Origin of the sequence: Cryobacterium sp. Y82, from assembly GCF_002929495.1 — a bacterium.
Classification (GTDB): Bacteria; Actinomycetota; Actinomycetes; order Actinomycetales; family Microbacteriaceae; genus Cryobacterium; species Cryobacterium serini.
In genome coordinates this window covers 1-54,314 of sequence record NZ_PJJJ01000036.1, presented here as the reverse complement: position 1 = coordinate 54,314, position 54,314 = coordinate 1, and the positions used below count along the sequence as shown (strand labels likewise).

The window sequence follows — 54,314 nt, the reverse complement described above, 5'->3', positions numbered from 1 at the left end:
CGAGAATCGAAACTGCCGCCGGGGCCGTCGCCGAGCAGGATGATCTCTTCCTGGGCGGTACCGACGGCATCTACTCGACGAAGCGCGCTCTTACGGCCACCGATGGACAATTTCGCGGTCGATGTTTTGGCGACGGAGATCCAGTCGTCACCATGGCCCTTGTGCGCGACGAGCTTGTAGACCAGACCGGCAGCCGGTTCTCCCGAACCGGTGACCACCGAAGTGCCGATGCCGAAAGCGTCGACTGGGCTGGCCGACAGTGCCGCGATGGCGAACTCGTCGAGGTCGCTGGTGACGGTGATTTTCGTGTTGACGGCACCGAGAGAATCGAGTTGGGCTCGGGCCGCCGCAACGACGATGGGGAGATCGCCGGAGTCGATGCGAATCGAACCGAGCTCCGGCCCGGCGATTTTGACCGCTAGTGCGATGCCGGCCGGCACATCGTAGGTGTCCACGAGCAGCGTCGTGGCGGGACCGAAGGCATCCACTTGCGCCTGGAACGCTTCTTCCTCGCTGTCGTGCAGCAAAACGAACGAGTGCGCCGCTGTTCCCATGGTGGGCAGGCCCCACTGACGGCCGGCTTCCAGGTTGCTCGTCGACGCGAAGCCGGCAATGAATGCTGCACGGGCGGCGGCGACCGCTGAGTGCTCGTTGGTGCGACGGGATCCCATCTCGGCGATCGGGCGGCCGAGGCTCACTGAGACCATGCGGGCGGCGGCGCTGGCGACCGAGATGTCGTAGTTGAGCACGCTGAGAATGAGGGTCTCCAGAATGACACCCTCGGCGAAGGTGCTCTCCACCAGCAGCAGGGGCGATCCGGGAAAGTACGCTTCGCCCTCCTGGTAACCCCAGACGTTGCCGCTGAAGGAATAGTCGGCCAGGTAGTCGAGGGTCGGAGCGCGCACGACGGCGTTGTCGGCGAGCCAGGTCAGTTCCTCAGTGGTGAAGCGGAATTGGCGAATCAGCTCGAGCAGACGGCCGGTACCGGCGACGATTCCGTAGCGCCGGCCGGTGGGCAGCCGCCGGGCAAACGCTTCGAACATGCACTCACGGTCGGCGGTCCCGCTCTGGATAGCGGCGTCCACCATCGTGAGCTCGTACCGGTCGGTGCGTAAAGCCGGGGTGCGGGCGGTGGGGCCGCCAGGCGCTGGCGCGGGATACGTTGGGGACGGAGTCACCCGGCACAGCTTATCCGCTTGTCGGGCTAGGCTTGATCTCCGTGACGGATACACCGATTGGTATTTTTGATTCCGGAGTCGGCGGCCTGACCGTTGCCCGGGCGATCAAGGACCAGTTACCCAACGAGTCCATCCTCTACATCGGCGATACGGCCCACTCGCCGTACGGGCCCAAGAAAATAGCCGACGTACGGGAGTTCGCCCTTGACGTGCTCGACGATCTCGTGGCGCAAGACGTGAAACTGCTGGTGATCGCGTGTAACACGGCTTCAGCAGCGATGCTGCGCGACGCCCGCGAACGCTACAGCGTGCCCGTGATCGAGGTCATTCAGCCAGCCGTGCGCCGCGCCGTCGCAACCACTCGCAACCAGCGAGTGGGAGTCATCGGCACCCTTGGGACTGTCAATTCGCGTGCCTACAACGACGCCTTCGCCGCAGCGCCCCAGATCACGCTGTTCAGCCAGGCCTGCCCGCGGTTTGTTGAGTTTGTCGAAGCCGGCGTCACGACCGGCGCCGAGGTGCTCGCCGTCGCCGAGGAATACCTCGCGCCGCTGCGCACTGCAGGTGTCGATACCCTCGTACTCGGCTGCACCCACTATCCCTTTCTGCGCGGTGCCATCTCGTATGTGATGGGAGAAGACGTCACCCTGGTCTCGAGTGATACCGAAACGGCCAATGACGTTTACCGGGTGCTGGTGAGTCAGGGCCTCGAACGCGCACGAACGAGCCCGCCCAGCTACCGTTATGAGGCTACCGGCGACAGTGCCGAGGACTTTCTGGCCCTGGCCCATCGTCTGATCGGACCCGAGGTTAGCCGCGTCGACCTGATCGAGACCGGCACGCTCAACCTTGCCGAACTGGCCGCATCCGCCCTGAGCGGTTCCCCGTCTTCCCCTTCACACCCGAATCACTAGGAGCACACTGTGACCGAGACCCTGCGCGCCGATGGGCGCACCAACGACGAACTGCGCCCGATCACGATCGAGCGCGGCTGGAGTGACCAGGCCGAAGGCTCAGCCCTGATCTCTTACGGCCGAACCAAGGTGCTCTGCACGGCGTCGTTCACCAACGGCGTTCCGCGTTGGATGAGCGGCAAGGGCAAGGGCTGGGTCACCGCCGAATACTCGATGCTGCCGCGCTCGACGAACAGCCGCATGGACCGCGAATCGGTCAAGGGCAAGATCGGCGGTCGTACCCACGAGATCAGTCGCTTGATCGGTCGCAGCCTGCGCGCGGTCGTCGATATGAAGGCGCTCGGCGAGAACACGCTCGTGCTCGACTGCGACGTGTTGCAGGCCGATGGAGGAACCCGCACCGCGGCCATCACCGGCGCGTACGTCGCCCTCGCCGACGCACTCGAGTGGGGACGCACCAAGAAGTTCATCTCGCAGAAGGCGCAGCCGCTCATCGACAGCGTCTCGGCCGTGTCCGTTGGCATCATCGGCACAGTGCCCATGCTCGACCTCGCCTACACCGAAGACGTGCGCGCTGACACCGACATGAACGTCGTCGTGACCGGGCGCGGCAAGTTCGTCGAGGTGCAGGGCACCGCCGAAGCTGCACCGTTCGACCGCAGCGAGCTCGACGTTCTGCTCGACCTCGCCCTGAAGGGCGCCGTCACCCTGACCGAGTTTCAGACCAGCGCACTGGAGCGTTGAGCGGTGCAGATCGTTCTCGCCACGCACAACGCCCATAAGGTCGAAGAGTTGCGGCGCATCCTGGCCGCCCAGTTGCCTGGCATCGAGGTGCTCGCCTATGACGGCCCTGAACCGGTCGAGGACGGCATCAGCTTCACCGAGAATGCCCTGATCAAGGCGCGTGCCGCTGCCGCTCATACCGGGCTGCCGTCGATCGCCGATGACTCGGGCATCTGCGTCGACATTCTTGGCGGGGCACCGGGAATTTTTTCGGCGCGCTGGTCGGGACCGGCCAAGGATGCCGGTGAGAACCTGCGTCTGCTGCTCTGGCAGCTCAGCGACGTTTCCGAGGAGCACCGTGACGCCCACTTCACCTGTGTGGCCGCTCTTGCCCTGCCCGACGGCACCGAGCGGGCTGTGACCGGTGAATGGCCAGGACAGCTTCTGTTCCAACCGGCCGGCGCCAACGGTTTTGGATACGACCCGATCTTTCTGCCCGAAGGGTACGCTATTTCGGCGGCCGAGCTCTCGGCCCACGTAAAGAACCAGGTCAGCCATCGGGCGATCGCGTTTGAGGGTCTCGTTCCGGTGCTGCGTGAGGTGCTCAGCGCCTCTTAGTGCTCGATCGGGTATCACTCGGATACTGAGAACGGCATTCATTCCCATCTAGCCCGTCGGCTGGCGAGCGGGTGCGCGCGGCTCTAACGTTGAGCCATGGGCCACGATCACGCGCACGGCACCGACTCGAACCGGAGACGACTGACCCTCGCCATTGGCATCGTGTTCGTCGTGCTGCTGCTCGAGGTGATCGGTGCGTGGCTGACCGGATCGCTGGCTCTGCTCGCCGATGCGGGGCACATGCTGTCCGACCTGTTCGGGCTCATCGTTGCCCTGACAGCCACCGTCGTGGCGTCACGCCCGGCGACGGACCGAGCCACCTTCGGTTTTCAGCGCACCGAGGTGTTTGGCGCGCTGATCAATGGGTTGATCCTGCTCGGCGTGGCCGGTGTCGTTTCGGTCGCAGCGATCGCCCGCCTGGTCGCTCCGAGCGAGAACGCTGTGCTGCCGGCCCCCATGCTCGTCGTTGCCATCATTGGGCTTGCAGCGAACATCGTCGCGGTGCTGCTGCTTCGCCCGGCGGCCGCTGGGTCGATCAACATGCGTGGCGCCTACCTCGAGGTGCTCGGCGACGCCCTGGGATCTGTTGCCGTCATCGTGGCCGCCATCAGTATTCTGGTGACGGGTTTTGCCGAAGCGGATGCCATCGCCTCGCTCGTTATTGCCGCCATGATCGTTCCGCGTGCTTTCATGCTGTTACGTGACGTCGTGCGCGTGTTCAGCCAGTCCACGCCGGCCGATACCGATATCTCCGAGATTCGGCGCCATCTGCTCGGCACGAATGGTGTGGTCGCCGTGCATGATGTGCACGTCTGGGCCATTACGAGTGGTGCGCACGTGTTCACCGCGCATATCGTCGTGGAGGCGGCCGTGCTGGCGCACGGTACCGACGCTTTGCTTGATGAGCTGTCGGGATGTCTCAGCAAGCATTTCGACGTTGCGCACTCAACCTTTCAGCTGGAACCGGCCGAGCACGCGGAGCATGAAGACCGCCAGCACCGCTGAGACGGTAGCGGCTTCAGCCCTCGTGGCGGCCGGTGTGGTTGGTGTTGAACGTTTCGGGGGCGAGTAGGTGACTGCCCGTGACCGTGGTGGGCAGGCCGCGCAGTCGACGGGCCTTCACGGCTGACTGCACATAGTGGTACACCGTGGGAATGAGGGTGATGACCACCGCGCTGAGCAAGATCAGGTCGATGTACGACGTGACGAATTCGGCCACCGGCGGAATGTAGCCGAGAAAGTACCCGCCGAAGGTCAGGCCGGTACCCCAGAGCAGAGCGCCGATAAGGTTATACAACGTGTACTTGCGGTAGTCCATGTGGCCGACGCCGGCGGCGACCGGTGCGAAGGTGCGCACAATCGGCACGAACCTGGCGACGATGACAGCGACGCCACCGAATCGCACGAAGAAGGCATTGGTGCGGTCGACGTTTTTAATGCTGAAGAGACCGGATTCTTTGCGCTCGAAGACGCGGGGACCAAATTTATGCCCAATCAGGTAGCCGACTTCACCGCCCAAAAAAGCAGCAAACCCGATGGCGAGTGCCACCCACCAGATGTCGATCTGGATGACGCCGGCAGCGGGGAACGCGAGCAAGCCGGTGATGATGAGCAGGGTATCGCCCGGCAATAGAAAACCGACCAAGAGGCCGGTTTCGGCAAACACGATCGCACAGACGACGAGCAACGCCCACGGGCCGGCCGATTCGATGATCTGGGTTGGGTCGAGCCAGGGAATCAGGGCGGTGTGAATCACGCGGGGAACTCCAGTCGGCGGAGGGCAGACGTTCGGGTAGCGACGGCGGGTGCCGAGACACAGGGTAGCGCCTAATGGTGAGAAAACGCCGGGCCGTCGACCCCTGACAGGCGCCTCGTCAGGCGGTTGTGGGCTGGTCTTGAAGTCGCCGACTGCGGCATCTGCAGCGAGTCGCCCGTGATGAACGGAACGAATACCCTGAGAAAGGGCATCGTTTCGGCGAAGACCGAGCCACGAATGAGCAAGCACATAGGAGAGAACGGCGCCCGTGAGAGAGCATCTTCCACTGTGCTGAGCGGTGCGAAAAGTGGACCATGTGCGGGAGAGGGGACTTGAACCCCCACGCTCGAAAGCACAGGAACCTAAATCCTGCGTGTCTGCCAATTCCACCACTCCCGCTGGTGCCTTCCCAGTCTAGTTGGCCAGCCGCGCGCCAGGGTCTAGTTGGCTGGGTCTGTTCCTGTAGTGACGTTTCGGCCGAGTAGCGCCGGCGCATAGGACTCCATTTGCACCCGGAGCGCCGCGACGAGCGCTGCGACCGCCGGCAGCCGCAATGACTCGGTGCGTAAAACCATCCAGTACGGCAGTCGTTCCTGAAAATCGTCCGGAAGCAGGCGCACCAGATCTGCATGCTGATCGGCCATAAAGCAGGGCAGAAAACCAATTCCCGCGCCGGCCCGGGTTCCCTCGACGTGAACGAACACGTTGGTCGAGCTGAGTGATTCCCGCATCTCGGGCACGAGCCGCCGGGGGGCATCGAGGTCGTCGACCTGAAGCATGGAATCCACGAAATAGACGAGCGGATGCTCGGTCAGGTCGGCAATGGTGGCCGGTGTGCCGTGGGCCTTGAGGTAGTGCCGTGAGGCGTACATTCCGAGGCTGTAGTAACCGAGCAGAATTGACTCGGCCCGATGCACTTGCGGCTCACCCACGACGACTTCAATATCCAGCCCCGAACGGTGCTGTAGGGCGCGGCGGGTGACGGTGACGATTTCAACCCGCAATAGCGGATGCCGGCGCTGCAGTAAGGCCACGGCCGGGGCAGCGATGTAGGCGCTGAAGCCGTCAGTCGCCGACATGCGTACCACCCCGGAGATCTGCTGGGCTTCGTCGTCAGAACCGCGCAGTAAGCTGACGGCCGATTCCACGCCCTCGGCCGCAGTGCGGGCGCGTTCTCCGAGCTCGGTCAGTTCCCACCCACCCACGGCGCGGGCCAGCAGGCGGCCGTCGAGGGTCTTTTCGAGGGCGCTGATGCGCCGAGACACGGTGGTGTGGTTGAGGCCCAGGCTTTCAGCCGCGGTCGTGAATCGGCCGGTGCGGGCGACCGCGAGAAAGATGAGGAGATCATCGGGATTGGGGGCGACACTGATGCCGGGAAAGGTCATATCTGCAATTATGCACACGCCCTCTGTCGTTTTGGCTCTTGATGCTCCGCCCGTCGTGCGTGAATACTCGGTTAGGTCGTGATTCTGTTACGGCGACCACAAACGTCCCGCATCATCGGACCGCAACTACGTGTCATCGAGGACACAAAGGAGACAGACAATGAGTGTCAATCAACGCGTTGGGGCTGCCGGTTCCGGCAAGGCTACGCGCAACGCCGGCAGCGAAACCGAGAAATCCGGCCTCAAGAAAATCGTTGCCGCCTCCATGGTCGGCACGGTCGTGGAGTGGTACGAGTTCTTCCTCTACGCGACCGCCGCGAGCCTGGTCTTCGGTACGGTCTTCTTTCCGAACGCCGGCAGTGAGCTTGACGGCATCATCGCAGCCTTCCTCACCTATGCGGTCGGCTTCATCGCCCGGCCGCTGGGCGGCATCGTGTTCGGTCAGATCGGTGACAAGCTCGGCCGCAAGCACACGCTACAGGTGACCATCATCATGGTTGGTGCCGCCACTTTCCTGATGGGATGCCTGCCCGGCTTCGACACCATCGGCTACTGGGCGCCGGCCCTGCTCGTGGCACTGCGCTTCATTCAGGGATTCGCCGTGGGTGGCGAATGGGGCGGCGCCGTTCTGCTCGTCGCCGAGCACAGCCCGAACCAGTCCCGAGGCTTCTGGTCAAGCTGGCCGCAGGCCGCCGTGCCGGTGGGCAACCTGCTCGCCACCCTGGTGCTGCTCACCATGACGTGGATCCTTCCGCCCGAACAGTTCCTTAGCTGGGGCTGGCGCGTGGCCTTCTGGCTCTCCGCGATCATCGTCGTCATCGGCTACTACATTCGCACCCATGTCAGTGAAGCCCCGATCTTTCTCGAGGCCCGCGCGCAGGTTGAAGCCGAGAAGGCCGTCAACTACGGCGTGCTCGAGGTCGTACGCAGGTACCCCAAGGGCATCCTTGGAGCCATGGGCCTGCGGTTCGCCGAAAACATTTTGTACTACATCATCGTGAGCTTCACGATCGTCTATCTGAAGACCGTGCACGAATACGACACCGGCCAGCTGTTGATCGCCCTGCTCATCGCACACGTCGTACACTTCATCGTCATTCCCCAGGTCGGTCGTCTCTCCGACCGCCTGGGCCGTAAGCCCGTCTACCTGGCCGGCGCTGTGCTCGGTGCTTCCTGGGCGTTCTTCGCCTTCCCCCTGTTCGACACCCTCAACCCCGTGCTGATCATTCTGGCCGTCACGGTCGGGCTGTGCTTCCACGCCCTGATGTATGCGGGCCAACCCGCCATCATGAGCGAAATGTTCCCGACGCGGATGCGCTACTCCGGGGTGTCCCTCGGCTACCAGGTCACCTCGATCCTGGCCGGATCGATGGCGCCGATCATCGCCTCTGCGCTATTGCAGCGATACAACAGTTGGGTTCCCGTCGCGATCTACATCATGATCGCGTGCGCCATCACGGTGATCGCCGTGGTTACGCTCAAGGAGACCAGGGGAGCGTCGCTGCGCGAGGTCGACGCTGTCGACGCCCGCAAGCACGGGCTTGAGCCCGTCGGTACCGGCGACTGATCCGGCGCAAGCGACTGGTCGGCAAGCGACTGGGTCGGCAAGCGACTGGGTCAGGGAGGTGAGGCGCCGGTGGTGCCTCGCCTCCCACCGACCTGCCCGTGCAGTGATTGTGCAACCAAAGGAACATCATGAGTGATCTCACCCACGGCGGCAGCAACGCCGCCCCCGTTCGCACCAGTGCAGAGCCCCTCGCCGGGCGTCGCGCCGTCGTCACCGGCGGTGCGAGCGGAATTGGCGCCGCCGTCGTTCGGGCACTTGCCGCCCGCGGCGCGCATGTCGTCGTCGCCGACATTGACACGGCGGGTGCCACCGCGCTCGCCGAGGAGGTCGGCGGGTCGGTCTGGACCGTTAACCTTATGGATGCCGCTGCCCTCACCGATGATGCGCTCGCGTCCGCGCTCACGGGGGTCGACATCCTGGTCAACAATGCTGGAATCCAGCGCATCAACCCCATCCAGGACTTCAAGCCGGCCGACTTCCACAACATCCTCACCCTCATGCTGGAGGCGCCGTTCCTGCTGATTCGAGCAGTATTACCGCAGATGTATGCAGCGAAGTTCGGGCGCATCATCAATGTGTCATCGGTGCACGGCATTCGGGCGTCGCCGTTCAAGAGCGCCTATGTGTCGGCCAAGCACGGACTCGAAGGGCTGTCCAAGGTGACCGCGCTCGAGGGCGGCGAGCACGGAGTCACCAGCAATTGCGTTGCTCCCGGCTATGTGCGCACGCCGCTGGTTGAGAAACAGATCACCGACCAGGCACTCGTGCACGGCATTCCGGAGTCGGAGGTGCTGAGCACGATCATGCTCACCGAGAGCGCAATCAAACGCCTGGTTGAACCGGCCGAGGTCGGCTCGCTCGTGGCCTGGCTCGCCTCCGACGCCGCCGCCATGGTCACCGGGTCCAGCTACACAATGGATGGCGGCTGGTCGGCGCGATAACGCTGGGTCGCTGCGCTGGGCGGCTGCCCTAGTCAGAAGCGGCGGGTCGGGATGAATGTTCGCAATGGATGCCCGGCATCCGTTGCGATCATTTTTGCTGTTCAGAAAAGTAAAAAACAAGCCCTGTGGACAACTTAGGCGAAGAATCAGAAATCGGGCCATCATTCGGGGATGACCGAAGCCGTTCGTATCATTACAGAGCAGGTTCGACTGCGGGTGCGCCGCGAAGGCGTTGACCTCGCGGCCAACAACGTATTGGTGGAGCAGTACGTGTGCGACGAACTGCGTCGCTACAGCGAGCGGGCGCTCGGAGGGCTCGCGCCGATGATCGCCGATGAACACCAGGCCGCCCGCGAGGTCGTGGCCGCGCTCACTGGGTTTGGCGTGCTGCAGCCGTTTCTCGACGATCCGGAGATCGAAGAAATCTGGATCAATGGCCCGGCCCGAGTGTTCGTAGCACGAGACGGGGTGCCCGAGTTGACCCCACTGTTGCTCGCAGAGCAAGACGTGCGTGATCTGGTCGAGCGGATGTTGCAGGCCTCCGGTCGCCGCGTCGACCTCTCGTCGCCGTTCGTCGACGCGTCGCTGCCCGACGGTTCACGCCTGCACGTGGTGATTCCGGATATTACGCGCAAACACTGGGCGGTGAACATTCGCAAGTTCACCCGGCGAATCCGCGACCTCAACCAGCTGGTCGGGCTCGGCGCGCTCACCCAGCAGGCAGCCGATTTTCTTCGGATCTGCGTGCTGGGCGGGCAGAATATTCTGGTCTCCGGCGCCACCCAGACCGGTAAAACGACGATGCTGAACGCCCTGCTCTCGTCGACCCGGCCGGGCGAACGCATCGTGACCGTAGAGGAGACCTTCGAACTCGACCTGTCGGCTCGTGATGTGGTCGCGATGCAGTGCCGGCAGCCGAGCCTGGAGGGCACAGGGGAGATCACCCTGCGGCGGCTGATCAAGGAGTCGTTACGGATGCGGCCCGACCGGCTCGTGGTCGGCGAGGTACGCGAGGCAGAAAGTCTCGATCTGCTCATCGCCCTGAACAGTGGGCTACCCGGCATGTGTTCCATTCACGCCAACAGCGCCAGGGATGCGCTCGCGAAACTCTCAACTCTGCCGCTGTTGGCCGGCCGTAACATTGACTCCTCGTTCGTGCTGCCAACCGTGGCGGGCTGCATCGACATCGTGGTGCACTGCGAGATCGATCGCCACGGCCGGAGGCGGGTCACCGAAATCATCGCCCCGAGCGGCCAGTTGGCGGGCTCGACCATCGAGGCGAGCCCTCTCTTCCTCTCTCCGCATGGCCACCTCGAGCCGACCGGTTCGCATCCCACCAAGCTCGCCAAGTTTCGCGCAGCTGGCGTCGACCCGGCGGCGGTATTGCGGCAGGGAGCCGCATGACTCTCGTACTGGGGTGCCTGCTCGGGAGCGGTCTCGTATTGGTTCTCGCGCCGTCACTGTGGCCGGCCGGGGCCACGCCCCAGCGGGCCAGAATGGGGGAACGAATGCGGGCGCGCCTGGTTCAAAGCGGGCTGCGGGCCGTTCCGGTTCCGGCGTTCCTGGCTCTGTCGGCGATTGTGGGTGTGGCATCCGCTGCCCTGGTGCACGGAATCTTCGCGGTGCTCGCGCTCAGCGCTGTCGCCGGTTTGGGTGGACTAGTGCTGCCCTGGTCGATTGTGTCGTGGCGGGCGGCGGCCCGGCGCCGGGCTAATCGCACGGTGTGGCCCGACGTCGTCGACCATCTGGTCTCGGCGCTTCGCTCCGGGCTGGCGTTGCCAGACAGCGTGAGCAGCCTCGCCCAGGCCGGTCCGGTCGCGACCCGCATCGCCTTCGCCCAATTCGAGCGTGAATATCGCGCGACCGGCAATTTCAGCTACTGCGTTGAAGAACTCAAACGTTCCCTCGCCGACCCGGTTGCCGACCGCATTCTCGAGACGTTGCGGATGGCTCGCGAAGTTGGCGGCAGCGACCTCACGGTCGTACTGCGCAGCCTCGCGGCCTGGCTGCGTCAGGATGCCGCGGTGCGGCTCGAAGTGGAAGCCCGCCAGTCGTGGGTCGTGAATGCTGCCCGACTGGGCGTTGCGGCACCGTGGATCATTCTCATTCTGCTCGCCTCCCGCCCCGAAGCGGCCATCGCCTACAACTCGCCGGCCGGTATCGTTGTGATCGCGAGCGGACTTGCCCTGTCGGTCATCGCCTATCGAGTGATGATTGCTCTCGGTCGACTTCCGGAGGAACGCCGATGGTTCGCTTAATCGGCGGGTGTCGCCGATGAGCGCCGCCCTCGGCTGGGCCGTGTTGTGCGGGACGGGTCTCGGGGTGGGGTTGTGGTCGCTCGTGAGCCTGACGCCGCGGCTGACCGGGCCCCGCCTGATCGACCGCGTGGTGCCCTACATTCTTGATATTTCTCCGGAAGCGCGTCGCATCGTCGCCCGGCAAACGGTGAACCCGATTCCTGTGCTGGGAACCCTATTCGCGCCGCTGTTCGGCGCGCTCACACGGGGTTTATCGAGTCTTCTCGGCGGCAGCGAGACCATTGCGCGCCGACTGCATCAGTCCGGGTCGACGAAGACGGTGGAGGAGTTTCGCTCCGTGCAGCTCGTTTGGGCGTTGCTGGCCTTTGCCGCGGGAACGGTGATCACCATCGTTGCCCTGCCCGAGCTGTTACTGCCTGCCCGTCTGGTCGTGCCCTTCGTGGCCGCGGTCGGGGGCGCCGGACTGCGGGACTGGCTGCTCCACCGGGCCGCCACCGCACGACTGGCTCGTATGCGCAGCGAACTGCCGACCGTTCTTGAATTCCTCACCCTGTCGCTGTCGGCGGGAGAAGGCATTCTGGATTCGATTCGACGGGTGTCGCTCACCAGCACGGGGGAGCTATCTCACGAATTCGCGGGTGTGGTCGCCGACGTTCATACCGGGATTCCCATTGGTTCGGCATTGCAATCGCTGTCGCGCAGCATCCAGTTGCCGGAGGTGACCCGGTTTGTCGAGCAGGTCACCGGCGCCCTGGACCGTGGATCGCCGCTGGCCGAGGTGCTGCGCGCGCAGGCGCAGGATTCCCGCGACCAGACCAAGCGCACGCTGCTCGAGTTGGCAGGAAAGAAAGAAGTCGCGATGCTCGTGCCCCGCACAATTGCGTAACGGTACCTTCATAAGGTTGCCGCGGCAGGCGCTTGCGTCGGGCCGTAGATGTCTGGCATAATATCCGTGGCATCAGCAATTCACGCTCATCAGGAGGCAATCCACACCATCGCTCGCTAATCCAGGAAACGACAATCGTTTCTTTGGTGTGCTTGAGCGGAGATGGTGATGATCGAACTGATCGGTGCTGCAGCGGGACCCCTGTCAGTGGCATCCCTGATGGCTTTCATCGCCGTTGCTGCCAAGGTGACCGGCCTTAAGGGGATCATCGCCCTCTGGTCGGCGCATCTGGAGATGCGGGCCACGGCTCGCACAATGCGGACGGAAGGGGCTTCCGACAAGCAGGTAGTTCAGTTCCTGGCCGATCACGCTGCGACTCGAGCGGGCCGAGCACCGTGAGGTTCCATGTCGCGCAGGCGAGCCGACCCAATTGAAGATGGCAATATGACCTTTGGGTCACGGTATCTGACTCTTGATCAGTGGGTTCTGGGTTGGCTGCAATTTCGTTCAGCGATTTGGACGTCGATGCCCGGACGCGTTTTACATCCACGGCCCTACCCTGGAATCCCTGACGGCGAAGCGCCGTTAGGCAGCCGGCTCACGGACTATCACGCCTGACGAGAACCACTGCACGAGTATTGAAGCCAGCTGCACGTGCCCGTGCGCTTCCATCACGGACGGCGCAACGCCGCCATGTCGATCAACTTGCGCGATGATGAGCGTTTCCAGCATCCCCACGAGCACCGCCTTGTGATCGGGGTGGCCGTCATCGCGGTTCGGAAAGGCGAGCGTCCAACCAGACTGATCTTTGATGGTCTGAGTCATCATCCCGAGACGAACTTTCTTCGCGGTCGGAGTTACCACGGGATGCGCTGCCGCCTCAACAGCCTTGATGGCCTCAGTCATAGCGAGACTCGTATTCGGGGTCAACGCGTATGCCTCGTTCCATGCCTTCCCCAAGTGCTGACCGGCGAGGGCAGGAGCGGACTGCCTACTGGCCTCCGCAAGCTCCTCTACTCCCTCCGTTGCACGGCGTCTCAGTCGGTATGCGCCATCCTGAAGGGCGATTTCGGCCGCCGACGCGGCACTGTCGAAATGCCACTTCAACGTCTCTGCTTCGTTCGGCGTAGTGCCCCATTGATCAGTCTCGAACCCCGACAGGAAGTAGTCGATCACTCGTGCAATGAACTGATTGCCTTTTTGCGTGATCGCACGAACCATGTCGTCTGCAGCGATGAATCGACTTTGCAAGCGGAAATCGACCTGCAGGGCGCTCTGAAGTGCGTGTACTCGGTTCATATCTACATTGCCGTATGGGCCGCTTGGGTGGAGCTGACGGCGTATCCACGCCATTGCGGGGGCCTGCAAAGATGCCGGTAGTAACTCGCGGATCAGCGAGCGTTCCTCGTGCTCATTATCGTCCGTATCCCAGGGCCGCCATACGCTCATGTGAGACAGCCTAGAGGAGGCGAACGATGGCAGCCGGTGGGGCACTCCGTCCCCGCAGCAATGGCAAGCGACGCAGCGGTGTGCCGCAGTCCCTTCGGCGTGAGGTCAAGCGGGTATCGTCGCTGTTCTTTCGCCTCGCAGGAGATGGAAATCGGAAAAATTGCCCCCGCAAAATTGCGAAAAGGTACCTTGACTCACAGAGCCTGAGTGCGCAGGTCGTGGGGCGGCCCCCGGCTAGCGTGCCCTGCGGGGCGTCGGTGGGAGCGGCTCTGAGCTCTCGCTGAGCGAGCCGGAGTAGCACTCCGCGCCCACCCACTAGGCCCTGCAGTGCACTGTGGCAGAGAGGCCCTGAGAGGCGACACGCCGTGCGGGGAGGGCGTTTGGCCCCACTCGTAGCGGGGAGGTATAATAGCGTATATGGCATCCGCAGTCAAGTCCCAAGGTGTGCTGGTCGCTTGCCCAGGTGGCGAGGCGCACAAGCGGGTGGTCAGGCTGCGTCGGTACGAGTGGTCAGACACCGAAGGTGCGTTCGTACGCGTCGATGGTCAAGACGACGAATGGTTCCTGCGCAAGAGCGAGAATGGCGTCGAGCAGTACCCGCGTCCCAGCTTCGAGTGCCCGAAGTGCAAGAAGCCAGCGTTCTACGAGCACGACAATTTCCAGGCAATGCTCCAACGCGCCGCTATGGGCGACGGGGTCATCTTCATCTAGGCTTGCAGCACGTACAGCTGAACAGCACGAGCTGGTGGTCGGCTCGGTAAACATTATGGCCTCGGTACATGGCGTAAAGCCGGTGGGAGCCGCACTAGAGGCGGACATACAACCCCGGTGCCTAGACCAACCGGTCGAGCTTCTTAGCGGGAGTTTCTTTTCATCCCGCGAAAGAGACTCCCGTTGTCTACCTCCGAATCCCCGTCCCGCGCCAAGGCGCAGTCCGACATCATGGTCGGGCGGCGAATCCATGACCCCGAGCGAGAAGCCAAAGGTCGCCGTGACCTGGCTGAAGCCAAGATTCAAGCCGCTATCGAGCGCGCGGTAGCCGCTGCACCACCTTTGACTCCTGCCCAGATCAAGCGCCTGTCAGGCCTCCTGCGGACGGGTGGCCAGAAATGAGCCGCAGCGGCATCTTCATCAATCACGACGGGTCGACCGAAGCCTGGGACGGTGACAACTACGTCCCGCTGGGTTCGATGCAGGGCGATCCTTCCCGCCTGCCCCAGCGCACCGTCACGGCGTTCCCGCCGCCTCCCGAGCTCTACATGGTGGTCGAGGAGTACCCGGCACTCACCCTTGATGAGTTCATCAGCGTGGCTGAGGACCAGCGCGAGCAGGAGGCCCGGAAGCGTGCCTTCCACAAGCTGCTGGGCAAGGCCGCGAAGCTGGCCGCGCGTAAGCCCGAGGCGACGTCATGAGCGGCGCGCTGCTGTACCCGAGCAAGACGGGGCTGTCGAAGTTTGAGGCTGAGGAAGTGCGCGACCACGGGCCTAGCCCGAAGTGGTTCAAGCCGTGGGCGCAGCACGTAGTTCTGTTCCTGGGTGTCACCGCTGAGCCCTATGGACTTATCCACATACACGGTGACCAGAGCGATGTGTCCACTTGGGGTGACCAGGACGGCCTGAGCCGGGGACTCGACGCCCTGTACCGCGCACACTCCAACTGTGACGGCTGCCAGGGCGTGCTCTACTTCGCGCTCGATGAGCCGACCCGCTTCCGCGTGGTGCTCGAGCCTGACGACGAGGACGAGGAGGCCGGCGAATGAGCAACCTCGACACAGCGCTGAGCCTTGCCCGTGCAGGCTTCTATGTGTTCCCGATGACTCCCGATGGCCGGTTTCTACAGGGGTTCGGCTGGGACAGGGGCGCATCGCGATCCGTGAAGCAGATCCGTGAGTGGTGGGCTGATAACCCACGGCAGCGCATCGGCATACATACCGGGCGGTCGGGCCTTGTGGTCGTGGACCTGGATCGCAAGAACGGCAAGGACGGTTTCGCGAGCCTGAAAGCGGCTGGCCTCGACCTCCCACGCACGTTCAATTACACGAGCCGCAGCGGCAACGGCGAACACCACCTATACCGGGCACCAGCGGGCGAACAGCTCACCATCGACCGTGACCTCAACGGCATGCCCGGAGTCGATATCCGTAGCGGCATCGGCCTAATCGTCTACAACGGGCCGACGCTGACCAAGAAGCCCCGGCTGGCACCGGCTCCTGAGTGGGCGCTTGTCCACAAGAAGGACGGCTGGGACTACGACATGGCCGACCTGGAAGCGTGGCTCGACAGCGCGGGCAGCGCCACCGACCCGAAGCAGAAGCTCGCCGCCGACAGGGCGCACCGAAAGGCCACCATCTTCCCCGAGGAAGGCATCAGCGAGCCGGAGCTGCTCAACTGGGTCACCCCGCTCGTGTCGGGGCTGACGTGGGGCGGAGGTCGCCGGGAGGCGTTCGAGGCGGCGCGGGCACGGTACACCAGCGACTACCCCGACCCGAGGTACCTCGTCGGGTTCGACAGGGCGTGGGCAAAGGCCATCACGCGAGTGCAGGACGACCAGCAGAAGGATGGGGCGAAAGCGCCCACCCGGCAGGCCAAGCGCACGGGGGAGGACAACGGCCGGGAGCTTGTACTGCTGGACCTCAACGACGTCGAGGAAGAGCCCATCTACTGGGCGCTCGAAGACGTGTTCCCGCTCGGCACGCTCTCGATCATGTCGGGCACAGCTGACGTCGGTAAGAGCACGCTGCTAGCGACCTGGGCCAAGCAGATCATGGAGGGCACCGCAGAGGGCGACCTCGACGGACCGACCACGGTGCTGACCGCCGTAGGTGAAGACGACCTGGGGCGGGTGCTCAAGCCGCGCATGCGGGCTGCTGGTGCCGACTTGTCGTCCGGGCGCTTCAAGGTCATAACAGTCACTAGCGAGGGGCGCGATACAGGGCTGCAAATTCAGGAAGACCTCGACGCTATCCGGCAGGCGGTGATCAGTTCTGGGGCGCGCGTGGTGATCCTCGACCCGGTCATTTCGTACGTCGGCGGCGACCCGAACAAGCCCAAGGACGTGCGCACCGCTATGGACCCGGTTCGCGACCTGGCCACCGAGCTCAACATCTCGATCATCTGCATCCTCCACCACAGGAAGGGGGCGGGCACCGCAGCCGAGAAGCTGTCTGGCGCTCACGCATGGAGGGACATCGCCCGGTCCCACATCTTCGTGGTGAAGGACGAAGAGACCAGCATGCGCTACGCCACCGTGGAGAAGGGCAACTACACCGGGGCGCGGCTGTCGTTCTCCTTCGAGACGGAGGAAGTGGTCTACCCGAACCCCACAGGCAAGGGGAAGCCCATCAAGACCGCGCGCGTGGTGAACCTGCAACGGTCCACAGTGACGGCCCACGACGTGATGGCCAAGCAGACCGGGTTGGTCAGCAGCAACGGCGAGCTGAGGCAGGCCATAGTCCACTACATCGACAGTCAGCGCGTGACGCTGTCGCCTTCCGAGGTCGCCGAGGCCCTGGGCGAAGACGTGCGAAACGTGAAGGTCTACCTTGACCGCGCGTGCAAGTCGGGGCAAATCACCAAGTCGGGACGAGGCGCGTATCACTCGCTCGCCGGTGTTGACCTCCGCGCTGAGCGCGCCAAGAAGGGGGAGAAGTGATGCCCCGGCGCACCGCAGCCACAAAGGTAACACCGGCTCGCGTAGGCCCGTGGGGTGTTACCTATGTTGCCTTGGCCCCTAGCGAAAGTAACAGAGGTAACACAGGTAACTCTCTAGCCCTTTACGCGCGAGGTGTTACCTTCCCGGCCGCTGAACAGGTGTCACAGCTGTGTGGACATCCCACGCCTGACGCAGGAGGGCCGCGCCATGGCCAGTAACGCCGAAGCTGCTTGGGATGCCCTGAACGCTGCACTGGAGGACGTAACGCCACCGTGTAGCGGCCTGCCTCTGTTCACCGCAGATTCTCGGACCGACGAGCAACGGGCCGAGTGCGAGTCAATCTGCGCTGCTGATCTGTGTGATGCATACGCCGCGGCAGCCGCGGACTCCGGCTTCTGGGCAGGAGCCGAACGTTCACCGAAACGACGCGCCGCACAGAACCGCCAGCCCTAACCATCGACCCCCGCGTCGGGCGGTTCCACCCGGCACCCATCAACAGAAAGGCAACACCATGAGCAAGACCACCGCCGCATCCGTCGAGCGCGACCTCAACTCAGCACTCTTCGGCTACAAGGACAGCGCCGCCGCCATCAAGGCAGCGCACGCGTCCGCTCGCAAGGAGATCCAGGACGACCCGATGACCAGCGACCTCGCCAAGCGCGAGAAGCTGGCAGACCTCAGCACGCAGACCAGGATCAAGCTCGACGGCATCAAGGCCGAGCAGCAGTCGTACATCAGCGGCCTGCGCGACAAGATCGAGCGGGAGTTCCGTGGAAACCAGCCGACCGACGCGGCCAGCGTGGTCAGCCGCCGTGACGCTGCCGACCGCGCCAGGAGGCTCACGGACAGGCAGGAGGCCATGGAAGTGCTGAACGACGCGATCGCCAACGGTGATGCCGACCTGGCCCACGCCATCGGCAACCGTGCCCGCAACACCGCGATGATCGACGTGGCCGAGGCCTATCAGGCCGCGTTCCCCACGACGGCCGAGTCCGCCGAAGCGCTGTCCTACGTCGAGGCCAACACCAGCGGGGCCGCATTCAACATGAGCAACAGCATCACGTTCTCGGCACCCCTCGAATGACCCCCTGACTGGGCGCGGACTTCACTCCTTTCGCCGCGTCCCGCTGGGCGTGCTTGCCCAGCACCCAGAGGCTCCCTTGCACTGCGCGGGGGAGCCTCCGGCGTATGTGGGGGCCACTCCGCGCCACAAGGACGCTCACGGGAGGCTGAGCGGCTGTCAGAGAAGGACAGCACCACGCCCGGCAGCTTCCCCGTCACCTCGCCTGTGAACAGAAGGTGAAGCCCAGCGCCGACAGAATATGAGGATTACTTGCGGGAAGGGTCCCGTTCTGGCAATCTCGCCTCCACAGTGCAGATGGTGCAGATGGTGCAGATGGTGCAGATGGTGCAGAAGACGAACAAGCGGCTCCAGTTCCTGCGGAGCGAACTCGTCGGAGATGTCTCGGGCTGGGTACTCATCACGTTGATGCCGCCGGCCCAGACATTACCCACTTCTGAGTCGTTCATCCAAGGAATGCCGTTGGCGGTTTTGCCGCACGGGAGCCGCTGGAAGCTGTGCGTCAGCCTCTCGCGCCAGATGGTCGGGTGAGGATTGTCGGAAGTGGTTAACTAGCGGAATGACGTGGTTTGTATGCAGCATCTCGCCGAGCGAGCCGCGCAACTGGGCATTATGCAAAGAGCACGGCCTCTGGGGCTACACGCGAGGGATGCCCTCCGCCGGTCCGGGCGACAGGCTTCTCTTCTGGATGGGGAAAAAGGGCTATGTCGGATTCGGCCGAGTAACCGAACCTGCCCGAGTGCCCGCCGGGCGATTCGAGGCGCCGTGGTCTGGAGGGACAAGTCGGTTTACGGCGATCGTGCCGATGATTGTCTGGTTCGAGGTCAAGAAGCCTCTGTGGTACCCCTTCGTCAACAACGTCCAGACCGAGACAGGCTTGAACACGGGTCACTTTCAGCGAGGAATGGCCTTGGTTCCCGACGACATTGCGCTCACGCTGAGCTCTCGACTAGTCGAGCGAGCGCTTGCCGAGAGCGAAGAAGCGAGAGAAGGAGACCCCGCGCTGGCCGTTTAGTCGTCGAAGTCAGAAGCGGCCGAACCGAAAGCGTCGGCAACGGTCGCGGTGGGCGCTGCGCCGACCGGCTGGAAACGAGTCAAATCTGAGATGCGAGCTTGTAGCGCCGCCACGATTGCGTCGAGTTCGACCCGCGATTCAGCCTGCATGCCAAGGCTCTGGGATACGCCATCAGCGTCGGTACTAATGCGCTCAACGAGCGTGAGCTTCAGCGCGGCCGAGTCATCTCCGACGCCATAAGCGTGAAACTGGACAGAGTCAGTGAGGCTCGCGGGCTTGTGAGTGTGCTCGAACCGGAACTCGCCCTTCATGTAATTAAGAAGCCGGTCCTCGACAACGAGCACGAGCTTCCGGTTGAGGGCCTCGAAAGTTTCCGCCTTGTGGTGCATCTGCACGAGGATCGTCTTCGAGGTCATCTTCCAATTCATTGCGTAGGACTTATCCTCGATGATCTGATCGGCCTCGGTGATTCCGAAGTCGTTCAAGAGCCTCTGTCTGGCGGGCCAGACGGTTCCGGTTGTGTCGAGAGTTTGGAGCTCGATTCCAACGAAGTCGACGACCTTGCCCGCCTTCACTGAGATCAAGAAAAAGTCGACCGAGCCTCCGGGGATGCCCACCTCGGGCACGAGGTGAAGCTCGTTCCCGGGCTCGTGCAAGGTCAGCAGGTGAAGGCAGTCAGTAAAGATCTGACCGCCCTCGACCAGTCGCGCGGGACAAATCATGATCGGCTTCGGTTCCGGACGGCCAAATGACACGGTGCAGCTACCGATTGACTTCCCAGAGTCCGACTTTCGGACCTTGTAGCAAACCTTGTCCAGGAAAGGGCAGTGTTGATCGGCGACGATCTGATTCCAGTCGACGTCGGTCCGCTCGGTGTTGACACCGAACAGCTCAACGATTTGCTTCACCATAGGTCACTCAACCGCTCGGCGGAGAAGTCTAGATATGAGCTGGAAATGTCTATGCCGACAGACCGCCGTCCGAGGACGGAAGCAGCGACGAGGGTGGTTCCGGTCCCCGCGAAAGGGTCGAGCACGATTCCGTCCGGAGGGCAAGTGGCCAGGATCGGAATCCGGCAAAGGTCAATCGGATACGCAGCGAAGTGTTCCCCGCCTCGCGATTGAGTGTCTTCGGGGATAATGTCCCAGACATCGGAAGGTTTGCTCCCGTGAGGGTGATAACGAAGGAAATAGAACCCCTTGTCGTTGAGCTCTTTCGCTCGGCCTGAAACCTTTGCCTGATCGGAATGCGTGCTTCTCTGTTGCCCTCGTATGACCATCCGGAAGTCGGAGTATTCGCCGTCCGTGACTTGCTTCAGCATTCGTTCGAGAGCGGCTGTTGCAGCAGCGCGCTCCTCGTCCGATAGCGCCGTGGAAAGTTCCAGTTGGCGGCGATACTTGACACCGGAAACGCCGGTGGCAGAAACGACCTTGCCATTCACGACTTTGCTCGACCTCGGAGCCGATCGAATGGGTGCGAGGTCGTAATAATACTTGGACGACTTCACTAGGTGAAAGAGAAGTTCATGAGTGTTCGCGAGACGGTCGGACGCCGTATCCATACCACCCTTGAGCTTGTTCCACACGACCTCGTTACGAAGAATCCAGCCCTGCTCGTCGATAAGTCGGATGGCCACTCGCCAGGGAACTCCCGCGAGCCCCTTTTTGTGATAGGTGTCGCCGAGATTCAGCCAGAACGACCCCGTCGGCTTGAGAACGCGCTTCACTTCCGCGACTATTGCCACCAGGTTGTCGATGAACTCGGCCGCGGACGACTCCAAGCCGATTCCATCTGAGTCGTACTGGCGCTGGCCCCAGTAAGGCGGAGACGTCATCATCATGTCGACGCTGTTGGCCGGGAGCGACGCGAGCACCTTCAATGCGTCTCCTTGCAGGAGGAGCGCTGAGGACTTCGTCTGTCCGCTGAGGTCTTCGAAGTGCGTTGACCAATTCTCGCTAGCGGAGGTGATTGAAGGACGCTCGTCGCCTGAGGCAGATTCGGGCCAGGGAGAAAGGGGCGCGAGAGTCATGATTCAACCATAGGCCGTCGCGGTGACAGAGCGGGGCGAACGCGCCAGCCGTCGACACTCCAGAACGATGCGGTCCGGGTCGTATCCGGTGTGTCCTTTCGTCGTGGAGCGAAGCGTGATCCCCGAGAAGGCATCCTCCAGCATCGAGCGCCGAGTCGACTCCGAAGATGCGAGCCCCACAAGCGACGAGGGTAGCGGCGACTAGTCTTCGGCACTCTTATCACGTTGCCCGCCAGCCCTCGGGGTGGCAGCATCAACGGATGGGCATCTTCGACTCCTTCGCACGCGCGTTCCGCCCGTCCGACGAGCAACTCGCAGCGCAGTACGAGGCATTGCGACTTCGCTACGTATCGGCCAAGGACTCAAACAAGGCAACGAGGCTCCAGACCTCGTTGCATGGTCTGAACAACGAGATGGTTCGCCATGCGAACAAGGCCTACGTTCGCGATAACCCGAACGCGACGACCAGGCACCGCGAGCATGGCTGGTACCTCAACAACGATGACTAGGAGGCGGTGAGACGAGCCTGCGCCTTGCACACGTTGCTGGGCAACCACGTCTCGCCGGTCGCCGTTGCGAAGCCTTCGGCGTTGAGCAGCACAGCCGTAGCGGCGAGCGTGTGTTGGGCTCGAAGCGCGAGAAGACGGTGACCGGTGCTCTCAGGGAGAGCGGATACGCGGCCCATGTGCCGCCCGGCTCGCTTCGCGGCCTGCATGGCCGCAGACGTCCGCTCACCGATCACACGGCGCTCCCACTGGGCGACGCTCATCATGACGTTGGCGACCAGCTCCCCTGTCGGCGTGGAGGTGTCCACACCTAGGTCAATCGCGACGAGCGCCCACTTCCGGGTGCGGGCGAGATCTAGCACGCCTGCGAAGTCCACGACGCTGCGGCTCAGGCGGTCGAGCTTGGCGACGACGATGCCGTCCACGTCACGGCGCTTCGGGATGACGTGCAGCCGGGCCAGTGCGGCCTGCAACTGCGGGCGGTCCAGAGACTTAGCCGAGAGACCCTCGTCCATGTACCAAATCACCTCCCAGCCGTGCGCGTCGGCGTAGCGTGTGATCGTGTCGCGCTGTGCCTCTAAGCCGAGGCCGCTGTGCGCCTGCTCCTCCGTGGACACCCGCAGGTAGCCGATCACTGTGGTCATCGGTTCACTGCCTCCGGGCAGCCCCGCTTGCAGGCATTGCGGGCGGCGGTCTTGGTCGGGAACCCGCCAAACGTGATGTTGCACAGTTGGACCTCGCCTTCCACCTCGTACTCGCAGCGGGCGGTGTACCCACCCTGGCGGGGCACGGTGGTGATGTGGTGTCGTGTCATCGTGGGCATGTTCAGGTCCTCCTCGTCATTCGAACAAACGTTCGAATGAAGTTGAACTATGCCTCAAGGGGACCCTTATGGCCAAATCTGCGATCAGGCCGGCGAGACCGTGCGCCCTGTCGAACTGGCAGATGTCCACTTATGGCGGCTCGCAGTTCTCAGCAGCCCACCAGCCCCGCCCCTGCGTGGTCTCGGCAGGGTCTCGCTGGCTGTCGCCTGAGACGACCACCTGCTCGCCAGCAGGGCCGGGAACGTCCCACTCCGCATTAGCTTGCCGAGGGGCGGATCTGTCGGCGGTAGTCGCTATCGTGATGCAAGGGCGAAAGTCGCCGGGGGAGTGAGGAATTCGTGGACTGGTTTTTTGACGGGCTGGGCACCATGCTCATCGGTCTGCTTCTGGGGGGTGCTGCGGGCAGCACGATCACATGGCGTACCATGTCGCGGCGTTCGACGGTGAAGCAGAAGCAGCACGCTGGCAACAATGCAAATCAGGTGCAGGTCGGTCGCGATGGGGGGGGCAAAGCGCGATGATGGCTGGCGAGCAAAGCCAGAAGGGCGGTCAGGGCTCTAACCAGATGCAGATCGCAGGTGATTACATCGTCAACGTGGGTATCACCGAGGAGCGCGCACAGGAGATTTCCCTCGTCACGGCCAGGCGTGTGGTCGAGGAGTTCGCGGTCGAGTCGCACCAAATACTTGAAGCTCGGGTCCAAGAACTCGACCAGCGCGTAATCAAAAACTTGTCGGATGCTGACGCGCTCGATTCATTCGCGGACCCCGCTTTCATACGCTCCTACAGAAAAGCCCAAGAGGGCGCCGCATCTAGCGAGCGTTCGTCTGACTATGACATGCTGGCGGCGTTGTTGACCGATCGGGCAAAGAGCCCGCGCGAGCGCCCGCGCATCGTAGGGATCGACGGCGCAATCGACATTGTGGATCGCGTGGACGCCGAGGCGCTGCGGGCTCTGACTGTTTGCAATGCGATGGCGCAATGGATCCCGCAGGGGTCCTTAGTCGCTCAGGGCCTTCAGCTCTTCGAATCGATCTTCGCGTCCCTGATTGACGGGCCTCTGCCCATCGGTGCAGATTGGCTAGACCATCTGGACGCGCTCAGCGCCGTCCGCCGCAACTCCTTCGGCGAGATGAAAACGATGGAGCAGTTCTATGGCGAGCAACTCATTGGCTACATTGCTCCGGGCGTCGCTGCCGAGGCGCTATCCCAGTTCGTCGGCGGTGACCTTCTGGAGGAACCCTGGCCGTTCTTGATTCTCCCCCACGAGTTGAAGGAAGGGTTCTTCCGGATCGGAGTTACGGATGCCAATGCGCTCGAGAAGAATCTTCGAAACGTTGGCAAGCCGGACGCCTACGTTCAGACAGTGATGAGCCGGGCGGCGTCGGAATTCGGTCTAGGTCAGCAGGACGACGCAGCGCGAGCCGAATTGATGACTCGGATTAGAGCGCTCCCGAACTTCGGCCTTTTCGCTGAATGGTGGGATCGGAACGCCAAGAACGGGCACCACATCACACCAATTGGAAGAGCACTCGCCCGAGCTAATGCGTTCCGCCTCGACACCGGACACCGGCTCCCGCGCGAGTGACGCCGATCGAGGTGGCGGGTACTGGCAGATTGCCCGTCCGGTGGAAGTCTCGTCGCCAAGCCCAAAGCAGATCTGGGAAGGCGAGGAAGTCTCGGAGGGCGAACTAGTCAAAGACCGGTGTTAACTCCTCCAGGTAATGCGCACTGTGTCCGGGTCGAACGCCCTGCCACTACCGCTCGGGAGGATCGTGACCGTGACCAGCGACGTGAGCACGGCACGCTTACTGTCCATGCTCAGTGCGGCCCATGCCTTGGCAGCCTGCTCGCTCATCAACGTGGCGGGTACGGCAGCAGGCAGCGCGGCTTCAATGGCAGTGGCAGCCTGAGTACGGTCGGCCCGCAGTCGCTCGGTGATGCGCGTCAACTGACCGCCGTCGATGTCGCCCGTGGCGAACATGTCCGCAGCGTTGGACAATCTGGCGTCTAGCGCCTCGATCGTGTCGCGTGCCTCTTGCAGGGCCACCGGGTCGCCCGTGGCGAACAACTGCGCAGCGTCGGGCATCTGTAACCGGCCCACCACGATGCCCTCCACCAGCGCGTCCACGTCAGTCTGCTTGCGGCGCACGCGGTAGCACTCGCTACACACGTAGCTCGGCGGCTGGCGCTTGGTCCCGCCTGTCTTGGTGGTCGTCATCCTGCCGATAGCCCGCGCCATGACACCGTTGCACCGGCCACATCGGGCAACGCCACTGAGCAGGTACTTGGGTGCCCTGCCGGGCTTGCCTGAGCGTCGCCTTGGGTCAGTGAGCAGGGCCTTGATCCGCTCGTGCGTGTCCTCGTCGATCACACGAGGGGAGTCGGCGTGAGCACGGCCCAGCACCTGCCCCCTGTGGACGGTCAACCCAGCCAGGCTAGGCCGTAGCAGTAACTGCTTAAGCGTCGTACTGTTCCAGCGTGCGCCTCGGCCGGGGGTTGGAGCCTGCCGAGCGTCCAGGTCCTTGCAGACCGCCCGCAACGATTCACCGTCGAGCACACGCGCCACCGCCGACCGAATAGTCGTGGCCTCCTCTGGGTGCAGCACAGCGGTAGTGCCCTCGCGCCGGTAGCCATAGCCCATCCGACCAGAGTGGACACCACTGACAGCCCGCTGCACGTTGGCGGCGACCTGTCGTGTGGCCTTCTGTTCACCCTCGTACTGGCTCCACGCTGCCACGGTGCGGGCTACGGCACGCCCTGCCGGGGTGGTCAGATCAAGGGTGCCTGCCGTCACGGTGTACACGGGCACGTTGAGCTCGATGACCCGCTCAAGATCTTTGGTGAGGCGCAGCAGCCGGTCCTGATGCCAAGCGATGATGGCCTCTGGCTGAGCCTTGAGCATGGCCTCGAAGTCCGGCCGTACCTTGCCCGTGGTGGCGCTGATGTCGTTGTCCGTATACGTGTGGACAACTGTCAGGCCAAGGCGCTCAGCTAGCGCGCGGCACTCCTGCTCTTGGCGGGCGACGGCTAGGGCCTCGCCTGTGCGGTCGAGGCTGACGCGGGTATATATGACGCAATCCATAAAGGTACCTTATTGCAATGTTGGTGCCGCTGGTCTTTCTCATTCTTCCGATGACTGTTCTGTTCGCTGTTTTTCCCGGACTCGTCGTGCTCCAGGCCGGGTTCTGACGCTCCACTGCACCATCCACTCCACGAGAAAAGAGAATGACATGACCCGAATCATGCTCCGCTTCAATAGCCTGCTCCGCGATGAAACAGGAGACGTGCCCGGCTGGGTGCTGATAACCCTGATGACGGCAGGCTTAGTTTTGATCATCTGGGGACTCGCCGGCCCGGCGCTCAGCGGGGTGTTCCAGCAGGCCATGGATCGCGTGAGCAGTTTCTGACCGTTCGACATGCCCAAATTCGGTAAGCGGATGCGGCGCTTCGCCTCGCAACGCCCCACCACGTTGCGAGACGAGGTGGGTTCCGCCGTGGCCGAATTTGTCATGGTGGTGTCATTGCTGAGCTTTCTGACGCTTATGGTCATGCAGCTGGCCCTCGCGCTGCACATTCGCAACACAATACTTGATGCCGCGGCTGAGGGTGCCCGCTACGCCGCGCTCGCCGACAGCAGTCTGCCCGCGGGCGCCCAACGCACCCGCGATTTGATCACGACAGCTATCGGAGCGACCTATGCCACCGATGTCGTTGTGCAGTACGGAGTGAGTGCCGGGTATGCCACCGTCGAAGTTCGGGTGGTCGCGCCGCTGCCGCTGATGGGCTTGCTCGGTGCCCCGCGCGGATTGGACGTGGTCGCTCATGCTGCGGTCGAATCGTTGCAGTAGATGGTCGGAGGCGGGTTCGGCTTCGCTCGAATTCATCACGGCGGGCATGATCCTGCTGGTGCCCCTGGTCTATTTGGTGCTCGCGCTGTCCGCCCTGCAGGGCGGAGCGCTGGCCGTCGAGGGAGCCGCGCGGCAGGCCGCGCGAGTCTACGTTCAGGCCCCCGACGAGGGCACAGCGACGGCGCGGGCCCATCGAGCCGTTGCCTTCGCGCTTTCGGATTACGGACTCGACCCGGGCGACGCTGAAGTGCAGATCGAGTGCGCTGGCGGAACCAGTGGCTGTTTGACCAGCCACGGGCTCGTGACGATCACCGTGCGAATCGGCATTGCGCTGCCGCTGGTGCCCGACGTGCTCGCACTGAACCAGAGCGCGAGCGTACCGATGACCGCGACGTCGACGCAGATGGTGTCCCGATTCGGCGGCCTTGGATGACCGGGCGCCGGTCGTGCGCGTCGAACGAAGATGGTTCGACCCTGTTGCTCACAATTTTCTATGGCTTTCTGGCACTGAGCCTCGTACTGGTGGCCCTGTCAGCGACGTCGCTCTACCTCGAACACAAGCGGCTGCTCAGCCTCGCCGACGGTGCAGCGTTGGCCGGGTCTGAGGCGTTCACCCTCGACGCGGTGCAGGTCGGTGTGGTCGGGCCACGGCCGCAGCTGAGATCGGGCGACGTGTCGGCGGCGGTCGGTGAATATCTGCGCCTCGTTCCGCACGACTCATTCGAGGCGCTCACCGTGACGAGCGCGGCATCCGCTGACGGGCAGAGCGCGTCGGTGACGCTGCGATCGTGGTGGCGCCCACCCGTGCTGACCCCCGTGGTGCCCGACGGGGTACCACTGGAGGTGACGGCGGTGTCCCGGGCGGTGTTTCATTAGATTGGGCGCACAAAGTCGCACTGGTAATTTCAGGATAGAAGCGTACGCTACACAGACACGTAGTCGACATGAAGCCTCCTACCTCGTAGGGGGCTTCAGGTTTTGTACCGCAGTCGACACCGTGCCAGCCCCGGTCCCCGGTTGGTAGTGCCGACGATCTTGAGTCGTCGTTCATCCGGGCAGGTCGCCGCCGGTTGACGTGGCCCAACTCGGCGGCCTGCACACCGAGATCGGCTGGGAAATCATGGATGCATTACTGGACGAACACGTCGTGGACGAGCTCGACTTCGATGCACTCCTCCCTTGCGAGGGCGTGCACCACGACCGCGGACTCAGCGGACACGACCCGGCCGAATCGGGAGGGTACATGGTGATTTCACCGTGCTGCGGCCCCAAAGTGATCCAGTGTGCGTCGCGGGTCGACGCTATGCGCGTATCCGGCGTGCTCTACTGCGGGTCGTGCCGGCACGAGCACCTCACGAGCGAATACCAGTTCATTCCCCTGCAGCTGTAGACGGCGGCTCGTGCCCGCATTTTCGAAAGCGGATGCCGCGAGCGGTACTGTCGGTAGGTGCCCCGATGGCGCCGACAGGAGCAGTGTGCGTACCAGGCGGGACAAACTGAGCGGTGCCGGGGCTCAGCTCGCCACTGAGGTCAGCATCAATTTTGGCTCGTCACTGGCCGGACTACTCATTCCCGTCGTCGGTTCGCCCATCGTGGTCGCGGTCCGCCAGATCGTCATGGTCGTCGTCGTGCTGCCGCTCGCCCGGCCCAAGTTGAAAAACCTGACCTGGGCCCGAATCTGGCCGGCGCTGGCCCTTGGCGTCGTGCTTGCCGTCATGAACCTCACCTTTTACCAGGCCGTCAGCATCCTCGGACTCGGCATCGCGGCGACGATTGAATTTCTCGGGCCCTTCGCCCTGGCTTTGATCACAAGCCGCCGCATCCTGGACTTCGTGTGCGCTGCGGCCGCTGCCGGAGGAGTCTTTCTCCTGACCTGGTCGGACGGCACTCTCGACGTGTTCGGAATTGTGCTGGCGCTTACGGCAGCGGCCTCGTGGTTTTGCTACATTCTGCTGACCCGCCGGGTGGCGACCGAATTCGCCGGACTCGAAGGCATCTCAGTCGCGAGCATGGTGAGCCTGGTGATCGTGGTACCGATCGCCCTGTTCACCCTCGATCTGTCGGCCTTCACCTGGGGCGTCGTTGGACTGCTCCTGCTCGTGGGCGTGGTCTCCTCGGCCTTTCCGTACACGCTCGACACCTACATTTTGCGTCGGATCAGCCCGCGCCTGTACGCGATCATCACCAGCTTCGGCCCGGTGATCGCTGCTGGTTTCGGCGCGCTCGTGCTGGGCGAGACCTTCACACTGCTGCAGCAGATCGCCATCGTCGTCGTCTGCGTGGCGGCCGGCGCAGCGATCGCGACCCAGCGCGACCGGCCAATCTACGACCTCGAACTGACCGCGACCGCCATTCCTTAGAGCTGATGAATCTGCGGGGCAGGGCCGTGGCATCCACTCATGAAACGGCGCTACTCGACGCGCAGGCCGAGGTGCGCGGCCAATAACGGTGCCAACAGGCTCAGCTGGGCGTCGTCGATCGTCGCGCCGCGCAGTCCCTCGAGGCCGTGCACGGCTGAGAAATCACTCGAGCGCAGGTCGACGTCTTTGAGCTTGGCGCCGCCGATCTCCAGTATGCCGATGCGGCAGTTCTGCAGCTCGAGTCGCTGCACGGTGGCGCTGCCAAGGTCGAGTTCTTCGATGATGCAGTTACTGAGGAGCACGTCGGTCAAGGTGGCGTTGCGCAGATTCACGAAATCGAGCTTCGAGCCGTCGATGTGCACGGAACGCATCGTCGCCTCGTAGGCCTCGACCGAGCCGAGCCGGGCGTGCTCGATGCGTACGTCCCGCCAGCTGGAGCGCGGCGCGCTGAACACCGGTGCGTGGAGGTCGGTCGCGAGGCACTCCGAAAAGGATGCCCCGCGCAGTGTGGTCTCGTGCAGGGACACCTTGCTAAATTCGCACCCCTCGAAGGTGATCCCGGTGAGGTCGCGGCCATCCAGGTCGATGCCGGTGTACCGCTCGGCTTCGCGAGCGTCGCCGGAACGCAACAGCACGCCATCGTCGCCAGCGAGGTCGGGCAGGATGATGCGGTCGATCGACGCCTTGCGGGTGCTTGCTTTCGCCACCTTATTCGATGGGTTCGAGCACGAAGACGGGAATCTCGCGCTCGGTCTTGACCTGGTAGTCGGCGTAGTCGGGGAATGCTGCCACGGCACGCTTCCACCAGGCAGCCTTTTCGTCGCCGGTGACTTCGCGGGCGCGCATGTCCCACTTCTTTGTGGCGTCTTGCAGTTCAACCTCGGGGTGCGCTACGACATTGGCATACCAAACCGGGTTCTTGGGGCTGCCGCCAAGCGAAGCGACGACGGCGTACTGGCCGTTGTGTTCGACGCGCATCAGCGGTGCCTTGCGGAGCTTGCCGCTTTTCACACCGACGGTGGTCAGCACGATCACGGGCATGCCGCGCAGGGTCGTTCCCTCCGTGCCGCCGGACTTCTCGATCTGGTCGACCTGGTCGCGCACCCATTGGGCGGTGCTTGGTTCGTATTCTCCGATGAGGGGCATACTCGGAGGCAACGCCTGAGCCGCTGGGAACATTCCACCCGGCCGGCATCGGCGAGTCGTACGTGTGGTTAGAGCTGGCGGGGGCGGTGCGGGGCGTACCGGGGAAGATAACGTCGCAGCAGAACAGCACCGCACAGGCCGATGACCCCCATGAGTCCGCTCGCGACCGAGAGGGAGGCCAAGGCAGTGATGCCCGCAACGGCCAGCGGGGCGGCGGCGCTGCCAAAGTCGGCCGTGAACCGCCAGGCGCCGAGGAACGGTGCGGGATTCGGGCGGGGAGCCAGATCGGCACCGAGGGTCATGAGCAGGCCGCTGCCGATCCCATTGGCCAGCGACAGAAACATGGCCACGCCGATGAACCATTCCACGTTGCTCGGCAGGTCGTGCGTAAACGCGAGCGCCAGATGACCGGCGCCGAGCCCGATCATTGACGGCAGGGCGCTCCAGATGCGACCGAATCTGTCCATGATCTGGCCGCTGGCATAAAACAGGGCGAAGTCGATGCCACCGGCGATGCCGATGATGAGCGCTGTGTCGGGGGCGCTGATGCCGATGCTGACCGCCCAGAGCGGGAGCATGACCGTGCGGGTGGCTCGCATCGCACCGATCAGGCCAGCGCCGGTGCCGAGCCGCAGCAGAACTCCGCGGTGACTCCAAATGGTTTGGAACAGACCCTGAACGGGCACGGCCGGCCGCGCGGTTCCGGTGCTGCTGATTGCTCCCGTGGTCGTGTCGGTGGCGTCGAATACAGTTTTACCAGTGGAGGGAACGGCAAATGTTTTCGATGGGTCTGGCAACAACAGCAGCAGCACTGAGGCACCGACGCAACAGACGATGAACACCCAAAACACGACCTGGGTGCCGCCGGTCAGATGGATCAGTCCCGCCGAGAGAAACGGGCCCACAAACCAGCCGGCCCGAAACACACCGCCGAGAGTAGACAGCGCGCGGGCCCGGTAGACCAGTGGCACGTAATTGGTCATGAAGGCGTGCCGGGCGAGAGCGAAGATTGCCGTGGCGAGGCCCACCAGAAAAATACCGAGGCCGAGTACGAGCGGGTTGGGTGCGAGAATGCACACGATCACGGCACCGATAGTCAAAGCGGATGCCCCGATCATCGCATTGCGCTCCCCGATGCGCGAGACAATCCAGCCGCTGGGAACATCACCGACGAGTTCGCCGAGCATGACCATTGCCGCGATGACGCCCGCGATGGCGAGGGACGCTCCGAGGTCGCTCGCAACCACCGGAATCAGGGGGATGATGGCGCCCTCACCGATCGAAAAGAGCAGCGTCGGCAGAAACGCCACCAGGGCGACCGAGCGCAGGCTAAAGGGGCGCTCGTCGTTGCTCATCGCTTCGATGCTACCCCGGTGCACTCGCTCCGCGATTTCCCGCGTGCTTGCCGTGCCCGCCCCACCGCAGACTTCGCCCGGTAGGCTGGACAGAACATGATTGACTTGGATTTCTCAGTACAGATCGCCGCGCTGCGGACCACGTTCGGCGACATCCGTTCGGTGATCGACATTGATCGACTGCGCGCGGACATCGACGACCTCAGCGGCGAGGCCGGAATGCCCGATTTATGGGACGACACCGAGCACGCGCAGAAGGTGACCAGCGACCTCAGCCACCGGCAGGCGCAACTGGCGCGCATCGAGAGCATCACGACGCGGCTCGACGATCTTGAGACTCTCGTGGAGATGGCCAACGATGGCCAGGGTGACCAGGAACTGGCCGACGAGGCCACCGTCGAACTCGCCAGCCTGCAGAAACTGCTCGGCGAGCTCGAGGTGCAGACCCTGCTAAACGGCGAATTCGACGAGCGTAACGCCGTGATCACCATTCGTGCCGGTGCCGGGGGAGTGGACGCGGCCGACTTCGCCGAGATGCTGCTGCGCATGTATCTGCGTTATGCGGAACAGCACGACTACCGCACCACAGTGCTCGACATCAGCTACGCCGAAGAGGCCGGCATCAAGAGCGCCACCTTCGAGGTCGACGCCGCCTACGCCTTTGGCACGCTCAGCGTCGAGGCCGGCACACACCGCCTGGTGCGCATGAGCCCGTTCAACTCGGCCGGCAAACGCCAGACCTCGTTCGCCGCGGTCGAGGTGGTGCCCTTGATCGAACAGACCGAGTCGATCGAGGTTCCCGACGGCGACATTCGAGTCGACGTGTTCCGTTCCAGCGGCCCCGGCGGCCAGTCTGTCAACACCACCGATTCGGCCGTGCGCATCACCCACCTGCCCACCGGCACCGTGGTGAGCTGCCAGAACGAGAAAAGCCAGATTCAAAACCGCGCGGCCGCCATGCGCGTATTGCAGTCGCGACTGTTGGTGCTGGAGCGCGAGAAGGAAGCAGCCACCAAGAAAGAACTCGCCGGCAACATCACGGCAAGCTGGGGTGACCAGATGCGCAGCTACGTGCTCGCGCCCTACCAAATGGTCAAGGACCTGCGCACCGAGTATGAGGTGAACAACCCCAGCAACGTGTTCGACGGCGACCTCGACGGATTCATCTCGGCCGGCATCCGCTGGCGCAAGAAGGCACCCGAAGACTAAAGGCTTGCTGGGGCTTGGGCCCCGCGGGTATGTCGCTATAGGGAAAACGCCCGCAAATGCTTAGGCTCTAAGAGCTATGATCCGTTTTGATCACATATCCAAGAAGTATCCCGGCACCTCTCGGCCGGCACTGAACTCGATCGACGTCGAGATTTTGCGAGGCGAATTCGTCTTTCTGGTCGGCGCCTCTGGATCGGGCAAATCGAGCTGTCTGCGGCTCGTGCTCAAGGAGGAAAAGCCGACCAGCGGCAGCATTCACGTGTTGGGCCAGGACCTGCGGTCGATCTCGAACCGCAAGGTGCCCTACTTTCGCCGCAACATGGGTGTCGTCTTCCAAGACTTTCGTCTGCTGCCCAACAAGACCGTGTTCGACAACGTCGCCTTCAGTCTGCAGGTCATCGGCAAAAGCCGCGGCTTCATTCAGGAAGCCGTGCCTGACACCCTCAAGATGGTCGGCCTGGCGGAGAAGGCGCAGCGTCTGCCCCACGAACTCTCCGGTGGTGAGCAGCAGCGCGTGGCCATCGCCCGTGCCATCGTGAACAAGCCGCAGATTCTGCTGGCCGATGAGCCCACCGGAAACCTCGACCCCACCACGAGCGCCGAGATCATGTCGCTGCTCGCGAGCATCAATGCCAGTGGCACCACCGTCATCATGGCCACCCATGAGGCCGGCATCGTCGACCAGATGCAGCGCCGCGTGATCGAGCTCGTGCACGGTGAGATCGTGCGTGACGAGCGTCAGGGCGGCTACGCCACGGCGTCCATTCCTACCATCCTGCCGGCATCGACAGCGGAAGCGCCGGCCAGCGAGCCGGCGCCCGTCGCCTACGCCCGGCCCGCCGCTGCGCCTGAACCATCGCTGACGCACCCCTCTGCGCCGGTTCCCGAAACCTCCGTGTCGTTGCACCAGGCGGCGGCGGCGGCTGTTGCAGCGGCGGCGGCCGTGGCGCCGGAACCGATCGCTGCGCCTCCCGCCGACGCCCCGGTTGTCAGCGCCCACGTTGTCAACGAAGTCCTCACTACGCCGGTGCCGCCGATGACACGCCCGGTGCTGCCGGTCGCCCAAAACGATGACCCGGAGCAGCTCACTCTCGCCGAGAAACTCGGGCTGCGGGCGCCGGGGGAGAAACCCGATCAAACGGGCGAACAGAACGTGGGGCCAACCCGATGAGGTTCGGCTTGGTGCTGTCCGAGGCCGCAAATGGTCTTCGGCGCAATGCGTCCATGGTCGTCTCCGTCGTGCTCGTGACCTTCATCTCGCTCACCTTCGTCGGCGCGGCCATTCTCATGCAGATGCAGATCGGCCAGATGAAAAACTTCTGGTACGACAAGGCCCAGGTCGGCATCTATATGTGCTCCGATATTTCGCCGGGCGAAACCTGCACCGGCGGCGACGCGTCACCAGAGCAGATCGCCGCGGTCGAAGCCCAGCTGACCTCACCGACGCTGGCGTCCTTCATCGACAACTACTATTTCGAGACGCACGAGCAGGCCTTCGAGAACTTCAAGAAGCAGTTCGAGGGCAACCCGGTCGCCGACTATGTCACGGCTGACCAGCTGAACCAGACGTTCTGGGTGAACCTGAAAGACCCGTCCCAGTCCGCGGTGCTGGTGGAGAGCCTGTCGGGGGTCGCCGGCGTTGAGAATGTCGCTGACCAACGCAAATATCTCGACCAGATCTTCTCCGTGCTCAATGTGGCAAGCTACACGGCCATCGGTATCGCCGGGTTGATGCTGATCGCGGCGGCGCTTCTGATCGCGACGACCATCCGTTTGTCGGCATTCTCGAGGCGTCGAGAACTGGGCATCATGCGATTGGTGGGCGCGAGCAACCGGTTCATCCAGACGCCGTTCATTCTGGAGGGTGTGTTCGCAGCGCTCCTCGGCTCGCTGTTGGCCGGCGGCGCGATTGTGGCGCTCGTGTACTTCTTTGTGCAGGGCTACCTCGGTGCGAGGCTGACCGGTTTCGCCCTGGTTGGCATGGACGATGCTCTCGTGGTGGTGCCTATTTTGCTCGTGGTCGGGGCGGTGCTCGCCGCGTTCTCCGCGAACTTCGCGATCACTCGCTACCTCAAGGTCTAGCCTGCAAGCGGATGCCGCTAGACTAGTGGGCTGTCTGCCGAACGGCCGACGGCATCCGTTTGAAGAAGAAGAATCGAGGTGAGCACATGCCCAGGGAACGTGGCGAAAAAGTCGTAGCGACCAACCGCAAGGCCCGACACGACTACCTCATCAGTGACACCTACGAGGCCGGGATGGTCTTGAGCGGCACCGAGGTCAAATCGCTCCGCGCCGGCCGGGCGACCCTGGTCGACGGCTATGCCTTCATCGAGGGCGGCGAAGCCTGGCTGGACGCGGTGCACATTCCGGAATACTCCGGCGGCTCGTGGACCAACCACCCGCCGCGCCGCAAGCGCAAACTCCTTTTGCACAAGAAGGAGATCGTCAAGATCAGCCACAAGACCAAAGAGGGCGGCTATACGCTCATTCCGCTGCGCATTTATTTTGCGGATGGTCGGGCCAAGGTAGAAATTGCCGTGGCCAAGGGCAAGAAAGAGTACGACAAGCGCCAGACGCTGCGGGAACGCACGGACAAGCGCGAATCGGATCGGGCCATGTCAGCGCAGCGCCACCTGGGCGACTAGGCCGCTTCTGTAGTAGTGTAGAGGGCTGCACCCAAAGTGCAGTTTGGTAACTCAACAGCGTGTGACATGAATCCATCGCCGGCCCCGGTCTTGATTAAGACGCCGGCCGCGATGTGTATGGGGATGATCGGTTTCGACATTGTTTGCGCAATTGTGAGAAGCGGGTCGAGGATGCAGGGTTATCTCGTAAACGATCTCTGCAAAACAATAAGTGCCAAATCAAACCGCACTGACTTCGCTCTCGCTGCCTAAGCGAAAGCACTAAAGAAGTCCGCCAGACCGGGAATGCTCTCTACCCGGATCCTGACGCCATTTAGAGAGCTTGCTTCTACATTGAGCCACGGGGCGTAGAGGGACTTAAACGAAGGCTGGGCCTGTCGGAGTAGATGCCAGTGGCAAATTCCGGGGCCGAGAAAGCGACTTCACTGGATACACCCGTAGAAGGCATATGACCACAGCAGTGGACCGGGGTTCAATTCCCCGCATCTCCACCATAGGTTCTGTCACACGTTGTTGAGTCACCGCTTCTTCGGCCGCCCACTGGGCGGCCTGAGTTGTTTAAGGGCGCGATTTCGGGCTGGGTGCATAGAGCAGGCGCAGGCCGATCGATGAGCGGATGGGGTCGCGCTGGCCGCCGGAGTGCACGATGAAATCCCCGTCGACGGTGAGCTGGCTCGCGTGACAGCGCAGGGCGGCAACGACTGGGGCCAGCTGGGAGTCGAGTTCGAACCATTCCGCATCCGCTTCGGGGCTGTGGACGATCTCGGCGTAGGGGATCGCGAGGCTGCGGCTGGCGGAGAGGGCGGCGTCGTGCGCGCGCACGTGGTCCGGATGCCCGTAACCGCCGGTGCGGTCGTAGCTGATGACAAGGCTCGGATGCACGTGCTGGAGAACGGCGACGAGGTCGGCCGTGACCTCGTCGAGCGGCGCGCGGGCGAACGCATCCGCTTGGGAGTCGGGTGCCGGACCGGCCAAACCGGGGCGAATCCATTCCATACCTGAGTCGCAGTAACGGCGTTCGGGCAGCCCGGAAGCACGGGCAGGGGCCTCGCCGAGCCAGAATCCCTCGTTGACGCCGAGTATGCGGGCGGCGCGCTGGAGTTCGTGCTCGCGTTCCTGGGCCAAGGCAGCGGTCCCGGCGAGCGCCGAGAGCGGCCCGGCGACGACTTCTCCACGCTCACCGCGGGTGGCTGTGACGAGAGTGATGCGGATGCCGCGGCTCGCGAGCTCGGCGATCAGCCCGCCGGTTCCGATGGTCTCGTCGTCGGGGTGCGCGTGCACGAACAGCACCGACGTGACGGAATCCAGAATGCTCATCGTGCTCGGGAGCGGCCAGCGATAGGTGCCAACTGCGCGGGGACTGCGGATGCGGGAGCCATTCGTCGAGCCTATCGCGGGCGACCCGGTCTCGCCCGATCGCGGTGGCGGGACGGCCGTGCGTGCAGCGCCGAGCGCTCCCACGGGCGCGACTCAAGGGGCCGCAGGTGTCGTCTCGAGAAACGCGGCGGGCGGCAGGCTGCGGTCGACGAGGTCGTCGTGGTGGATGGCATCGACGAGGGTGTGCAGCGGCTCGCCGCTTCCGCCCCACTGCAGCGAAATGATCTCGGCGGCGATCGAGACCGCCGTCTCCTCCGGCGTGCGCGAGCCGAGGTCGAGGCCGATCGGGCTGCGCAAGCGGTTTAGCTCAGCGTCGGTCACCCCCACCGCCCGCAGGCGCGCCAGCCGGTCGAGGTGGGTGCGGCGGGACCCCATCGCGCCGATATACGCGACCGGAGGGCCGTGCAGGGCAGCTTCCAGCAGGGGAACATCGAATTTGGGGTCGTGGGTGAGCACGCAGATCACCGTGCGGGGGTCGATAAACCCGCCAGCGATCTGCTCGCGCAGGTAGCGGTCGGGCCGGCGCACCACGACCTCGTCGACACCCGGAAACCGGGCCGCGGTCGCGAAGACGCCGCGCGCGTCACAGACCGTGACCCGGTAGCCGAGAAAGGTGCCGAGCCGGGCCAGGGCGGTGGCGAAGTCGATCGCGCCGAACACCAGCAGACGCGGCCTCGGCGCGTAGCTCGCGAAGAACACTCGCATTCCCTCGCCTCGCCGCTCCCCGTCAGGGCCATAGGTGAGGGTGGTGTTGCGTCCGGCGGCGAGCAAGCCCTGGGTGTCGTCGCCGATGGCGTGGTTGGCATGCTCCGAGCCCAGATCGCCTTCGAAACCGTTCGGCCGCACCACGAGGTGGCGGCCGAGCCAGGCAGCATCCGGGTGCTCGATCACCGTGGCGACGCCGACCGGTCGGCCGGCGTCCACGTCGTCGTGCACGCTCTCAAGCAGCGCGAAAGTGGCCCGCGAGACGGGTTCAACGAAGACGTCGAGGATGCCGCCGCAGGTGAGCCCGACGGCAAAGGCGTCATCGTCGCTGATGCCGTAACGCACGAGCAGAGGCACACCGTCCTGGGCTACCTGAGTGGCCAGTTCATAGACAGCGCCCTCGACGCAGCCGCCCGAGACCGATCCGGCTACGGTGCCGTCGGCGCTGACCAGCATCGAAGCACCCGCCGGGCGGGGCGCGGACTGGAAGGTGCGCACGACCGTGGCCAAGCCGGCGGTGGCTCCGCTCTCCCAGCCAGTGAAGAGGGTGTCCAAAACTTCGCGCATATCGGTGTTCCTTCTCTTAGCGTGGCGCTAGTGGCCGGACGCGCGGCGACCAATTCGGTATGCGATGAACGCTACCGTGGCCAGCAGGCCCAAAAGTTTCACCGGATCGGCCAGTTGGTCGGTAATGACGCCCTTGACCAGGCTCATAGCGTCGAGGCTCGGCGCTGCGGCAGCCGCCGAGCGACGCGACGCGACCCGGTGCTCGCTGGCGGGTGCGACGCGGGGAGGCACCGGGCGCGGCGGCAGGCCGGGCCGCTCCGGGGCATCCGCTTGAACGTCGGGAAGACGGCCGGCGGCGGGGGCGTACCCCGGCGGAATGTCGGTCACGTCGGTAACCGCCCGCGGAGCTGCCTGGGCGAGGGTGGTCGGGTCTTCGACGTGGTCGCCGACGGGTGTCGCAGCGGCACCGTCGTCGTCGCCTTCGATGAGGTCTTGAAGGTTGCCGGCGAACAGCCCCATCATCTGCTCGGTGACGCTGCTGATGACGCCTTTGCCCATGGCGGCCGCCTTGCCCGAGAGCGACATGTCGGCGCTGACCGTGCCCTGGGTGACGCCGTCGGTTTCGACCAGTACGAGTGTGACTGTGGCCTGGGCGGTGCCCTGCCCGCGGGTTTCCTGCGCTTTGCCGGAAAACACGGCCCGGTGTCCTGCGGCGTCGCGCTCGTCGACGTTCATCTGGCCACGGTATTGCATGGTCACCGGGCCGAGTTTGACCTTCATGCCGACCTGGTAGTTGTCGTCAGAAAGTTTGTTCAGAATCTGCGCACCGGGCACGCAGCCGGCGATGCGTTCGAAGTCCATGAGGGTGTTCCACACCGTATCGACGGGAGCGATGACGGTGAAAGTACTGTCGAGTTGCATCAGGGTGTCCTCTGCTGGATGGTTACGGATGGTCGATTGGCTGCCGACACGTCGCCGCGAATCGCCGCCGCCACCTCGGCGAGGGCAGCGTAGCTGTGCCCGCTGACGAAGGCGTCGCAGTAGGGCAGGGCGGCGGCCATACCGCCGACGAGTGGCCGGTAGCCCGCTGCGGCCTTGCGCGGATTCACCCAGACGATGCGGTGCGCCAGTCGGCGAAGGCGCGCCATCTGGGCGTCGACGTCGGCGGGGTCGTCCTGGGCCCAGCCGTCGGAAAACACCACGATCACGGAGCCACGAGCCAGGCCGCGCCGCCCAAAGTCATCGATGAATCGACGGATGCTGGCCGCCAGCCGGGTGCCGCCGGCCCAGTCGGTCGCGGTGGTTGCCGCCTGCGCGAGTGCCTGGTCGGGGTCGCGCAGGGTGAGCTGGCGGGTCAACCGGGTGAGGTGGGTCGAGAACACGAACGCTTCGGCCCGCGCGCCGGAGGCCGCGCCCTGTAACAGCGACAGAAAAACCCGGGTGTAGGGCTCCATCGAACCGGAGACGTCGCAGAGCAGCACGAGTCGGCGCGGCTTCGGGCGGCGCCGGGCGTAGTGGAGGGTGATCGGATCTCCGCCGGTGCGGTGCGCGGCTCGCACGGTGCGAGCTGGATCGAGCCGGTCACGACTGTGCGGCGACGGATGCGTGCGGCGGCTCAGGCGCGTCGGCGTCGCCAGCACGATGCGGGCCACGAGCTGGCGCAACCGGGCGAGCTCCTCGGGGTCGAGGTCGGCGAACGCCGTCTCGTGCAGGTGTTCGTCGCGGGACGCCAGGGCGAGGATCGCGTCACGCTCTGGGCCGTCGGTCTCTTCATCGGCCGAGTCGGCGCCGGGCAGCGGGGCAGCCGGGCGATCGGGCTGCGGTTCCGGCGCGCCGGCCGGCCGGTTGGTCGAGGGGGCGGCTTTCGTGCGCGTCTCCGCCCCGATTGCCGGCGGAGCGTTCGGATCACCGCGACTCTCGGCCGGGTCGAGTCGGCCGTCGAACACTGCGCTGAACACCGCGTCGAAGCGGGCGAGGTGCTGTTGCCGGGAGACGAACACGATGCGGCAGGCCCAGTAGAGGGCTGCCCGGTCGATCGGCGGGACCAGCCGCAGTGCTTCGGCCAGCCGGGCCGCGCGGTCGGGCGACACCGGCAGCCCAGCCCGGTATAGGGCCGTGCTGAATCCGGCGGCGAGGGCGGCCGCTTCGATCCGTGGTTGAAGATCGCGGTCAGCCACGCGCGGCCTCCGCCACCCAGCCGCCGCCGCGGGCGGCCGCCAAATCAAGGTCGTCCCGATTCTTCAGAACCGAGCCCCAAGTCTGCTCTACCGCGCGGCCGCTCAGCTGCTCGATACCGAGCACTCCGAGGGCGCTGACCCAGTCGATGGCTTCGGCGATACCGGGCGGCTTCACCAGGTCGAGCGAGCGCAACCGGGTGATCGCGGCCGCAGCCTCGGTGGCAAGGTCCTGCGAACTGCTCGGCACCCGGCGTCGCACGATCTGGGCGATCCGCTCCGGCCCCGGGTAGTCGATCCAGTGATACAGGCAGCGCCGGGTGAGGGCGTCGTGCAGGTCGCGGGTGCGATTGCTCGTGAGAATTACGATCGGTGGATGCGTCGCCTGTATCGTTCCCAGCTCCGGAATGGTGACGGCCGCCTCGGCGAGCAGCTCAAAGGTGAACGCTTCGAACTCGGCGTCGGCCCGATCAATCTCGTCGAGGAGCAGCACGGCCGGCCGTGGCCCGGCATGTTCGATTGCTTGCAATAAAGGGCGACGCAGCAGATAGTCGCGGCTGAACAAATCGGTTTCGGCCAGTTCGACCCCGCGTGCCTCAGCCACACGGATGCCGAGCAGCTGCCGCGGGTAATCCCATTCGTAGAGCGCTTCACCAGCGGAGATTCCCTCGTAGCACTGCAGGCGAAACAGTTCGGTGTGCAGCAGTCGGGCGAGCGCCTTGGCGATCTCGGTCTTGCCGACCCCCGGCTCGCCCTCAAGCAGCAGCGGCTGTCGCATGCGCACGGCCAAAAACACGGCCGTGGCGAGCCCATCGTCGGCCAGATAATCCTCGGCATCCAGGTCGCGTTGCAACGCGGCAACTGAGGGCAACAACTTTGCTACGCCCTCCGTAGTCATCGCTCGCCCCATGCCGAGGCAAGCGACGCCCTAGCGCGCTGTCGCATACCGCTCCGGATTCGCCAGAAACGCTGTGCGGCAACCCCGCGCACAGAAATACACGGATTCGCCGTCCAACTCCACCTGCAGCGACGAGGGCAGCGCTGCCACCGTCATGCCGCAGACTGGGTCGATGGCCGCGCCGGCGATCTCCGCGTTCGACTCGGCGGTGCTCGCCGCGGTCGACGACTCGGCGGCCGCAGCGACACCCGCAGCAAACGGATGCCCGTGCCCGGCCCGCTCCTGCACCAGCTGCGCGAAGATCGACACCGCGATCTCCCCGGGTGTGTGCGCCCCGAGGTCGAGGCCCGCCGGACTGAACACCCGTGCGCGCTGCTCGGGGGACACGTCAAGCGACGCCAGTACCGCTGCACCGCGCCGGGGACTGGCCACGAGCGCGACATAGGGAACCCCCGCTGCGAGAGCGGCGAGCAAGGCCGGTTCCTCGTCCCGTCCGTGCGACGCAACGATCAGGGCGGCGTCGCCAGCCTCGGGGACGGCGGAGGCGCCATCCGCCTGCACGAGGTCGAAGCCCACGAGCGGAGCCAGGGCGGCGAGCGCCTCGGCGTCGGGTGTCGACCCAACCAAAATCAGGCGCGGCAGCGGAATACGCGGTTCGAGAAAGATCTCGATTGCGCCGCCGCTGACACAGGGATTGGAGACCTCGACCGCGCCGTCCTGCACGGTGCTCGACGGCATACCGGCCACGACTTTGAGCAGCAGCGGCTGGCGACTTTCGAGTACCTGCAGGCTGTACAGGCGAACGGATGCCTCCACGCACGTTCCCCCGACGAAACCGCTGATCTCGCCGGTGGCTCGCACGAGAGCAGTATCGCCGGCGTGCGCACTCGTTGGGCGCACCGCGCGCACGACGGTCGCATGCACGAACGGTTCGCGGCGTGCCTCGAGTTCGCGCACCAGCACGGATTGCAGCACGGGCACGCTACACCGGCGGTCTCGTGCGGCCCTGCATGGCTTCCCACACGCGGGCGGGCGTGCAGGGCATGTCCATGTGCACGACGCCAAACGGGGCAAGAGCGTCGACGACGGCGTTGACGACGGCGGGGGGAGAACCAACCGTGGCCGATTCGCCAATGCCTTTCGCGCCGATCGGGTGGTGCGGCGACGGGGTCACGGTGAAGCCGGTCTCCCAGTCGGGTACCTCCATTGCCGTGGGGATGAGGTAGTCCATGAACGAGCCGCCGAGGCAGTTTCCCTCGGCGTCGAATTCGATGAATTCCATCAGTGCCATACCGACTCCATCGGTGAGACCGCCGTGAATCTGACCCTCGATGATCATCGGGTTGATGCGGGTGCCGCAGTCATCGACGGCGATGAAGCGGCGTACCTTGACGTGACCGGTGCCCGGGTCGACGTCGACGACGCAGATGTAGGCGCCGAAGGGAAAAGTGAGATTAGGCGGATCGTAGGTGACCTCGGCGTCGAGGTTGCCCTCAATGCCCTCTGGCAGTGCGACCGTGCCGTGGGCGCCCATCGCGATCTCGGCAATGGTCTTACCGACACTCGGGTCGCCCTTGACGAACCAGCGCCCCTTCTCCCACTCGAGGTCTTCGGGCCGGGTCTCGAGCATGGCAGCGGCGATGAACCGGGCCTTCTCCCGCACCTTGCGGGCGACGAGGGCCACGGCGGCGCCGCTGACCGGAGTGGACCGGCTGCCATAGGTGCCGAGGCCGAACGGGGTCTGGTCGGTGTCGCCGTGCACGACATCGATGTCTTCCGGCGGGATGCCGATCTCTTCCGCCACGATCTGGGCAAACGTCGTCTCGTGACCCTGACCCTGGCTCTGCACCGAGATGCGCACGACCGCCTTACCGGTGGGGTGGATGCGCAGTTCGGCGCCGTCCGCCATGCCGAGGCCGAGAATGTCCATGTCTTTGCGCGGCCCTGCACCGACCGTCTCGGTGAAGAACGAGATGCCGATGCCCATCAATTCGCCGCGTGCCCGTTTCTCTTTTTGCTCGCGGCGCAGTTCGTCGTAGCCGGCCATCTTCATCGACAGCCTCATCGTGGGTTCATAGTCCCCGGAGTCGTATTCCCAACCGGTCTTGTTGGCGTAGGGAAATTGCTCGGGTTTGATGAAGTTTTTCAGGCGCAACTCGGCTGGATCCATGTCGAGCTTGCGGGCCAGGATGTCGACCATCCGCTCGACCAGATAGACCGCCTCGGTGACCCGGAACGAGCAGGCATAGGCCACGCCGCCCGGGGCCTTGTTGGTGTACACGCCGGTGACGGTGCAGTGCGCGGCGGCCAGGTCGTAACTACCGGTGAAGATATGAAAGAACCCGGCCGGATACTTGGTCGGCTGGGCGGTGGCGTTGAACGCGCCGTGGTCGGCGAGCACGTTCGTGCGGAGGGCCAGGATCTTGCCGTCCTTGGTCGCCGCGATCTCGCCCTGCATGATGTAGTCGCGGGCGAACGAGGTGCTCATGAGATTTTCGGAACGGTCCTCGACCCATTTCACCGGTTTGCCGGTGACAATGGAGCCGACGACGGCGAGGATATAGCCCGGGTAGATTCCGACCTTGTTGCCGAAACCGCCGCCGATATCGGGGGAGACCACCCGAATCTTGTGCTCGGGAATTCCGGAGACCATCGCGAACAGGGTGCGATGGGCGTGGGGCGCCTGCGTCGTTTCGTATAGGGTGAGGCGGCCATCGATGGGGTCGAAGTCGGCCACGGCGCCGCATGTTTCCATCGGTGCCGGGTGCACGCGCGGGTAGACGATTTCCTGGGACACAACGACGTCGGCGCTCGCGAAGACGGCATCCGTTTCAGCCTTGTCGCCGGCTTCCCAGTCGAAGATATGGTTGTCGGTGCGGCCCGCAAGGTCGTCGCGAATGACGGGAGCGCCCGGGTCCATGGCCTTGCGGGCGTCGACGACAGGCGGTAGCACGTCGTACTCGACCTGAATCAGTTCGAGGGCATCACGCGCGGCGTAGCGGTCTTCAGCGACGACGAACGCAACCTCCTGGCCCTGGAAGCGCACCTTGTCGGTGACGAGCACGGCCTGCACGTCCATCGAGAGGGTGGGCGCCCAGGCCAGGCCGAGGGCCTGGAGGTCAGCGCCGGTGATGACGGCGAGCACCTTGGGATGCGCGAGTGCTTCGGTCGTGTCGATCGACACCAGTCGGGCGTGGGCGACGGGAGCGCGCAGGATGGCACCGTGCAGCATGCCGGGCAGCACGATGTCGTCGACGTAGTGGCCCTTGCCGCGAACGAAGCGTGGGTCTTCCTTGCGCTGCATGCGGCCGTGGCCGATCGGTCGATCGTGGCCGCCGGCCGCCGGGTTCGTCGGGCGGTCCTCCAAAATGGTCATGCGCGCACTTCCTCTTCCGCGGTGTCAGCGGCACTAATCGAATGTTCGGCGGCCCACTGGATGGACCGCACAATGGTGGCGTAGCCGGTGCAGCGGCAGATCTGGCCTGAGATGGCCTCGCGAATCTCTAGCGGTTCCGGGTGCGGATTGTGGTCGAGCAGGGCGCGGGCGGTGAGCATCATGCCGGGGGTGCAGAAGCCGCACTGCAGGCCGTGCTCCTCCATGAAGCCCTGCTGCACGGGGTCGAGGGTGGCGCCGTTGGCCAGTCCCTCGACGGTCGTGATGGCGTGGCCGTCGGCCATGGCGGCGAGCACGGTGCACGATTTCACCGGCTGGCCGTCCATCAGCACGACGCAGGTGCCGCAGTTGCTGGTATCGCAACCCCAGTGGGTTCCGGTGAGCCGCAGGTCGTCGCGGATGAAGTGCACGAGCAGCACGCGCGGTTCAATCTCGCGGGTGACGTCGGTGCCATTGACGGTCAGGTTGATCTGCATGAGGGCTCAACTCCTAAATCGTGATCTCTGAAACGGATGCCGCGGCGCGGCGGCAGGCCGCCCGCAGCACCCGACGGGTGAGTTCGTCGGCAAGGTGCCGTTTGTAGTCGATCGGGCCGCGCTGGTCGGCGAGGGGGTCGCAGGCAAGTGAAGCCAGGCGCCCGGCTTCGACGAAAAGTGCTTCGGTGGGAGCCTGGCCGACGAGGACGGCTTCGACCTCGGTTACGGTGCGGTCGAGTCCGACCGCGGTGAGGCCGACAGCGACATGGCTGATCGTGCCGTCGGACCCGAGCGTCACGCTGGCACCGGCCGCGGCGACAGCCCAGTCGCCGACGCGGCGCTCGACCTTCTCGTAGGCGCTGCCCGAGCTGGCGCGAATCGGCATGCGCACCTCGATGAGCAGTTCATTCTGGGCGACGGCGGTCTCGTACGGGCCGCGGTGAAAGTCGGCCATGGACAGCATCCGCTCGCCGGCTGGTCCGCGCACGACGGCCACCGCTTCGAGGACGTGGCACACGGTCGAGAGGTCCTCTGCCGGGTCGGCCTGGCAGAGCGAGCCACCGATAGTGCCACGGTTGCGTACGATCGGGTCGGCGATGACCCGTTCGGCGTCGGTAATAATGGGAAAGAGGCGCTTGATGTCGTCGGATTCGAGCAGGGTCGTGTGTCGGGCCATGGCGCCGATACGCAATACCGGGCCGTCGACGAGCAGGTAGTCCAACTCGTAAAGGTCGTTGATGTCGATGAGCCAGTCCGGGCGGGCGAGGCGCAGCTTCATCATGGGAAGCAGGCTGTGTCCGCCGGCAACCACCCGGGATTCAGCTCCGTGTCGGTCGAGCAGGGCGAGGGCATTATCGACCGAACTGGCGCGAACATAATCGAACGGAGCCGGAATCTGCACGGGCTTCTCCTTACGAAAGAAGGTTCCATGACACCGCGCATCGTTGCGCGGCGCTGTTGTGTGCCACAGCTTGCTCCCCGGCCCCCGAAGCTGTCAATATCAACCTAAGGGAAAGGTTATGAGCTGTGGCAATGACGCTGAATCAGCTGCGGGCCTTTGCCCTGGTGGCCCGACTCGGGTCCCTGCGCGCGGCAGCAGCAGCACTGCATATCAGCGAGCCGGCGGTGTCTTCGTCGCTCGCCGCTCTGCGCGTCGACCTCGGCGACGCTCTCTTCGTACGCGCTGGAGCCGGCATCGCGCTGACTCCGGGCGGGCGGGCGCTCGCCGATCACGCGCAGGAGATTGTGGGCCTGGCCGACCAGGTGCGCTGGGAGGTATCGCACGCACAGGAGTCCACGGCGAACCTGCGCGTGGTGGCCACGGCGGGGTTCGCCGAGCATGCTGCCGGTCGACTGCTCGATGCCTTCACGCGCCGGGTGCCGGGCCAGGCGGGTGGCATCGACGTGGTCGTTGAGCCCGCCGATGACGTGGGGTCGCTGCTGCAGGACCACGCCTACGACGTGGCTCTCGGCGCCCGGCCTCCGCGGGGATCCCAGTTGGAGGTGGTGCCATTTCTGCGCTACCAGCGGGTGCTGGTGGCTGCGCCGGAGCATCCATTTGGCCGGCGGCAGCAGGCGTTGCCGCTCGCAGCCCTGCTGGGGGAGCCGTGGTTCACCGGTCCGGCCGGGGTCGAAGAGTTCACGGCCGAGAGCAGTTGGCTGGCGGCAGCGTTTCTCGCCTCCTCGCTCGGTGTACCCGAGATCGTGCCGCTCAGCAGCGAAACGGATGCCCTCGCCGCGGTGCGCGCCGGCGAGGGGATCATGCTCGCGTTCATGCACATCGTGCGGGCCGAGGTGCTGGCAGGGTCGCTCATTGTTGTGCCGGTGCCGAACACCCCCATTGCTGGGTTGTGGTGCGCGAGCACCCTGGATCGCGGGCGGGCGCCGGCCGCCGCGCGCACACTGCAACGGTTCGTCACCACCGCCGAGGCCACCGCCGCTATGCTCGCCCCCGGCGGCTCGCGCGGGGTTGCGCGGCGCGGCTCGAAGGTGCACGTGGCGCTCTGGAGCTGAATCGTCAGGGGCGGCGCGACCAGGTCTTCCAGAAGAGAGCCTCGGCATCCGCTGCCTTCTGCTGTTCCAAGGCGTGCAGGCGGCCGTAACTGAAGGTGTTCTCGCCGCGAAGGTAGGTGTCGACCCCGCCGAGGCGCAGCAGGCGCTCGCGGGCGATGACGCTGTCGTGCTGGTCGCCGAGAATTGTTTGCAGTTTCTGGGCGAATCGGCGCACGCGGGCGGCCCGCTTCGGGCTGAGCGGATGCGCCGTCTCGGCCGCATAACGCAGCCGCTTGGCGCGCTTGCGAGCGGCGTGCAGGGCGAGGTCACGCGCTGGCCCCGGTACGGTCGTGGCGGCCCGGCGCACAGCTCGGCGGAGCTTCTTCCACTCCTTCACGATCAGGCCAGGCACGACCACGCGGGCGTCCTGGCCAGCCGCAGCGGTGAAAGGCGGCGTGGCGGCAAGAGAATCGAGCGCGTCGAGCAACCGAAAGTAGCGGTGGGAGTCAAGGGCAGTGACGAGCGAGCGCCCGGCGGCGTTGACATCCGCTTCGGAGCGAGCCTCGAGGCGCTCCCGAATAGGGCCGAGGAGCAAAACCGGCGGCTCGCGGTCGAGCAGGCCGGCAAGGCGGCGTTGCAGCACCTGTTCGTCGCGGGATCCGCCGAGCACGCCGGCGAGCCAGCCGAGTTCGGTGCGGAGATGCTGCACCACGGTCGGGTCAAGGAGGGAATGATAGGTGGCCAGTATTGACCGCAGTCGGCGGGTGGCAACGCGCATGACGTGTACGGCGCCGTCGGCGTGCTGGCGAACCTGCGGGTCGTGACGGTGTAGAACATCGATCTGCTCGCTCAGACTGGCCAGTAGAACATCACCGGCCGGGCCGCCCGGGGTGGGGCGAGGCTGCTTCGAAGCGGGTGCGGTCGGAGACCGGTCGCCGAGCGCGCGGGAGAGTTTCGAGGCGTGCCGTGACAAGAGGATGCCGCCGCTGGCGAGCACTGACTGCCCGGCGTCGAGCAGGTCCTCCGGTCCTTCGACGAGCTCGATCTCCCATTCGCGCCACGCTTTGGAGGCCGGTTCATCAATGAGGCGGTCAGCGCGCACCCGATCATCGCACAGCACGGCGAGGGTTTCGCCGCCCGCACCGATCAGGGCGTATACGACACGGGAGGTATGAAGGCGGGCAATGGGAACGAGCGGTGCGTCTCGCACATAGACCCGAACGAGTTGCGCCAGCGACTCGGGTACGACATCGGCTTCGCCCAGCACGTTCTTGCCGAGGGGCGCGTGGATCTCACAGCGACGGCCAGCGGCACCGGGCAGTTTAAGGTGCCATCCAGCGTCGTCGCCGCCGGTGCGTCGGCGCAGGGTGATGCGCGCAGCGCTGAGGCCAAGATGGTGGGTGTCGAAATAAACGGCCGCGAGATCGAAGGTCACCGGTTCCGCGATTGCCTGTACGCCGGGCAGGTCTTGCAACCGTGGCAACGGGGCCAGCTCGTCGACGTCAAACTTGCGTTCTATCTCGATACCACCGTTAGCGTCCACGATTCAGCCTAGCGCGGGCGTGCCCGGCCAGGCCGAATCGTGCTACGTGCCAGGGGCTGGTCAGGCGTTGGCGAGCCACAGGTCAGGGCCGAAGATCTCGTAGTGGATACGGTCGGCCGGCACACCGGACTGCAGCGCCTGGGCGCGCAGGCTGCGCATGAACGGCAGCGGACCGCAGAGGTACACTGAGGCATCCTCCGGGATCGTCACGTTCTCCAGTGACATGAAGCCCTCGTGGTGGCCCTCGCTCGGGATCTCCAGCCAGAGCTCGAGTTCGGCCGCCTCCAGCAGGGCGATGTCCTCGTTCATCTGCTCGCGCAGCGCCCAGCGATCGAGGTTGCTTTCGGCGTGGAGCACGAGCACCTCACGCTTCGAGCCCGTGTCCACCAGGGAGCGCAGGATGGAGGCGCTGGGCGTGCAACCGATTCCGGCCGAGGCCAGGATCAGCGGGCCGGTGCCCGCATCGAGGGTGATATCGCCGCACGGCACGGAGAGGATGAGCGTGTCGCCGACCTGCACGTCGCGGTGCAGCACGGGGGAGACCTCGCCGTCGGCGTCGAGCTTGGTGGTGAAGACCCTCGTTGTGGCCGTGCCAGCCGAGAGGGAGTACTGACGCACCTGGCGGATACCGTCGGGCATGGTGGCGGTGACGCTGATGTACTGGCCCGGCAGGGCGGGCGTCACGGGGGTGTCATCGGCCGGTTCGAGGGTGAACGTAACGGCGTCGGTACCGGCCGCTTCCTTCTTCACGACGATCCAGGGAGCGAGCGGCTTGTCGCTGGCGAGTCCGGCGTAGAGGCCCTTCTCCATCTTGATCAGTGCGTGGGCCATCAGCCAGTAGACCTCGGTCCAGGCGGCGGCGATCTCGGCGGTGATGACGTCGCTGAGTTCGTCGGCGATGCCCTCGAACAAATACTTGTAGACGATGTCGTACTGCTCGGGCTGAATGTCGAGGGAGATGTGCTTGTGGGCGATGCGGGAGAGCATGGCCTCCGGCGTGGTGTCAGGGTTCGCCACCAGATGGGTCGCGAAGACGGCGATGCTGCCGGCGAGGGCCTGCTGCTGCGTGCCGTTCTTCTGGTTGGACCGGCTGAATAGTCCATCGAACAGTTCGGGGTGGGCGGTGAGCATGCGCTTGTAGAAGTTTCTCGCGATCTGTGGCATCCGCTCGCCGACCAACGGCAGGGTGGCTTCGATGAGGGGGAGGGACTGGGCCGAAAGCATTAATACTCCTTCTATATGACCGACTCCCGTTTGTGGGCGTCTCCTACAAAAGTAGCATTTGAAATACCAATTAAACGGATGCTTTCTACAAGTCGTAGAAAGTAGGGACTTTAGTCCTACCGCATCAATCCGAGATCGACCAGGACCGGCCCAGCCGGTTTTCCGTGCGGGAGGCTGGCGATGACGAGGTCATCCAGCTCGCGGTAGAAGGCATCCCTGGCCCGGCGGAGGGCGCCGCGCAGGCCGCATCCGCTCAATAGAGGGCAGGGCCCGGCGGGCGAGTCGCAGGCGGCGAGGTCGGTGCGTGTGTCGAGCTGACGCAGGAGCGCCCCGACGGTGACTTCGCGGCCGAGCGGGCTGATGCGCACGCCGCCGCTCCGCCCTCGAATAGCCTCGACCAGGCCAAGCTCGCGCAGGCGCAACAGCGCCTTGCTCACATGGTTATAGGGGGTGCAGACCTCGGCGGCGACGACCCGCGAGGTGAACGTCACTTTTTCCGGTGCCGCAGAGAGCAGCATGACGACCCGCAGGCAGACGTCCGAAAAAGCGTTGATCCTCATGCTCTAACTGTAGATGCGACCGCCACCGTCGCCGAGATGAGAGAATGGGGCAGGTGAACACTGAGTCGGAGACACTGTTTGAGGTAATCCGCTTCGTAGACCTGGCCGGCGTGCTCTCCAATGCCATTCTCGGCGGGGTCGCCGCGCGCACAGCCCGACTCGACATCGTCGGTTTCGTCGTGCTCGCTATCATGAGCGGGCTCGGCGGCGGCATGATCCGGGATACCCTGCTGCAGCAGGGCAGCCCGGCGGCACTGCTCGACCCGGCCTATCTCATCTTTGCCGTCCTCGGCGGGGTCATCGCCTTCTTCGTGACTTTCAACGGTCGCTGGACCCGACGAGTGCTGTTGCTGCTTGACGCGCTCGCCGTGGGGTGCTGGGCGGCGGTCGGTGTGCAGAAAGCGCTTGATGCCGGTCTCGGCTGGCTTCCGGCCATCCTGCTCGGCATGATCACCGCGGTCGGCGGCGGTATGGTGCGCGACATCATGCTGCTCAAGGTGCCGACCATCTTCGGCGGCAATACGCTCTATGCCACGAGTGCCCTGCTGGCAAGCGCCGAGATGGTGATTCTAAGCAAGCTCGGGTTCGTAGCGGTCGGCACCGGCGTGGCCATTCTGAGCGGCGCTGCGCTCTCCCTGCTGGCCAAACGTTACGGGTGGGTTCTGCCGACCGGCTACGCGCTGCGTATTCCGAAGCCGATTCTGCTCCTGAACCCCCGGGCCTGGCGCCAGCGCCGACTCGATGCGCGCCGCGCTCACAACGGCATCTTCCCTGACGATCCGGGTGCGTCGCTCTGACCGTTAGGGCTTCTGTGCAAAAGCCTGCGCCGGGTTCAGTACCGCGAGCGTCGCCGCGTGCAGCAGGCCGTTGGTGGCCAGGGCGCTGCCATGCCACGGGCCGGGCTGGCCATCGACCGAGGTGAACGTGCCGCCGGCCTCCTGCACGATCGGCGCGAGAGCGGCCATGTCGTAGGACTGCAGGTCGAATTCGCCGGCCACGTCGAGGTGGCCCTCGGCGAGCAGCATGTATGACCACATGTCGCCGTAGGCGCGGGTACGCCAGACCTGGCGGGACAACGTGACGAGCTCATCGAGGTGCCCGGCTTGATCCCACTGCTGCAGGCTGCCATAGCTGATGGATGCCTCGGCGAGGGTCTCGATGCTGGAGACGCGCAGGCGGGTGGGCGCGGCATCCGCCTGCGTTGTGTCGATTGACCAGGCGCCGCTACCCGCGGCCGCCCACCAGCGCTTGCCGAGCGCGGGGGCGCTGACCACGCCGAGCACCGGAACGCCGTCGACGGCGAGGGCGATGAGGGTGGCCCAGATCGGGATGCCACGGAGAAACCCGGCCGTGCCGTCGATGGGGTCGATGATCCACTGACGCGCGGTGGACCCGGCGGTACCGAACTCTTCGCCGAGGATGCCGTCGTCGGGGCGGTGATCGGCGAGCAGGGCGCGGAGGGCACGCTCAACCGCCTGGTCGGCATCCGTTACCGGTGTGCGGTCGGGTTTGGTCGTCACGATCAAATCGAGCGCGGTGAAGCGGGCGCTGGAGATGGCGTCGGCGGCTTCGGCGAGGGCCAGGCCGAGCTGGAGGTCGTCGGAGAGGGCGTAGATTCGCGGTTCGGTCACCCTCCCAAGGATAGTAATTTCGCGAGCGGATGCCGGTCACCGCCCCGTTTCTGCCTCGATTGGCATCGAGCCCTATTTGGGTGTTAGGGTTACACGTTGCCGCGGGTCGTTCCGCTGCCTCACACGCACCTCTAGCTCAATTGGCAGAGCAACTGACTCTTAATCAGTGGGTTCCCGGTTCAAGTCCGGGGGGGTGCACCACTGCAACAGCGGTATCGCACTTAGTCGGATTTGCCGGACATAGCAACCTTTGCAGCAACGTGTTGTCAAAACCCTCCAGGATACTTGGGTATTTGCCGTATTTGGCTATTCGCGCGCTGCGCGCTGCACCGATGCGTCATGTTCGGTGTGTGCCGCATGAAGAAGTTCCATCAGTCCAGCCTTGTCTTTGGCCAACTCCTGATATTTCGGCCGGAGTGCGCGGAGGGATTCTTCCTCCCGGGTCAGGGCCGAGTAGACGCGGATGCGTTCGGTGTGGTCCGCGGTGTAGCCGAGGTCCAAATAGTTGATCGCGTGGCGTCGGGCGTTGGCGATAATGGTCTGCGCCCGGCCGGCCGGGCTGAGCAGCGACGCGAGCACCGTGACCACGAGCACACCGATGATGACTGTCAATGAGAGACCCGTACTGATTTCGAACACCGGTACCGGTTCTCCTCCGTTGATGAATGGCAGGTTGTTCTCGTGCAGGGCGTGGAGGATGAGCTTCACACCGATGAAGGCGAGGATCGACGCAAGACCAAAGGAGAGGTAGATGAGTCGGTCCAGCAGCCCGTCGAGCAGGAAGTACAGCTGTCGGAGCCCGAGGAGCGAGAATGCGGTCGCAGTGAAGACGATATAGACGTTCTGAGTCAGTCCGAAGATGGCAGGGATCGAATCGAGAGCGAACAGAAGGTCTGTGCCAGCGATTGCGACCATGACGAGAAGCATCGGGGTCAGCGCTCGTTTGCCCTCATGCACGGTGAAGAGTTTGTCTCCGTCGTAGTCCGGACTGGTGTGAAAGATCTTGCGTGCGATTCGCACCATGAAGTTTTCAGACGATCTGGACTCTGAACTTTCCGGTTTGAGCATGTTTCCCGCAGTGAGCAGAAGGATGATGCCGAAGAAGTAGAACACCCAGGCGAACGAATTGATCAGCGCCGCGCCCAGGAAGATGAATCCGGTACGGGCGATTAGTGAAAACGTGATGCCGAACAGCAAGACCTTCTGTTGGTCTTCGCGCGGGACCCGAAAACTCGTCATGATGATGAGGAAGACAAAGAGATTGTCGACCGACAGCGCCTTTTCGGTGATGTAGCCAGCGAAATACTCCGCACCAGGGGTAGCGCCGCCCAGAAGTAGAACGCCAAACCCGAAGAGTATGGCCATTCCCACATAGAGCGATGACCAGATTGCGGCTTCTTTCAAAGTCGGAGCGTGCGCCTTGCGGACATGGAAGACATAGTCGAAAGCGAGGAGAGCGACGATGGCCGCGACGGTCAAGATCCAAGTGAGGGGCGAAACATCCATTTTTGCTGCTTTCAGTCAATAAACGGGCCGCATTCTGACGTCCGGAGCGAACACGTTCTCTGCTCCAGCGGTGGTACTGAGACTACGTGAGCTCGTCGTTCAGGGCGACAGTCTAGTGAGGTCGTGTCGGGCTGTAGGCCGAAGGTGTCCCTGTCGGGACTTCGAATAAAATTGCGCACAAATATACAAGTGCATTTGAGAATTTCTCGACTCTGACTCAATGATTTGGTACAATAAGACCATGAGCCAAAGCGGCGATACCCCACAGCAGGGCGTGATTGACCGCTTCCTGGAGGGGCTGCCTGGCGGGCAATTCGCGGACCAATTGTTCTCGGACTGGTTGATGTCGGCAGAGGATCGCGCGCGAAGTGATGCCTTTCGTGCGGAGTGCCACTCGGTCTGGCAGGCCGAAGAAGAAGCCGACGCGAGAGCCGCCACTATTCCGAATTTTTGGAACGCTGACGGCCCGCCCGACCCCGCCGACCTCGATCTGACTGAGGTGTTCGCCGCGGTGTCGCCCGAGCATCTGTTCGACGAGCCCGACCCTGCCGCGTGCGACCCTGATTCGTGCGACCCTGATTCGTGCGACCCTGCCTCGCTCACTGATCTGGACCCGTTCCAGCGGCAGCTAGCGCGGTTCGTTGACCGGACGATCTTCTTCGAAAAAGTCATTTCTTGGGCGCAGGCGAGCAAAGCCGAGGTCCTCGCCGACGCGTGGAACTACACTTCCAGCACCGCCGAAACCGGCCGGCCGCAGGCTGGGCCGGGTCGCGAGCACGATTGGGACGCGACTTTCGCGGCTCAGCAGGGCTTGGTCGCGGAGATGGCGTGTGCGCTGCGCATCCCGGCCGGCACCGCGTCAGGTCTCCTGCAGGAGAGCCGGGTGTTGGTCGAGTCTTGCCCGCAGACCCTCGATGCGCTGCGGGCCGGGGACATTTCCCTGCGGCATGCGCGGCGGGTGCTCGACCAGCTCGACTCCG

58 protein-coding genes, 2 tRNA genes, 1 other RNA gene and 1 pseudogene (1 of these 62 running past the window's edge) are annotated in these 54,314 nt (G+C 64.4%); 35 read left to right on the top strand and 27 right to left on the bottom strand.

The genetic code is table 11. From position 1 onward, the window contains the following. Positions 1–1,178, bottom strand: partial view of a nicotinate phosphoribosyltransferase gene (locus tag CXY70_RS13810; RefSeq protein WP_255412042.1) — the 5' portion only. The gene continues 184 nt to the left of window position 1, outside the view; only the first 1,178 of its 1,362 coding nucleotides appear in the window; the start codon lies at positions 1,176–1,178; the stop codon falls past the left edge of the window. Positions 1,179–1,219: 41 nt separating this feature from the next. Here CXY70_RS13810 and murI point away from each other — a divergent pair, with 41 nt between their 5' ends. From murI to CXY70_RS13790, 4 genes are all read left to right on the top strand, one after another. Beyond that, positions 1,220–2,092: a glutamate racemase gene (gene murI / locus CXY70_RS13805; RefSeq protein WP_104192929.1), complete on the top strand. Its 873-nt coding sequence runs from the start codon at positions 1,220–1,222 to the stop codon at positions 2,090–2,092. Positions 2,093–2,101: 9 nt separating this feature from the next. Further along, a complete protein-coding gene (rph, locus tag CXY70_RS13800; protein ID WP_104192928.1) occupies positions 2,102–2,836 on the top strand; it encodes a ribonuclease PH in 735 nt (244 codons plus the stop codon). 3 nt (positions 2,837–2,839) lie between these two features. Continuing rightward, complete coding sequence (gene rdgB / locus CXY70_RS13795) at positions 2,840–3,433, top strand: RdgB/HAM1 family non-canonical purine NTP pyrophosphatase (protein WP_104192927.1); 594 nt, start codon at positions 2,840–2,842, stop codon at positions 3,431–3,433. A gap of 96 nt (positions 3,434–3,529) precedes the next feature. Beyond that, complete coding sequence (locus tag CXY70_RS13790) at positions 3,530–4,438, top strand: cation diffusion facilitator family transporter (protein ID WP_104192926.1); 909 nt, start codon at positions 3,530–3,532, stop codon at positions 4,436–4,438. Positions 4,439–4,451: 13 nt separating this feature from the next. Here the strand turns inward: CXY70_RS13790 and CXY70_RS13785 are convergent, their stop codons facing one another. The 3 genes from CXY70_RS13785 to CXY70_RS13770 form a co-directional block, all read right to left on the bottom strand. Beyond that, positions 4,452–5,186 carry a DedA family protein gene (locus CXY70_RS13785; RefSeq protein WP_199183456.1) on the bottom strand — a complete coding sequence of 245 codons (735 nt, stop codon included), beginning with the start codon at positions 5,184–5,186 and terminating at the stop codon, positions 4,452–4,454. Between the two features lie 320 nt (positions 5,187–5,506). Next, positions 5,507–5,588, bottom strand: a tRNA-Leu gene (locus tag CXY70_RS13775). 41 nt (positions 5,589–5,629) lie between these two features. Further along, the gene (locus tag CXY70_RS13770) at positions 5,630–6,574 is read right to left on the bottom strand and encodes a LysR family transcriptional regulator (RefSeq protein WP_104192923.1); all 945 of its coding nucleotides are present in this window, start codon (positions 6,572–6,574) and stop codon (positions 5,630–5,632) included. 160 nt (positions 6,575–6,734) lie between these two features. On the opposite strand from CXY70_RS13770, the gene CXY70_RS13765 reads away from it, so the two are divergent. The 6 genes from CXY70_RS13765 (at position 6,735) to CXY70_RS13740 (ending at position 12,625) form a co-directional block, all read left to right on the top strand. Next, on the top strand, positions 6,735–8,141 hold the full coding sequence (locus CXY70_RS13765) for an MFS transporter (RefSeq protein WP_104192922.1): 1,407 nt from the start codon (positions 6,735–6,737) through the stop codon (positions 8,139–8,141). 128 nt (positions 8,142–8,269) lie between these two features. Next, positions 8,270–9,082 carry a 3-hydroxybutyrate dehydrogenase gene (locus CXY70_RS13760; RefSeq protein WP_104192921.1) on the top strand — a complete coding sequence of 271 codons (813 nt, stop codon included), beginning with the start codon at positions 8,270–8,272 and terminating at the stop codon, positions 9,080–9,082. A 171-nt stretch (positions 9,083–9,253) separates the two neighbouring features. Then, complete coding sequence (locus tag CXY70_RS13755) at positions 9,254–10,486, top strand: CpaF family protein (protein ID WP_104192920.1); 1,233 nt, start codon at positions 9,254–9,256, stop codon at positions 10,484–10,486. Further along, positions 10,483–11,340 carry a type II secretion system F family protein gene (locus CXY70_RS13750; protein WP_104192919.1) on the top strand — a complete coding sequence of 286 codons (858 nt, stop codon included), beginning with the start codon at positions 10,483–10,485 and terminating at the stop codon, positions 11,338–11,340. Before CXY70_RS13755 ends, CXY70_RS13750 begins: the two co-directional genes overlap by 4 nt. Positions 11,341–11,356: 16 nt before the next feature. Continuing rightward, the gene (locus CXY70_RS13745; protein ID WP_104192918.1) at positions 11,357–12,226 is read left to right on the top strand and encodes a type II secretion system F family protein; all 870 of its coding nucleotides are present in this window, start codon (positions 11,357–11,359) and stop codon (positions 12,224–12,226) included. A 168-nt stretch (positions 12,227–12,394) separates the two neighbouring features. Then, complete coding sequence (locus tag CXY70_RS13740; RefSeq protein ID WP_146066138.1) at positions 12,395–12,625, top strand: hypothetical protein; 231 nt, start codon at positions 12,395–12,397, stop codon at positions 12,623–12,625. Positions 12,626–12,811: 186 nt separating this feature from the next. Here CXY70_RS13740 and CXY70_RS13735 read toward each other — a convergent pair whose 3' ends face one another. Beyond that, the gene (locus tag CXY70_RS13735; RefSeq protein ID WP_104192916.1) at positions 12,812–13,675 is read right to left on the bottom strand and encodes a hypothetical protein; all 864 of its coding nucleotides are present in this window, start codon (positions 13,673–13,675) and stop codon (positions 12,812–12,814) included. 417 nt (positions 13,676–14,092) lie between these two features. Between CXY70_RS13735 and CXY70_RS13730 the strand changes: the two genes are divergently transcribed. The 8 genes from CXY70_RS13730 (at position 14,093) to CXY70_RS13700 (ending at position 19,422) form a co-directional block, all read left to right on the top strand. Beyond that, positions 14,093–14,386 carry a hypothetical protein gene (locus CXY70_RS13730; protein ID WP_146066137.1) on the top strand — a complete coding sequence of 98 codons (294 nt, stop codon included), beginning with the start codon at positions 14,093–14,095 and terminating at the stop codon, positions 14,384–14,386. Between the two features lie 183 nt (positions 14,387–14,569). After that, positions 14,570–14,788 carry a hypothetical protein gene (locus tag CXY70_RS17600; protein WP_146066136.1) on the top strand — a complete coding sequence of 73 codons (219 nt, stop codon included), beginning with the start codon at positions 14,570–14,572 and terminating at the stop codon, positions 14,786–14,788. After that, positions 14,785–15,087 (top strand): hypothetical protein, encoded by a 303-nt coding sequence (locus CXY70_RS13725; protein WP_104192914.1) that lies wholly within the window; start codon positions 14,785–14,787, stop codon positions 15,085–15,087. Before CXY70_RS17600 ends, CXY70_RS13725 begins: the two co-directional genes overlap by 4 nt. Next, positions 15,084–15,434, top strand: a complete 351-nt coding sequence (locus CXY70_RS13720) for a hypothetical protein (RefSeq protein WP_104192913.1) — start codon at positions 15,084–15,086, stop codon at positions 15,432–15,434. Before CXY70_RS13725 ends, CXY70_RS13720 begins: the two co-directional genes overlap by 4 nt. Further along, entirely contained in the window at positions 15,431–17,326 is a 1,896-nt protein-coding gene (locus CXY70_RS13715; protein ID WP_104192912.1) for an AAA family ATPase, read from the top strand. The genes CXY70_RS13720 and CXY70_RS13715 overlap by 4 nt, the downstream gene beginning before the upstream one ends. A 511-nt stretch (positions 17,327–17,837) precedes the next feature. Beyond that, positions 17,838–18,410, top strand: coding sequence for a hypothetical protein (locus CXY70_RS13710; protein ID WP_104192911.1), 573 nt, complete (start codon positions 17,838–17,840; stop codon positions 18,408–18,410). Positions 18,411–18,704: 294 nt separating this feature from the next. Continuing rightward, positions 18,705–18,938, top strand: a complete 234-nt coding sequence (locus CXY70_RS13705; RefSeq protein WP_146066135.1) for a hypothetical protein — start codon at positions 18,705–18,707, stop codon at positions 18,936–18,938. Positions 18,939–18,966: 28 nt separating this feature from the next. After that, a complete protein-coding gene (locus CXY70_RS13700; RefSeq protein ID WP_104192909.1) occupies positions 18,967–19,422 on the top strand; it encodes a hypothetical protein in 456 nt (151 codons plus the stop codon). Here the strand turns inward: CXY70_RS13700 and CXY70_RS13695 are convergent. Continuing rightward, the gene (locus tag CXY70_RS13695; RefSeq protein WP_199183445.1) at positions 19,419–20,333 is read right to left on the bottom strand and encodes a NotI family restriction endonuclease; all 915 of its coding nucleotides are present in this window, start codon (positions 20,331–20,333) and stop codon (positions 19,419–19,421) included. The genes CXY70_RS13700 and CXY70_RS13695 overlap by 4 nt on opposite strands. Beyond that, the gene (locus CXY70_RS13690; RefSeq protein ID WP_233205959.1) at positions 20,327–21,295 is read right to left on the bottom strand and encodes a site-specific DNA-methyltransferase; all 969 of its coding nucleotides are present in this window, start codon (positions 21,293–21,295) and stop codon (positions 20,327–20,329) included. Before CXY70_RS13690 ends, CXY70_RS13695 begins: the two co-directional genes overlap by 7 nt. A gap of 416 nt (positions 21,296–21,711) precedes the next feature. Between CXY70_RS13690 and CXY70_RS13685 the strand changes: the two genes are divergently transcribed. Beyond that, complete coding sequence (locus CXY70_RS13685; protein ID WP_104192907.1) at positions 21,712–21,960, top strand: hypothetical protein; 249 nt, start codon at positions 21,712–21,714, stop codon at positions 21,958–21,960. Here the strand turns inward: CXY70_RS13685 and CXY70_RS13680 are convergent. Then, a complete protein-coding gene (locus tag CXY70_RS13680) occupies positions 21,957–22,601 on the bottom strand; it encodes a recombinase family protein (RefSeq protein WP_104192906.1) in 645 nt (214 codons plus the stop codon). The two genes, CXY70_RS13685 and CXY70_RS13680, sit on opposite strands and share 4 nt — an antisense overlap. Continuing rightward, positions 22,598–22,780, bottom strand: coding sequence for a hypothetical protein (locus CXY70_RS13675; RefSeq protein ID WP_104192905.1), 183 nt, complete (start codon positions 22,778–22,780; stop codon positions 22,598–22,600). Before CXY70_RS13675 ends, CXY70_RS13680 begins: the two co-directional genes overlap by 4 nt. Before the next feature lie 416 nt (positions 22,781–23,196). On the opposite strand from CXY70_RS13675, the gene CXY70_RS13665 reads away from it, so the two are divergent. Beyond that, positions 23,197–24,369, top strand: coding sequence for an LPO_1073/Vpar_1526 family protein (locus CXY70_RS13665; RefSeq protein WP_146066134.1), 1,173 nt, complete (start codon positions 23,197–23,199; stop codon positions 24,367–24,369). A 120-nt stretch (positions 24,370–24,489) separates the two neighbouring features. Here CXY70_RS13665 and CXY70_RS13660 read toward each other — a convergent pair whose 3' ends face one another. Next, complete coding sequence (locus tag CXY70_RS13660) at positions 24,490–25,866, bottom strand: recombinase family protein (RefSeq protein WP_104192902.1); 1,377 nt, start codon at positions 25,864–25,866, stop codon at positions 24,490–24,492. A 148-nt stretch (positions 25,867–26,014) separates the two neighbouring features. Here CXY70_RS13660 and CXY70_RS18045 point away from each other — a divergent pair, with 148 nt between their 5' ends. The 6 genes from CXY70_RS18045 to CXY70_RS13635 all read left to right on the top strand — a co-directional run bounded on the left by CXY70_RS18045 (position 26,015) and on the right by CXY70_RS13635 (position 28,992). After that, complete coding sequence (locus CXY70_RS18045; RefSeq protein ID WP_166786111.1) at positions 26,015–26,191, top strand: hypothetical protein; 177 nt, start codon at positions 26,015–26,017, stop codon at positions 26,189–26,191. 9 nt (positions 26,192–26,200) lie between these two features. After that, on the top strand, positions 26,201–26,632 hold the full coding sequence (locus CXY70_RS13655) for a TadE/TadG family type IV pilus assembly protein (RefSeq protein WP_233205940.1): 432 nt from the start codon (positions 26,201–26,203) through the stop codon (positions 26,630–26,632). Positions 26,633–26,678: 46 nt separating this feature from the next. After that, positions 26,679–27,065, top strand: coding sequence for a hypothetical protein (locus tag CXY70_RS13650; RefSeq protein ID WP_233205939.1), 387 nt, complete (start codon positions 26,679–26,681; stop codon positions 27,063–27,065). After that, a complete protein-coding gene (locus CXY70_RS13645; RefSeq protein WP_104192900.1) occupies positions 27,062–27,508 on the top strand; it encodes a pilus assembly protein TadG-related protein in 447 nt (148 codons plus the stop codon). Before CXY70_RS13650 ends, CXY70_RS13645 begins: the two co-directional genes overlap by 4 nt. Before the next feature lie 199 nt (positions 27,509–27,707). Further along, positions 27,708–28,022 carry a hypothetical protein gene (locus CXY70_RS13640; protein ID WP_104192899.1) on the top strand — a complete coding sequence of 105 codons (315 nt, stop codon included), beginning with the start codon at positions 27,708–27,710 and terminating at the stop codon, positions 28,020–28,022. A gap of 10 nt (positions 28,023–28,032) precedes the next feature. Continuing rightward, a complete protein-coding gene (locus CXY70_RS13635; protein ID WP_233205938.1) occupies positions 28,033–28,992 on the top strand; it encodes a DMT family transporter in 960 nt (319 codons plus the stop codon). A 50-nt stretch (positions 28,993–29,042) separates the two neighbouring features. Here CXY70_RS13635 and CXY70_RS13630 read toward each other — a convergent pair whose 3' ends face one another. The 3 genes from CXY70_RS13630 to CXY70_RS13620 all read right to left on the bottom strand — a co-directional run bounded on the left by CXY70_RS13630 (position 29,043) and on the right by CXY70_RS13620 (position 31,493). After that, complete coding sequence (locus tag CXY70_RS13630) at positions 29,043–29,699, bottom strand: pentapeptide repeat-containing protein (protein ID WP_158250985.1); 657 nt, start codon at positions 29,697–29,699, stop codon at positions 29,043–29,045. A 1-nt stretch (position 29,700) separates the two neighbouring features. Then, positions 29,701–30,138, bottom strand: coding sequence for a nitroreductase family deazaflavin-dependent oxidoreductase (locus CXY70_RS13625; protein WP_104192896.1), 438 nt, complete (start codon positions 30,136–30,138; stop codon positions 29,701–29,703). Between the two features lie 68 nt (positions 30,139–30,206). After that, positions 30,207–31,493: an MFS transporter gene (locus CXY70_RS13620; protein ID WP_104192895.1), complete on the bottom strand. Its 1,287-nt coding sequence runs from the start codon at positions 31,491–31,493 to the stop codon at positions 30,207–30,209. 96 nt (positions 31,494–31,589) lie between these two features. Here CXY70_RS13620 and prfB point away from each other — a divergent pair, with 96 nt between their 5' ends. The 5 genes from prfB (at position 31,590) to ssrA (ending at position 35,841) form a co-directional block, all read left to right on the top strand. Beyond that, positions 31,590–32,702 carry a peptide chain release factor 2 gene (prfB, locus tag CXY70_RS13615; protein ID WP_104192894.1) on the top strand — a complete coding sequence of 371 codons (1,113 nt, stop codon included), beginning with the start codon at positions 31,590–31,592 and terminating at the stop codon, positions 32,700–32,702. 76 nt (positions 32,703–32,778) lie between these two features. Beyond that, entirely contained in the window at positions 32,779–33,873 is a 1,095-nt protein-coding gene (gene ftsE, locus CXY70_RS13610; RefSeq protein ID WP_104192893.1) for a cell division ATP-binding protein FtsE, read from the top strand. Then, a complete protein-coding gene (gene ftsX / locus CXY70_RS13605; RefSeq protein WP_104192892.1) occupies positions 33,870–34,784 on the top strand; it encodes a permease-like cell division protein FtsX in 915 nt (304 codons plus the stop codon). Before ftsE ends, ftsX begins: the two co-directional genes overlap by 4 nt. Positions 34,785–34,870: 86 nt before the next feature. Continuing rightward, complete coding sequence (smpB, locus tag CXY70_RS13600; RefSeq protein ID WP_092108491.1) at positions 34,871–35,347, top strand: SsrA-binding protein SmpB; 477 nt, start codon at positions 34,871–34,873, stop codon at positions 35,345–35,347. A gap of 119 nt (positions 35,348–35,466) precedes the next feature. Beyond that, positions 35,467–35,841: a transfer-messenger RNA gene (gene ssrA, locus CXY70_RS13595) on the top strand. A 64-nt stretch (positions 35,842–35,905) separates the two neighbouring features. On the opposite strand, the gene CXY70_RS13590 is transcribed toward ssrA, so the two are convergent. The 9 genes from CXY70_RS13590 to CXY70_RS13550 all read right to left on the bottom strand — a co-directional run bounded on the left by CXY70_RS13590 (position 35,906) and on the right by CXY70_RS13550 (position 45,779). Then, complete coding sequence (locus CXY70_RS13590; protein ID WP_104192891.1) at positions 35,906–36,664, bottom strand: PIG-L deacetylase family protein; 759 nt, start codon at positions 36,662–36,664, stop codon at positions 35,906–35,908. A 153-nt stretch (positions 36,665–36,817) separates the two neighbouring features. Next, complete coding sequence (locus CXY70_RS13585; protein WP_104192890.1) at positions 36,818–37,996, bottom strand: XdhC/CoxI family protein; 1,179 nt, start codon at positions 37,994–37,996, stop codon at positions 36,818–36,820. Between the two features lie 27 nt (positions 37,997–38,023). Continuing rightward, positions 38,024–38,857, bottom strand: a complete 834-nt coding sequence (locus tag CXY70_RS13580; protein ID WP_104192889.1) for an SRPBCC family protein — start codon at positions 38,855–38,857, stop codon at positions 38,024–38,026. Next, positions 38,857–40,113: a VWA domain-containing protein gene (locus tag CXY70_RS13575; protein ID WP_104192888.1), complete on the bottom strand. Its 1,257-nt coding sequence runs from the start codon at positions 40,111–40,113 to the stop codon at positions 38,857–38,859. Before CXY70_RS13575 ends, CXY70_RS13580 begins: the two co-directional genes overlap by 1 nt. After that, entirely contained in the window at positions 40,106–41,008 is a 903-nt protein-coding gene (locus CXY70_RS13570) for a MoxR family ATPase (protein WP_104192887.1), read from the bottom strand. Before CXY70_RS13570 ends, CXY70_RS13575 begins: the two co-directional genes overlap by 8 nt. Positions 41,009–41,038: 30 nt before the next feature. Then, positions 41,039–41,989 carry an XdhC family protein gene (locus CXY70_RS13565; protein ID WP_104192886.1) on the bottom strand — a complete coding sequence of 317 codons (951 nt, stop codon included), beginning with the start codon at positions 41,987–41,989 and terminating at the stop codon, positions 41,039–41,041. Between the two features lies 1 nt (position 41,990). Beyond that, positions 41,991–44,384, bottom strand: coding sequence for an aerobic carbon-monoxide dehydrogenase large subunit (locus CXY70_RS13560; RefSeq protein ID WP_104192885.1), 2,394 nt, complete (start codon positions 44,382–44,384; stop codon positions 41,991–41,993). Beyond that, the gene (locus tag CXY70_RS13555; RefSeq protein ID WP_104192884.1) at positions 44,381–44,878 is read right to left on the bottom strand and encodes a (2Fe-2S)-binding protein; all 498 of its coding nucleotides are present in this window, start codon (positions 44,876–44,878) and stop codon (positions 44,381–44,383) included. Before CXY70_RS13555 ends, CXY70_RS13560 begins: the two co-directional genes overlap by 4 nt. A gap of 13 nt (positions 44,879–44,891) precedes the next feature. Next, complete coding sequence (locus CXY70_RS13550) at positions 44,892–45,779, bottom strand: xanthine dehydrogenase family protein subunit M (RefSeq protein ID WP_104192883.1); 888 nt, start codon at positions 45,777–45,779, stop codon at positions 44,892–44,894. Positions 45,780–45,910: 131 nt separating this feature from the next. Between CXY70_RS13550 and CXY70_RS13545 the strand changes: the two genes are divergently transcribed. Further along, positions 45,911–46,891 carry a LysR family transcriptional regulator gene (locus CXY70_RS13545; RefSeq protein ID WP_104192882.1) on the top strand — a complete coding sequence of 327 codons (981 nt, stop codon included), beginning with the start codon at positions 45,911–45,913 and terminating at the stop codon, positions 46,889–46,891. A gap of 4 nt (positions 46,892–46,895) precedes the next feature. Here CXY70_RS13545 and CXY70_RS13540 read toward each other — a convergent pair whose 3' ends face one another. From CXY70_RS13540 to CXY70_RS13530, 3 genes are all read right to left on the bottom strand, one after another. Then, positions 46,896–48,413, bottom strand: coding sequence for a CYTH and CHAD domain-containing protein (locus CXY70_RS13540; protein ID WP_104192881.1), 1,518 nt, complete (start codon positions 48,411–48,413; stop codon positions 46,896–46,898). A gap of 60 nt (positions 48,414–48,473) precedes the next feature. Continuing rightward, positions 48,474–49,637, bottom strand: coding sequence for a globin domain-containing protein (locus tag CXY70_RS13535; protein WP_104192880.1), 1,164 nt, complete (start codon positions 49,635–49,637; stop codon positions 48,474–48,476). A 116-nt stretch (positions 49,638–49,753) separates the two neighbouring features. Beyond that, positions 49,754–50,197, bottom strand: a complete 444-nt coding sequence (locus CXY70_RS13530; protein ID WP_104192879.1) for an Rrf2 family transcriptional regulator — start codon at positions 50,195–50,197, stop codon at positions 49,754–49,756. A gap of 53 nt (positions 50,198–50,250) precedes the next feature. Here CXY70_RS13530 and CXY70_RS13525 point away from each other — a divergent pair, with 53 nt between their 5' ends. Next, positions 50,251–50,994, top strand: a complete 744-nt coding sequence (locus CXY70_RS13525; protein WP_104193179.1) for a trimeric intracellular cation channel family protein — start codon at positions 50,251–50,253, stop codon at positions 50,992–50,994. A 3-nt stretch (positions 50,995–50,997) separates the two neighbouring features. On the opposite strand, the gene CXY70_RS13520 is transcribed toward CXY70_RS13525, so the two are convergent. Then, positions 50,998–51,828: an inositol monophosphatase family protein gene (locus CXY70_RS13520; RefSeq protein WP_104192878.1), complete on the bottom strand. Its 831-nt coding sequence runs from the start codon at positions 51,826–51,828 to the stop codon at positions 50,998–51,000. A gap of 125 nt (positions 51,829–51,953) precedes the next feature. Here CXY70_RS13520 and CXY70_RS13515 point away from each other — a divergent pair. Then, positions 51,954–52,029, top strand: a tRNA-Lys gene (locus tag CXY70_RS13515). 105 nt (positions 52,030–52,134) lie between these two features. Here CXY70_RS13515 and CXY70_RS13510 read toward each other — a convergent pair. After that, positions 52,135–53,334, bottom strand: coding sequence for a TerC family protein (locus CXY70_RS13510; RefSeq protein ID WP_104192877.1), 1,200 nt, complete (start codon positions 53,332–53,334; stop codon positions 52,135–52,137). Positions 53,335–53,575: 241 nt separating this feature from the next. Here CXY70_RS13510 and CXY70_RS13505 point away from each other — a divergent pair. Further along, positions 53,576–54,314, top strand: a pseudogene (locus CXY70_RS13505) (13E12 repeat family protein); the annotation flags it as partial.

What these genes read in the sequence shown, in the direction of transcription:
- CXY70_RS13740 (WP_146066138.1), top strand. Translation starts at nt 12,395, where the DNA reads ATGATCGAACTGATCGGTGCTGCAGCGGGACCCCTGTCAGTGGCATCC.
- ftsE (WP_104192893.1), top strand. Translation starts at nt 32,779, where the DNA reads ATGATCCGTTTTGATCACATATCCAAGAAGTATCCCGGCACCTCTCGG.
- CXY70_RS13660 (WP_104192902.1), bottom strand. Translation starts at nt 25,866, where the DNA reads ATGGATTGCGTCATATATACCCGCGTCAGCCTCGACCGCACAGGCGAG.
- CXY70_RS13535 (WP_104192880.1), bottom strand. Translation starts at nt 49,637, where the DNA reads ATGCTTTCGGCCCAGTCCCTCCCCCTCATCGAAGCCACCCTGCCGTTG.
- prfB (WP_104192894.1), top strand. Translation starts at nt 31,590, where the DNA reads ATGATTGACTTGGATTTCTCAGTACAGATCGCCGCGCTGCGGACCACG.
- CXY70_RS13545 (WP_104192882.1), top strand. Translation starts at nt 45,911, where the DNA reads ATGACGCTGAATCAGCTGCGGGCCTTTGCCCTGGTGGCCCGACTCGGG.
- CXY70_RS13735 (WP_104192916.1), bottom strand. Translation starts at nt 13,675, where the DNA reads ATGAGCGTATGGCGGCCCTGGGATACGGACGATAATGAGCACGAGGAA.
- CXY70_RS13790 (WP_104192926.1), top strand. Translation starts at nt 3,530, where the DNA reads ATGGGCCACGATCACGCGCACGGCACCGACTCGAACCGGAGACGACTG.
- CXY70_RS13510 (WP_104192877.1), bottom strand. Translation starts at nt 53,334, where the DNA reads ATGGATGTTTCGCCCCTCACTTGGATCTTGACCGTCGCGGCCATCGTC.
- CXY70_RS13665 (WP_146066134.1), top strand. Translation starts at nt 23,197, where the DNA reads ATGGCGTACCATGTCGCGGCGTTCGACGGTGAAGCAGAAGCAGCACGC.
- CXY70_RS13760 (WP_104192921.1), top strand. Translation starts at nt 8,270, where the DNA reads ATGAGTGATCTCACCCACGGCGGCAGCAACGCCGCCCCCGTTCGCACC.
- ftsX (WP_104192892.1), top strand. Translation starts at nt 33,870, where the DNA reads ATGAGGTTCGGCTTGGTGCTGTCCGAGGCCGCAAATGGTCTTCGGCGC.
- CXY70_RS13620 (WP_104192895.1), bottom strand. Translation starts at nt 31,493, where the DNA reads ATGAGCAACGACGAGCGCCCCTTTAGCCTGCGCTCGGTCGCCCTGGTG.
- CXY70_RS13655 (WP_233205940.1), top strand. Translation starts at nt 26,201, where the DNA reads ATGCCCAAATTCGGTAAGCGGATGCGGCGCTTCGCCTCGCAACGCCCC.
- CXY70_RS13710 (WP_104192911.1), top strand. Translation starts at nt 17,838, where the DNA reads ATGAGCAAGACCACCGCCGCATCCGTCGAGCGCGACCTCAACTCAGCA.
- CXY70_RS13645 (WP_104192900.1), top strand. Translation starts at nt 27,062, where the DNA reads ATGACCGGGCGCCGGTCGTGCGCGTCGAACGAAGATGGTTCGACCCTG.
- CXY70_RS13590 (WP_104192891.1), bottom strand. Translation starts at nt 36,664, where the DNA reads ATGAGCATTCTGGATTCCGTCACGTCGGTGCTGTTCGTGCACGCGCAC.
- CXY70_RS13765 (WP_104192922.1), top strand. Translation starts at nt 6,735, where the DNA reads ATGAGTGTCAATCAACGCGTTGGGGCTGCCGGTTCCGGCAAGGCTACG.
- CXY70_RS13705 (WP_146066135.1), top strand. Translation starts at nt 18,705, where the DNA reads ATGGTGCAGATGGTGCAGATGGTGCAGATGGTGCAGAAGACGAACAAG.
- CXY70_RS13530 (WP_104192879.1), bottom strand. Translation starts at nt 50,197, where the DNA reads ATGAGGATCAACGCTTTTTCGGACGTCTGCCTGCGGGTCGTCATGCTG.
- CXY70_RS13745 (WP_104192918.1), top strand. Translation starts at nt 11,357, where the DNA reads ATGAGCGCCGCCCTCGGCTGGGCCGTGTTGTGCGGGACGGGTCTCGGG.
- CXY70_RS13715 (WP_104192912.1), top strand. Translation starts at nt 15,431, where the DNA reads ATGAGCAACCTCGACACAGCGCTGAGCCTTGCCCGTGCAGGCTTCTAT.
- CXY70_RS13770 (WP_104192923.1), bottom strand. Translation starts at nt 6,574, where the DNA reads ATGACCTTTCCCGGCATCAGTGTCGCCCCCAATCCCGATGATCTCCTC.
- CXY70_RS13560 (WP_104192885.1), bottom strand. Translation starts at nt 44,384, where the DNA reads ATGACCATTTTGGAGGACCGCCCGACGAACCCGGCGGCCGGCGGCCAC.
- CXY70_RS13725 (WP_104192914.1), top strand. Translation starts at nt 14,785, where the DNA reads ATGAGCCGCAGCGGCATCTTCATCAATCACGACGGGTCGACCGAAGCC.
- CXY70_RS13680 (WP_104192906.1), bottom strand. Translation starts at nt 22,601, where the DNA reads ATGACCACAGTGATCGGCTACCTGCGGGTGTCCACGGAGGAGCAGGCG.
- CXY70_RS13650 (WP_233205939.1), top strand. Translation starts at nt 26,679, where the DNA reads ATGATCCTGCTGGTGCCCCTGGTCTATTTGGTGCTCGCGCTGTCCGCC.
- CXY70_RS13675 (WP_104192905.1), bottom strand. Translation starts at nt 22,780, where the DNA reads ATGCCCACGATGACACGACACCACATCACCACCGTGCCCCGCCAGGGT.
- smpB (WP_092108491.1), top strand. Translation starts at nt 34,871, where the DNA reads ATGCCCAGGGAACGTGGCGAAAAAGTCGTAGCGACCAACCGCAAGGCC.
- CXY70_RS13625 (WP_104192896.1), bottom strand. Translation starts at nt 30,138, where the DNA reads ATGCCCCTCATCGGAGAATACGAACCAAGCACCGCCCAATGGGTGCGC.
- CXY70_RS13570 (WP_104192887.1), bottom strand. Translation starts at nt 41,008, where the DNA reads ATGACTACGGAGGGCGTAGCAAAGTTGTTGCCCTCAGTTGCCGCGTTG.
- CXY70_RS13755 (WP_104192920.1), top strand. Translation starts at nt 9,254, where the DNA reads ATGACCGAAGCCGTTCGTATCATTACAGAGCAGGTTCGACTGCGGGTG.
- CXY70_RS13730 (WP_146066137.1), top strand. Translation starts at nt 14,093, where the DNA reads ATGGCATCCGCAGTCAAGTCCCAAGGTGTGCTGGTCGCTTGCCCAGGT.
- CXY70_RS13700 (WP_104192909.1), top strand. Translation starts at nt 18,967, where the DNA reads ATGACGTGGTTTGTATGCAGCATCTCGCCGAGCGAGCCGCGCAACTGG.
- CXY70_RS13685 (WP_104192907.1), top strand. Translation starts at nt 21,712, where the DNA reads ATGGGCATCTTCGACTCCTTCGCACGCGCGTTCCGCCCGTCCGACGAG.
- CXY70_RS13720 (WP_104192913.1), top strand. Translation starts at nt 15,084, where the DNA reads ATGAGCGGCGCGCTGCTGTACCCGAGCAAGACGGGGCTGTCGAAGTTT.
- CXY70_RS13555 (WP_104192884.1), bottom strand. Translation starts at nt 44,878, where the DNA reads ATGCAGATCAACCTGACCGTCAATGGCACCGACGTCACCCGCGAGATT.
- CXY70_RS13695 (WP_199183445.1), bottom strand. Translation starts at nt 20,333, where the DNA reads ATGGTGAAGCAAATCGTTGAGCTGTTCGGTGTCAACACCGAGCGGACC.
- CXY70_RS13750 (WP_104192919.1), top strand. Translation starts at nt 10,483, where the DNA reads ATGACTCTCGTACTGGGGTGCCTGCTCGGGAGCGGTCTCGTATTGGTT.
- CXY70_RS18045 (WP_166786111.1), top strand. Translation starts at nt 26,015, where the DNA reads ATGACCCGAATCATGCTCCGCTTCAATAGCCTGCTCCGCGATGAAACA.
- CXY70_RS13580 (WP_104192889.1), bottom strand. Translation starts at nt 38,857, where the DNA reads ATGCAACTCGACAGTACTTTCACCGTCATCGCTCCCGTCGATACGGTG.
- CXY70_RS13585 (WP_104192890.1), bottom strand. Translation starts at nt 37,996, where the DNA reads ATGCGCGAAGTTTTGGACACCCTCTTCACTGGCTGGGAGAGCGGAGCC.